Annotated in this window: 50 protein-coding genes and 2 tRNA genes; 15 read left to right on the top strand and 37 right to left on the bottom strand. The window is 56.8% G+C overall.

The genetic code is table 11. The features are described from left to right. A partial coding sequence (locus AC2FHW_RS18770; protein ID WP_496822443.1) for a DUF805 domain-containing protein occupies nt 1-155 on the bottom strand: 155 nt, incomplete at its 3' end. Nucleotides 156-724: 569 nt separating this feature from the next. Here AC2FHW_RS18770 and AC2FHW_RS18765 point away from each other — a divergent pair. The 3 genes from AC2FHW_RS18765 (at nt 725) to AC2FHW_RS18755 (ending at nt 3,817) form a co-directional block, all read left to right on the top strand. Then, nucleotides 725-1,024: a hypothetical protein gene (locus tag AC2FHW_RS18765; protein ID WP_496710022.1), complete on the top strand. Its 300-nt coding sequence runs from the start codon at nt 725-727 to the stop codon at nt 1,022-1,024. Between the two features lie 263 nt (nt 1,025-1,287). Continuing rightward, nucleotides 1,288-2,688, top strand: a complete 1,401-nt coding sequence (locus AC2FHW_RS18760) for a ShlB/FhaC/HecB family hemolysin secretion/activation protein (RefSeq protein ID WP_496822441.1) — start codon at nt 1,288-1,290, stop codon at nt 2,686-2,688. Between the two features lie 832 nt (nt 2,689-3,520). Beyond that, the gene (locus AC2FHW_RS18755; RefSeq protein ID WP_142638999.1) at nt 3,521-3,817 is read left to right on the top strand and encodes a hypothetical protein; all 297 of its coding nucleotides are present in this window, start codon (nt 3,521-3,523) and stop codon (nt 3,815-3,817) included. A 219-nt stretch (nt 3,818-4,036) separates the two neighbouring features. Here the strand turns inward: AC2FHW_RS18755 and AC2FHW_RS18750 are convergent, their stop codons facing one another. Further along, nucleotides 4,037-4,330 (bottom strand): MobA/MobL family protein, encoded by a 294-nt coding sequence (locus tag AC2FHW_RS18750; RefSeq protein WP_496822439.1) that lies wholly within the window; start codon nt 4,328-4,330, stop codon nt 4,037-4,039. 604 nt (nt 4,331-4,934) lie between these two features. Between AC2FHW_RS18750 and AC2FHW_RS18745 the strand changes: the two genes are divergently transcribed. Continuing rightward, nucleotides 4,935-10,049: a RecQ family ATP-dependent DNA helicase gene (locus AC2FHW_RS18745; protein ID WP_496822438.1), complete on the top strand. Its 5,115-nt coding sequence runs from the start codon at nt 4,935-4,937 to the stop codon at nt 10,047-10,049. Nucleotides 10,050-10,347: 298 nt separating this feature from the next. Here AC2FHW_RS18745 and AC2FHW_RS18740 read toward each other — a convergent pair. The 16 genes from AC2FHW_RS18740 to AC2FHW_RS18665 all read right to left on the bottom strand — a co-directional run bounded on the left by AC2FHW_RS18740 (nt 10,348) and on the right by AC2FHW_RS18665 (nt 20,551). After that, nucleotides 10,348-10,422: transfer RNA gene (locus AC2FHW_RS18740), tRNA-Phe, on the bottom strand. A 79-nt stretch (nt 10,423-10,501) separates the two neighbouring features. Further along, entirely contained in the window at nt 10,502-10,684 is a 183-nt protein-coding gene (locus tag AC2FHW_RS18735; protein WP_281973621.1) for a DNA gyrase inhibitor YacG, read from the bottom strand. Further along, nucleotides 10,681-11,703, bottom strand: coding sequence for a ribonuclease E/G (locus AC2FHW_RS18730; protein ID WP_142639006.1), 1,023 nt, complete (start codon nt 11,701-11,703; stop codon nt 10,681-10,683). Before AC2FHW_RS18730 ends, AC2FHW_RS18735 begins: the two co-directional genes overlap by 4 nt. Beyond that, the gene (locus AC2FHW_RS18725; RefSeq protein WP_142639008.1) at nt 11,700-12,278 is read right to left on the bottom strand and encodes a Maf family protein; all 579 of its coding nucleotides are present in this window, start codon (nt 12,276-12,278) and stop codon (nt 11,700-11,702) included. Before AC2FHW_RS18725 ends, AC2FHW_RS18730 begins: the two co-directional genes overlap by 4 nt. Nucleotides 12,279-12,288: 10 nt before the next feature. Further along, the gene (infA, locus tag AC2FHW_RS18720) at nt 12,289-12,507 is read right to left on the bottom strand and encodes a translation initiation factor IF-1 (RefSeq protein ID WP_005978431.1); all 219 of its coding nucleotides are present in this window, start codon (nt 12,505-12,507) and stop codon (nt 12,289-12,291) included. 91 nt (nt 12,508-12,598) lie between these two features. Continuing rightward, on the bottom strand, nt 12,599-13,474 hold the full coding sequence (locus AC2FHW_RS18715) for a carbon-nitrogen hydrolase family protein (RefSeq protein WP_496729284.1): 876 nt from the start codon (nt 13,472-13,474) through the stop codon (nt 12,599-12,601). Nucleotides 13,475-13,841: 367 nt separating this feature from the next. Then, nucleotides 13,842-14,441, bottom strand: a complete 600-nt coding sequence (locus AC2FHW_RS18710) for a GNAT family N-acetyltransferase (protein WP_496822436.1) — start codon at nt 14,439-14,441, stop codon at nt 13,842-13,844. Next, on the bottom strand, nt 14,434-14,832 hold the full coding sequence (locus AC2FHW_RS18705; RefSeq protein ID WP_496701175.1) for a ketosteroid isomerase-related protein: 399 nt from the start codon (nt 14,830-14,832) through the stop codon (nt 14,434-14,436). Before AC2FHW_RS18705 ends, AC2FHW_RS18710 begins: the two co-directional genes overlap by 8 nt. Nucleotides 14,833-14,834: 2 nt before the next feature. After that, a complete protein-coding gene (locus AC2FHW_RS18700; protein WP_142639018.1) occupies nt 14,835-15,287 on the bottom strand; it encodes an arsenate-mycothiol transferase ArsC in 453 nt (150 codons plus the stop codon). A 3-nt stretch (nt 15,288-15,290) separates the two neighbouring features. Next, on the bottom strand, nt 15,291-15,770 hold the full coding sequence (locus tag AC2FHW_RS18695) for a UPF0262 family protein (protein WP_142639020.1): 480 nt from the start codon (nt 15,768-15,770) through the stop codon (nt 15,291-15,293). An 86-nt stretch (nt 15,771-15,856) separates the two neighbouring features. Further along, entirely contained in the window at nt 15,857-16,654 is a 798-nt protein-coding gene (locus AC2FHW_RS18690) for a hypothetical protein (RefSeq protein WP_142639021.1), read from the bottom strand. A 120-nt stretch (nt 16,655-16,774) separates the two neighbouring features. Next, nucleotides 16,775-18,076, bottom strand: coding sequence for a histidinol dehydrogenase (hisD, locus tag AC2FHW_RS18685; protein ID WP_142639023.1), 1,302 nt, complete (start codon nt 18,074-18,076; stop codon nt 16,775-16,777). A gap of 60 nt (nt 18,077-18,136) precedes the next feature. Further along, on the bottom strand, nt 18,137-18,658 hold the full coding sequence (locus tag AC2FHW_RS18680) for a GNAT family N-acetyltransferase (RefSeq protein WP_496701179.1): 522 nt from the start codon (nt 18,656-18,658) through the stop codon (nt 18,137-18,139). Beyond that, nucleotides 18,648-19,124 carry a DUF2948 family protein gene (locus AC2FHW_RS18675; protein WP_281973613.1) on the bottom strand — a complete coding sequence of 159 codons (477 nt, stop codon included), beginning with the start codon at nt 19,122-19,124 and terminating at the stop codon, nt 18,648-18,650. Before AC2FHW_RS18675 ends, AC2FHW_RS18680 begins: the two co-directional genes overlap by 11 nt. Next, entirely contained in the window at nt 19,121-20,389 is a 1,269-nt protein-coding gene (gene murA, locus AC2FHW_RS18670) for a UDP-N-acetylglucosamine 1-carboxyvinyltransferase (protein ID WP_281973612.1), read from the bottom strand. Before murA ends, AC2FHW_RS18675 begins: the two co-directional genes overlap by 4 nt. A gap of 6 nt (nt 20,390-20,395) precedes the next feature. Next, on the bottom strand, nt 20,396-20,551 hold the full coding sequence (locus AC2FHW_RS18665) for a hypothetical protein (protein ID WP_496696796.1): 156 nt from the start codon (nt 20,549-20,551) through the stop codon (nt 20,396-20,398). An 83-nt stretch (nt 20,552-20,634) separates the two neighbouring features. Here AC2FHW_RS18665 and AC2FHW_RS18660 point away from each other — a divergent pair. Continuing rightward, nucleotides 20,635-20,709: transfer RNA gene (locus AC2FHW_RS18660), tRNA-Thr, on the top strand. A gap of 618 nt (nt 20,710-21,327) precedes the next feature. On the opposite strand, the gene AC2FHW_RS18655 is transcribed toward AC2FHW_RS18660, so the two are convergent. The 9 genes from AC2FHW_RS18655 to AC2FHW_RS18615 all read right to left on the bottom strand — a co-directional run bounded on the left by AC2FHW_RS18655 (nt 21,328) and on the right by AC2FHW_RS18615 (nt 29,703). After that, complete coding sequence (locus tag AC2FHW_RS18655) at nt 21,328-22,380, bottom strand: AbrB family transcriptional regulator (protein WP_271952447.1); 1,053 nt, start codon at nt 22,378-22,380, stop codon at nt 21,328-21,330. Between the two features lie 2 nt (nt 22,381-22,382). After that, complete coding sequence (gene rraA / locus AC2FHW_RS18650; protein WP_142639033.1) at nt 22,383-22,856, bottom strand: ribonuclease E activity regulator RraA; 474 nt, start codon at nt 22,854-22,856, stop codon at nt 22,383-22,385. A 7-nt stretch (nt 22,857-22,863) separates the two neighbouring features. Beyond that, on the bottom strand, nt 22,864-23,502 hold the full coding sequence (otnC, locus tag AC2FHW_RS18645; RefSeq protein WP_496822433.1) for a 3-oxo-tetronate 4-phosphate decarboxylase: 639 nt from the start codon (nt 23,500-23,502) through the stop codon (nt 22,864-22,866). Then, a complete protein-coding gene (gene otnK / locus AC2FHW_RS18640) occupies nt 23,499-24,776 on the bottom strand; it encodes a 3-oxo-tetronate kinase (RefSeq protein WP_496822431.1) in 1,278 nt (425 codons plus the stop codon). The genes otnC and otnK overlap by 4 nt, the downstream gene beginning before the upstream one ends. 11 nt (nt 24,777-24,787) lie before the next feature. After that, nucleotides 24,788-25,453 carry an aspartate/glutamate racemase family protein gene (locus AC2FHW_RS18635; protein ID WP_271952443.1) on the bottom strand — a complete coding sequence of 222 codons (666 nt, stop codon included), beginning with the start codon at nt 25,451-25,453 and terminating at the stop codon, nt 24,788-24,790. Nucleotides 25,454-25,536: 83 nt separating this feature from the next. Beyond that, on the bottom strand, nt 25,537-26,622 hold the full coding sequence (locus tag AC2FHW_RS18630; RefSeq protein ID WP_142639041.1) for an isocitrate/isopropylmalate dehydrogenase family protein: 1,086 nt from the start codon (nt 26,620-26,622) through the stop codon (nt 25,537-25,539). A 51-nt stretch (nt 26,623-26,673) separates the two neighbouring features. Next, complete coding sequence (locus AC2FHW_RS18625; protein ID WP_271952440.1) at nt 26,674-28,215, bottom strand: tripartite tricarboxylate transporter permease; 1,542 nt, start codon at nt 28,213-28,215, stop codon at nt 26,674-26,676. Nucleotides 28,216-28,227: 12 nt separating this feature from the next. Next, a complete protein-coding gene (locus AC2FHW_RS18620) occupies nt 28,228-28,659 on the bottom strand; it encodes a tripartite tricarboxylate transporter TctB family protein (RefSeq protein ID WP_142639045.1) in 432 nt (143 codons plus the stop codon). Nucleotides 28,660-28,722: 63 nt separating this feature from the next. Then, a complete protein-coding gene (locus AC2FHW_RS18615; protein WP_496679850.1) occupies nt 28,723-29,703 on the bottom strand; it encodes a Bug family tripartite tricarboxylate transporter substrate binding protein in 981 nt (326 codons plus the stop codon). Between the two features lie 333 nt (nt 29,704-30,036). Between AC2FHW_RS18615 and AC2FHW_RS18610 the strand changes: the two genes are divergently transcribed. The 3 genes from AC2FHW_RS18610 (at nt 30,037) to AC2FHW_RS18600 (ending at nt 32,817) form a co-directional block, all read left to right on the top strand. Then, on the top strand, nt 30,037-31,044 hold the full coding sequence (locus tag AC2FHW_RS18610) for a GntR family transcriptional regulator (RefSeq protein WP_221929494.1): 1,008 nt from the start codon (nt 30,037-30,039) through the stop codon (nt 31,042-31,044). Beyond that, complete coding sequence (locus tag AC2FHW_RS18605) at nt 31,028-31,444, top strand: methylglyoxal synthase (RefSeq protein ID WP_142639050.1); 417 nt, start codon at nt 31,028-31,030, stop codon at nt 31,442-31,444. The genes AC2FHW_RS18610 and AC2FHW_RS18605 overlap by 17 nt, the downstream gene beginning before the upstream one ends. 989 nt (nt 31,445-32,433) lie before the next feature. Next, nucleotides 32,434-32,817, top strand: coding sequence for a GNAT family N-acetyltransferase (locus AC2FHW_RS18600; protein WP_416383945.1), 384 nt, complete (start codon nt 32,434-32,436; stop codon nt 32,815-32,817). 106 nt (nt 32,818-32,923) lie between these two features. Here the strand turns inward: AC2FHW_RS18600 and ureG are convergent, their stop codons facing one another. From ureG to AC2FHW_RS18560, 8 genes are read right to left on the bottom strand one after another with little or no spacing between them, the layout of a single operon-like run. After that, nucleotides 32,924-33,535, bottom strand: coding sequence for an urease accessory protein UreG (gene ureG, locus AC2FHW_RS18595; RefSeq protein WP_271952430.1), 612 nt, complete (start codon nt 33,533-33,535; stop codon nt 32,924-32,926). Beyond that, entirely contained in the window at nt 33,532-34,179 is a 648-nt protein-coding gene (locus AC2FHW_RS18590; RefSeq protein ID WP_271952428.1) for an urease accessory protein UreF, read from the bottom strand. Before AC2FHW_RS18590 ends, ureG begins: the two co-directional genes overlap by 4 nt. Further along, nucleotides 34,163-34,642, bottom strand: a complete 480-nt coding sequence (locus AC2FHW_RS18585; RefSeq protein ID WP_271952427.1) for an urease accessory protein UreE — start codon at nt 34,640-34,642, stop codon at nt 34,163-34,165. The genes AC2FHW_RS18590 and AC2FHW_RS18585 overlap by 17 nt, the downstream gene beginning before the upstream one ends. A gap of 6 nt (nt 34,643-34,648) precedes the next feature. After that, nucleotides 34,649-36,361 (bottom strand): urease subunit alpha, encoded by a 1,713-nt coding sequence (ureC, locus tag AC2FHW_RS18580; RefSeq protein WP_496708364.1) that lies wholly within the window; start codon nt 36,359-36,361, stop codon nt 34,649-34,651. Beyond that, the gene (locus tag AC2FHW_RS18575) at nt 36,361-36,666 is read right to left on the bottom strand and encodes an urease subunit beta (protein WP_281995608.1); all 306 of its coding nucleotides are present in this window, start codon (nt 36,664-36,666) and stop codon (nt 36,361-36,363) included. The genes ureC and AC2FHW_RS18575 overlap by 1 nt, the downstream gene beginning before the upstream one ends. Continuing rightward, on the bottom strand, nt 36,663-36,833 hold the full coding sequence (locus AC2FHW_RS18570) for a hypothetical protein (RefSeq protein WP_185956729.1): 171 nt from the start codon (nt 36,831-36,833) through the stop codon (nt 36,663-36,665). Before AC2FHW_RS18570 ends, AC2FHW_RS18575 begins: the two co-directional genes overlap by 4 nt. Before the next feature lie 9 nt (nt 36,834-36,842). After that, complete coding sequence (locus AC2FHW_RS18565) at nt 36,843-37,145, bottom strand: urease subunit gamma (protein ID WP_271952423.1); 303 nt, start codon at nt 37,143-37,145, stop codon at nt 36,843-36,845. A gap of 3 nt (nt 37,146-37,148) precedes the next feature. Next, complete coding sequence (locus AC2FHW_RS18560; RefSeq protein WP_496822428.1) at nt 37,149-37,976, bottom strand: urease accessory protein UreD; 828 nt, start codon at nt 37,974-37,976, stop codon at nt 37,149-37,151. A gap of 281 nt (nt 37,977-38,257) precedes the next feature. On the opposite strand from AC2FHW_RS18560, the gene AC2FHW_RS18555 reads away from it, so the two are divergent. The 6 genes from AC2FHW_RS18555 to urtE all read left to right on the top strand — a co-directional run bounded on the left by AC2FHW_RS18555 (nt 38,258) and on the right by urtE (nt 44,949). After that, the gene (locus tag AC2FHW_RS18555) at nt 38,258-38,635 is read left to right on the top strand and encodes a hypothetical protein (RefSeq protein WP_142639066.1); all 378 of its coding nucleotides are present in this window, start codon (nt 38,258-38,260) and stop codon (nt 38,633-38,635) included. A 301-nt stretch (nt 38,636-38,936) separates the two neighbouring features. Beyond that, nucleotides 38,937-40,211 carry an urea ABC transporter substrate-binding protein gene (gene urtA / locus AC2FHW_RS18550; RefSeq protein WP_142639068.1) on the top strand — a complete coding sequence of 425 codons (1,275 nt, stop codon included), beginning with the start codon at nt 38,937-38,939 and terminating at the stop codon, nt 40,209-40,211. A gap of 110 nt (nt 40,212-40,321) precedes the next feature. Beyond that, nucleotides 40,322-42,253 (top strand): urea ABC transporter permease subunit UrtB, encoded by a 1,932-nt coding sequence (gene urtB / locus AC2FHW_RS18545; protein WP_496679881.1) that lies wholly within the window; start codon nt 40,322-40,324, stop codon nt 42,251-42,253. Between the two features lie 2 nt (nt 42,254-42,255). Next, on the top strand, nt 42,256-43,515 hold the full coding sequence (gene urtC / locus AC2FHW_RS18540; protein ID WP_142639070.1) for an urea ABC transporter permease subunit UrtC: 1,260 nt from the start codon (nt 42,256-42,258) through the stop codon (nt 43,513-43,515). Continuing rightward, nucleotides 43,512-44,252 carry an urea ABC transporter ATP-binding protein UrtD gene (urtD, locus tag AC2FHW_RS18535; RefSeq protein WP_496679878.1) on the top strand — a complete coding sequence of 247 codons (741 nt, stop codon included), beginning with the start codon at nt 43,512-43,514 and terminating at the stop codon, nt 44,250-44,252. Before urtC ends, urtD begins: the two co-directional genes overlap by 4 nt. Beyond that, entirely contained in the window at nt 44,242-44,949 is a 708-nt protein-coding gene (gene urtE, locus AC2FHW_RS18530) for an urea ABC transporter ATP-binding subunit UrtE (RefSeq protein WP_142639074.1), read from the top strand. The genes urtD and urtE overlap by 11 nt, the downstream gene beginning before the upstream one ends. 116 nt (nt 44,950-45,065) lie before the next feature. Here the strand turns inward: urtE and AC2FHW_RS18525 are convergent, their stop codons facing one another. Further along, nucleotides 45,066-45,515, bottom strand: coding sequence for a tyrosine-type recombinase/integrase (locus tag AC2FHW_RS18525; RefSeq protein ID WP_246097292.1), 450 nt, complete (start codon nt 45,513-45,515; stop codon nt 45,066-45,068). Between the two features lie 792 nt (nt 45,516-46,307). On the opposite strand from AC2FHW_RS18525, the gene AC2FHW_RS18520 reads away from it, so the two are divergent. After that, nucleotides 46,308-46,721: a cupin domain-containing protein gene (locus AC2FHW_RS18520; RefSeq protein ID WP_271952414.1), complete on the top strand. Its 414-nt coding sequence runs from the start codon at nt 46,308-46,310 to the stop codon at nt 46,719-46,721. A 71-nt stretch (nt 46,722-46,792) separates the two neighbouring features. Here the strand turns inward: AC2FHW_RS18520 and AC2FHW_RS18515 are convergent, their stop codons facing one another. Further along, nucleotides 46,793-48,505, bottom strand: a complete 1,713-nt coding sequence (locus AC2FHW_RS18515) for an adenylate/guanylate cyclase domain-containing protein (protein ID WP_496822427.1) — start codon at nt 48,503-48,505, stop codon at nt 46,793-46,795. Nucleotides 48,506-48,658: the final 153 nt, after the last annotated feature.

Here is a 48,658-nt window from a genome sequence, read left to right as displayed (position 1 = left end):
GGGTTGGTCCCGAATATGATCGTATCCAGCACAGCTAAACCAGCACTCACGACAACCACAAACAAGAAGAACCACCAATATTCTGAGCGTAAAGCCCGGCCGGAGAACTGGAAGTACTTCGAGAAACACGTTTTAACGGCTTCACCAAATCCCATCTTTCAATCCTTTTTCAGTTTCTGTGCGGCCTCAGAACGCCTCGCCGAGCCAAAAGATCACATTCGCCCTTATGGACGCTCCCACTTACCTTTTTGTTTGAAAGCAGAAGCCTATCGTACGAGAGCGTAAAGAAGTTTACGCGCGGAAAAAGTATTGATTTATGAAAAAATATATTCGAACATACGAATTCGACACAACTTTTTTTACCTCCGTTGTTGTCGCTGTCGCCCGATCTACCGGGTCCTTCCGACTGCTGGAGTGAGTGCCGGCGGTCGGAAGGCACTTCACAATAATCCGGCTTGGGAGAACACGATGCTCAGACTTAACGTACTCGCCCTCTCTCCCAAGTTCGCTCTAGCTTTTACCAGTGACGTCATACGGCCATCACACGTTGTTGGCGGCCTCGGTAGTCAACGTAATGTCGTTCTGCCCCACAAGCCCCCCGCGGCAAGTTTTTGGGAAAGGTAGTCAAAGGATCGAGGTGTGTTCTGTTGGCTGCACAGACGCCAAAGCTTCAAACATGCGCATCCAATTTCACTAATTTCAAAGGAACCTGAGGGAGAAAAAAATGACTAACAAGAAGGTTATGATTGCAGGCGTGACATGTTTCGCATTGCTTGCAGCCTGCGACGACACGAGTACGTCCAGCGCGTCCGCCGAGCTCACGCCCGCTCAGCAGGCATGTTTACGGGATGTAGCCAACACGACGAACAATTCGCAAGTCGTGGTGCTCTCATCCGCGTTTAGCGAGGCGGGAACACAAGTCACTGTAGGCGTTGGTGAGGATCGCGCTCCGTGGAATTGCATTGCCTACAGTGATGGCACGACAGCTGGTATCGAGTTCCTTGGCGACGAAGGCGCATTGTAGTCTGTTCGCTGTGTATCTCGAAAGCACCAGTCGTGATCAAATTTGAATAACGGCAAGCTTAGACATTCAAACCTCGTAATAGGATTGGGTTTTAACATGCTCAATCATGCTAAGGTTGTAGAAAATGTCCGTAACCAACTCGGTTGTAATTGCGATCATTTGCACTTTTGTGGCCATTGTTTCAGTTCCAAAATACAGCATTGCACAAACTTGGGACATAGCATCACAGCACTCTGTCAGCGGCGTAACGGTGTATGATTCAGATGAGCTGCTATTTTGCCGGTCAGTTGGCCTTTGATCGGTCAGGGCGCATCACAGCGGTGGAGGTCGCATCAACGATCACGCAGATCTACCGAGAAGACGGCTATTTTTTGGCTGAGGCCTGGCCTGGCCCCGATGGGCAGAGCATTGTTGTTGATGAAGGGCGTATTCAAACCATCGAAATTGAAGGTGTAGATACGCGCACGTTCCAAACCTTGGAAAAGTTCTTTCGCCCCCTCACCACCGCATATCCAATAACTCTCAAACAATTTGAGCGGGCGGTTATGTTGGCCGAGGACATACCTGATTTGGAATTGTCGACCGAACTTGATTATCCGGATCAGGCAGGTGCCAGGCTGAGAGTATTGGGAGAGCCTCTGCGCAAACAAGCCGGGAGTGCGACACTCGACAACCCTCCGCGTGAGCTTGGAGAAGCGCTCAGCTTTTATGTCGTACAAGAGTTTTATTCGACGCTGACCGTCGGGGATTTACTGCGATTTGAGGGATCAGGCAATTACAATTGGGACAAAGACGAACACTCTTTGTGGGGCGCTGTTACCTATCGCACTCCGCTGAACAGCAATGGTCTCTACGGTGAGATTTTCTACGGAAACATAAACGCAAAACGTGACCTCTCGGGGGATTTTGCAAGAACGGATATTGACGGCGAGAACTTCACCGTCGCGATGGGTTACCCCGTGATCCGCGATGTAGCCCGATATGGATATTTTCTGCTGGATTATCGCCTTTCAAAAGCGGACTCAGTCAGTGGCGGCGTTCCATTGTCCAGTGACGCGAGCGTTGCTGGTCTTACGTATCTTTACGGGCAAAACTATCCGAAAGGGCAAGCTCTGGAAGCGGGGCTAACCTTATCTTTTGGTGACAATGACAATGACACGACAGACGCAAATTTTGACGACGGAGACTCTTCGTTCTGGCATCTGCGGGGCGGCATCGGATACGAAAGTCCACTTACGAACTTGTCACCCAACACAGCTTGGCGCACCGAGATCTGGGGCCAGTTCACAACCGACCGGTTGCCCTCGGTCGAGGAGTACTTCCTTGGTGATCGCTATGCATTGCGCGGCTATCGGTTCGACGAAGTAGACGGTGATTCCGGGGTTTCCGCGATTTTCGAAGTGTCTCACTCCTACTTTCCAAGTTCCCAAAGCATTCATCGCTTAACGCCTTTTGTCTTTTTCGACGTGGGTTACATCTCGAACAATGACCCAGCGAGTTTTGAAGTTGATAATGCTACACTGGCATCGACAGGTCTGGGTTTGGACATTGAGTTTAAGCAAAACCTTTTCCTGTCCGGATATGTCGGTGTCCCTTTGAGAGACGGCCCTTTGACCGACTCAGGCGATCCTGGCGCGTATCTTGCTCTGACAACAAGTTGGTGAGAATGTTATGAAACGGAACCGCATTGTTTTACTTACCGCAGCTTGTTTGGTCGCAGAGCTGGCCGCTACGCAGGTCGTCGCGCAGGGAAATCATTTTGGGTGGTGCCGTGGCGTAGGGAATCCGCACCAGTCGAGCCAAGGATGTGGGCAGGCCGGTGGGCAAGGGGCAGGCAATCAAATTACCGGCCCAACGCAGCCGGTGGCAAATCAGTTGCCGCCTAAAGGAACACAGCAAACGCCCACATCAGTTACTGTTCCAGTCCTTGCGCCGGGCGCGGTCCCGAACGCAATTCCCGGTCAGGTTCCTATTGCGACACCAATAGCGGTTCCAGGTCAGGTTCCCACGCCGGTCCTAGCGCCGACCCTAGTTCCGCCTTTGACACCAAACGCGACACCAAACCGGGTTCCGACAGCTGTTCCAAATCAGGTTCCCTCATTGGCTACCGGTCCTACCGCAGTGCCGCCGCAAGTTCCGACTGCAACTCCCAATCAAGTTCCGATAGCTATCCCTGGCCAGGTTCCGCCTCAAGTTACTGGCCCGACGGCTGTGCCGCCCCTTGTGCCAACAGCAATACCCAACCAAATACCAGTCGCAGTGCCAGGCCGTGTTCCGCAACCCAGCGGCACTACAGCGACGCCACCGCTTGTCCCAACCGCAACCCCCAATCAGGTTCCCACGGCGGTTCCTGGCCAGGTTCCACAGTTGACACCAAAACCTACGGCAACTCACGTGGCCGTCCCAGGACATCCGAAGCCACAAGGCGTCGTGACAATCATGCGCCCAAAGCCGAGGCCGACAACCGGTACTGTTCAGCAACCTGGCACAACACAAGTGACCCACCATTTAACCCACCAACGTAATTCTAAGAAACACGATCACGTCGCAGCAACTCCTGGACGGCATGACCCGCACGACCTGCCGAGGTTCCGCAGCGCAGCGGCCAAGGAAAACTGGGAATGCGTTGCCAGCGGATTTGGGCAACGTCGGTATGATGCCGGGCGCGGCGTGTTGCTGAACAGCGGGGCACTACGACACCTTGGAAATGTGGATGCGATGGCTCGTGATGTACCAGCACGGCACCCGAAGCATTCCGGATGCATTATCTCGGTCAAACGAAAGCAGCGCTGAAGCTCGCTGGGTAGGTTTTGCTCGGACAATGAGATTAATCGACCAATAGTTCGTCAATTGTCACCTGGTTAACTGGCTTTCGTATTGCCCTTATTCCCTGGCGTTTACGTTGGCTGACGTAGCCCAACAATGCTCCGTACCTATATTTACTTCAAATAGGCCAACAATCTAAAGTGCCGCACTTCCACGAAGAGCCTCCGACCATCTGGGCCGGTCAAATTAGGCAAGCGAAACTTTGAACGGCAACTTTGCAAAGTCAGCTTTGCCCGCGCTGTGCCGTTTCTCTTCCTCAGGGCACAGGAAACGCGGCGCGTGAATGTCGGCTTGAACGGCAACGCCGTATTCATCGCGAAGCCAGAGGCAGAAGCCGCGGACAAGCCGGACCTGCTCGGGAAGCGGTAGCTCGCGCGGCAGGGATGGGCGCAGTTCGCGGATGACTCTTGCATTCTTTCGGCGTTCCGAACGCTCAGCAGCGTTCCAGAGCTCCTCGGCGTTTCCTGTCCAGTTGATCAATCATGAGACAGGAGGCCACCCTTTCTGCCCGGCGAAAACCGTCGTCTAACCCGCGCATCCCGGAAGGTGGTGCGCGCGGTGTAGGCGGCGGATTTGACGGCGGAGCGACCGTCGGCACGAGAATGCAGGATGTGCGCGCATCGTAGACCGGGCGCCGCACAGAGGTCGGTTTCGGGACCAAAGGCGACTTAGGGGATGAGCGCAGCATTTGTCGTTTGGGCGGGAACCGGGGGTATTCTGCATTCGTAAAAGATCGGCGGGGCGGAGAACAGTCGAACTTTGATCAACAAACCTGTCTGAAACCTGCCAGCACCGGTCTCACATAGAGGTGCCGAGTGATTTTGTCGACCGGCTGTTGGCTCCGGATGGGAAGATCTTCAAATCCGAAGAAAAAGACACTGGCCGCACCTCGCAAACTTGGCATGGCATCGGGACAACATATTTTGTCAAATGGCCGCCGAAGGTTCCGCTCCTTGTGAATAATTATTAGCCTGCGAATATGAAAAACTTAATTTCCCGCGGCATATCGAAGGCCCTTGGCCGTGGCAAACAACAGCCACTTGAAAGCCCCGAGGCTATTCCGCCGGGAAATAAGCATATTCAAATGCCGCGGGAACAAGCCAACGTATTGTCGCGTTGTCTGTCGATTGATCTGGAGGTTGATCCCAAGGAAGCCAAGTTGTTCGCCTTTGCAGCCGTGCCAGACGGTGATGGAGAGGGGATAATTCATCGTAAAGGCGATCCGAAGGCCGCGCTTGAAAAGCTCGACTTGTTTTGCGCCGGTTTCGCACATGTCATTGGACACAATATTCTGCGCCATGACCTGCCGCATCTCATGGCGGTCTCGCCGCGCTTCGCAAAGCTCGCGGACGGACCGATTGACACGCTGTGGCTCAACCCCTTGGCGTTCCCGCGCAATCCCTACCATCATCTGGTCAAGCACTACCGCGATGGGCGGCTTCAAAGTGGTCACGTCAACGATCCCGAGCTCGACGCGCGTCTTGTGTTCGAGGTTCTTCGCAATCAGATCGACGCCTTGGTATCGCTGAACACGTTGTCGCCAGAAACGATGATGGCCTATCACTGGTTGTGCTGCCGAGGTCCCGGTAGCGACGGGTTTGATCGGTTGTTCAGCGACGTGCGCGGGGCGCCTATCCCGACAGAAGCAGAAGCGCACGAGGCCATTCGGAAGTTGCTTAAAGACTTGGCCTGCGGCGCGCAGGTGGACGCCTTGCTCGAGCGGCTCTCGGACACTGGGCTGGGCTGGCCGATGGCATATGCCCTTGCCTGGATTTCGGTCGCTGGTGGGGATTCTGTTATGCCGCCTTGGGTGCGGGCGCAATTCCGTGACGCAGCACGGCTGGTCAAAGACCTGAGAGATACGAATTGTCGTGATCAGCACTGTGCCTATTGCGCAGAGCACAATGATCCCACTCGTGCGCTCGAACGATGGTTCGGTTTTCCAAGTTTCCGCCCGGAACCAATCGACGAGAACGGACGCCCGCTTCAAGAAAAGATTGTGGCGACGGCCATGGAAGGCGACAATTTGTTGGGCATCCTTCCGACGGGCACGGGTAAATCCATCTGTTACCAGATCCCCGCGCTGTCTCGGTTCGACAAGACCGGGGCCTTGACCGTCGTAATATCGCCGCTTGTGGCGCTGATGGCGGACCAAGTTCAGGGCCTGGTTCGGGCCGGAATTTCCTCGGCAGTGACTATTAACGGGCTATTGTCATTGCCCGAGCGTCAGGATGCGCTTGACAAGGTGCGGCTCGGGGATGCTGCGATCCTTTTGATTTCGCCCGAACAACTGCGCAGCACAACAGTTCGGTCCGTTCTGGCACAGCGCGAGATAGGGCTGTGGGTGTTGGACGAGGCGCACTGCGTGTCCAAATGGGGACACGATTTCAGACCTGACTATCGCTACGTTTCGCGGTTTATCAAGGAGAGCTCAGGCGACGAACCGGCTCCGGTGCTTTGCTTGACCGCGACAGCGAAGCCAGACGTCGTGCAAGACATCCGCAATCATTTCAAAGAGCGTTTGGGGTCCGAACTGGTGTTGATCGACGGTGGCGCATCGCGGTCGAACCTGAGCTTCCAGGTGCTGCCAACGCAGCGTGCCACCAAGATGACCGATATCCTCGACACGATCGAAGCCCAGCTTCCGCGCGAGGGCGTGTCAGGGGCCGTCGTCTACTGTGCGACCCGAAACGCAACCGAGCGCGTGGCGGAGTTCTTAAAACAACAAGGCATCGCCGCTGAACGCTATCATGCGGGCCTCAGCGCCGATGACAAACGTGAGATCCAGGAAGATTTCCGCGTTGGCAATCTGCGCGTGATCGCGGCCACCAATGCCTTTGGGATGGGGGTCGACAAGCCGGACATCCGTCTGGTGGTTCACGGGGACGTGCCGGGGTCGCTGGAAAACTACCTGCAAGAGGCGGGTCGCGCCGGGCGAGACCGCGAACCTGCAAACTGCGTCCTGTTGTTCAATACCGAAGACGTTGATCGTCAGTTCAACCTCAGCGCGCGTTCTCGACTCGCGCGGCACGAAATCGGCGCGATCCTGAAGGCGCTTCGGCGCCTTGATGCTCGGACCGGAAAAGGCGGTGAAATAGTCGCTACACCCGGTGAGATCGTTCATGAGGAGAAAGAGCGAGATTTCCAGCGGGACAGCAATACCGACGATACGCGAGTGAAGACGGCCGTCGCCTGGCTGGAAGAAGCACACCTTCTGAACCGCGAAGAAAACCGGGTGCAGGTGTTCCCCGCCTCGCTCCGAGTAAGAAGCATGAAGGAGGTCCGTGAAATCCTTGCATCCGCTGAGATCACCGAGCGGCGGCGCGAGGATCTGGCCGCCATCGTGCAGCATATCATCAACGCGCCGCAGGAAGAGGGCATCACCACGGACGAGCTCTGCGGGGTCAGTGGGCTGACGATGTCGGGCGTTCGCAAAGCTTTGGCGGACCTCGAGGCCTTGGGGATTGCAAAAGATGATACAAACATCACCATCTTCGTGCATGTGCGCGTCGAGAATGCCTCGCCGAAACGATTCCAAGCGGCGTCCCGGTTGGAAGCTGACCTGATTGCGATCCTTAGAGAGCACGCGCCAGACGCGGACATCAATGAGGCTGTGCCCTGCCATCTGGCCTCAGTGGCGCAGGACCTGCGGGAGCGGGGACACGCCTCCGTGCGGCCCGATATTGTCGAGGGTTTGCTCCGTGGGATTGCGCAGGATGGCCGCGACATGGATGGCGGCAGAGGCAATATTGGCCTGCGCAAGGTGTCTAAAGGCAGTGTAATGGTGCGAACGCAAAGATCATGGGGGACAATCGAACAGACCGCTCAGCTTCGCAGGCAGGCCGCAGAGCGATTGGTTTCATTCTTGATCAACAAGGTTCAGGCTGGCCTGCGTGGGAAAGATGTTCCCGTCGAGACCACGCTTGGCGACCTTCTTGCAGCAATCAACAGCGATGCGCTATTGCGGACATCTGTCAATCACCCTGCAAAGCTGATGGACCGGGCGCTTCTGTGGTTGCACGAACAGCAGGTGGTGACTCTGGGCAAGGGTTTGTCCGTGTTCCGCTCGGCCATGACGTTGCACATCAATCAGAAGGGCGGCGCTTTTACCACCCAGCATTTCGCGCCGCTCGAAGACCACTACACTGAACAAACCATCCAGACCCACGTGATGGCGGCATATGCGGGCAAAGGTATCGACGATATCGATCAGGCCCAGCGGCTCGCGCATGACTATTTCGCAATGGATCAGTCCGACTTCATGAAAACTTGGATGCCAGGGAAAATTACGGAGTTCAGACGGCAGGCAACACCTCAGTCTTACGCCGAGATCGTCGACAATCTGGGGAATTCGACACAAGAGCAGATCGTGCGTGACGACCGCGAACAGACCAATGTCCTTGTCCTCGCGGGGCCGGGGTCGGGCAAGACACGCGTGCTGGTCCATCGCGTCGCTTATCTGTTCCGGATCAAGCGCGAAGATCCAAACGGTATACTGGTGCTCGCCTACAATCGTCACGCGGCCGCCGAGATCCGGGAACGCTTGCGTCTGCTGATTGGCGAAGATGCTCGCTTTGTGACCGTCTTGACCATCCATGCCTTAGCCATGCGGTTGATTGGCGCGAGCTTCGCCGGACGGGAAACGGCCGATGAGCCTGATTTCGAGACGCTTCTGATCGATGCGGCACGTCTTTTGCGTGGCGACGGGCTGGACAAAATCGAGGCCGAAGCCTTACGAGAGACCTTGATCCAAGGGTTCCGATGGATTCTCGTGGACGAATATCAGGACGTTGGGCCCGAGGAATACGCCTTGATCGCGGCGGTGGCCGGTCGCAGTATCGACGACCCCGATCAACGCATCAGCCTGTTCGCGGTCGGCGATGACGACCAGAATATCTATGCGTTTGCCGGCGCATCGGTGCGCCACATCCGGCAATTCGAACAGGATTATTCAGCCAAGCCGGTCTTTCTGACCGACAATTATCGCTCGTCGAAAAACATCATCAGCGCAGCGAATGCCGTGATCGAAGGATCTCGGGAACGTATGAAAACTGGCCATGGGATTACAGTCGACAAATCGAGGCAAAAGGACCCGGCCGGGGGGATCATGGAAAGCCTCGACCCGGTTGCGCAGGGGCGGGTCCAAATCCTTGGCTGCCCGGCCGGAAATGACGCTCAGGCCCTTGCGGCGGTCAACGAGATGATCCGCCTGTCAAAACTGATCCCGGATTGGAGCTGGAAGGGCGCGGCAATCATTTCTCGTGATTGGCGCAAGCTTCTGCCAGTCCGCGATTTTGCCGAGGCGCATGGAATTCCAGTCGAAATGGCGAACGAAAACTTGCCAAGTGTGTGGCGCACCCGTGAGATGCGGAGGTTCATTGGTGGCCTGTGCGAGAGGCACGTTGCCTTGGTCAGCTTGGGCGACCTTACCGAAACTCTGAATGCGATACCCACGAGCCGTTGGACTGACCGGATCGGCGAGGGACTTGGCCAACTTGCGCGTGAAGTTGATGGCAAAGCGCTTCCGAGCCCTGACGTGATCGAATGGTTTGCTGAATGGTCGAAAGACTCATGGGGCGAGCAGCGTGGCCTCAAGTTGTTGACGGCGCATCGCGCGAAAGGCCTCGAATTCGACGATGTCGTGATCCTGGATGGTGGTTGGGAGCGGCCCTCGCGAAACGAAGATCAGGACGCGCCGAGGCGTTTGTTCTATGTCGCCATGACACGTGCGCGGCGCAATTTGATCGTCATGAGTAACGACAATCACGAATACCTTCCCACCGAGTCTCCTTCCGTCGTCAAGCGGAACGTGGTGCCCGACTTGGCGACAGTCCCTGGCCCGCGCCGGTTCTTTCAATCGCCAGAAATGAAGATGGTCGACCTGTCATTTGCAGGGCGCCAAGGTGATCGGCACATTGTTCATGACGCGATCGCTGAAGCGCAGGTCGGCGCGCCAATCAAGCTCGCCAGTGTTGGAGATCGCTGGCAGATCGAGGATATTCAAGGGCGGGTCCTCGGGCGGATGGCAAGAGCATTTACGCCCCCGATTGGCACGAAATTTGTCACCGGCGAGATCGCGGCCATCATACACTGGCGTAAGGAAGATGCCGATGAGCGTTTTCATCACCTGATTAAACGCGCCAATTGGGAAGTCGTAGTGCCTGAACTGGTTTTCGAAGAGGCCAAGGGGGCAGTATAAGATCAGAATGGCAAGTGGGGCGGTCAAGCAATCGTTCGCTGCACTTGCCACTAAGGACTGCTCAGGGCCGTTATCACACATTCCAACAAGATGGATTATTGGCAGCTTTGTCCGCATGGCGGGCCAACACTGTTTTCGGACACCCCCAACATTTCCATGTGAAGTACACATCTTGAGCGGAGCAAATTGTGGAGCAAGTTGTGGAGCAAACAGCCCCTTGCCCATTCAATCAAGCAGACGCAGTCTACATTTAAGGCTTATAAAACAGATTGTTAGCTACAATCTGATCCTGGATAAATGGTGCCCGGGGGCGGAATCGAACCACCGACACGAGGATTTTCAATCCACTGCTCTACCCCTGAGCTACCCGGGCACGGATACGGCTTTTGCCGTTGGGTGGAGGCGTTCTATGACTTGCTACTGGCAGTGTCCAGAGGCTTTTTTACATTTTTTCAATGTGGGCGCGGCATCTCAGTTTCAGGTGAAGAAACATCCTGTTCAACGTCTTCTTCACGCTGCGAAGGAACCGCGTAAGACCCGTTCAGCCACTTGGCCAAATCAATGTCTGCACAGCGTTTCGAACAAAAAGGACGGAATTGAGACACCGTTGGTTCGTGACAGATCGGACAGCTCATTTCAGCACTTCCGCAAGGGAAATCCGGCCGCGTTTGCGTTGCAACTCATAGTGACCCAACGGGGTCCATCCTGCCAGAATCGTCTCGATCGGATCAGACTTGAATGCAGATCGCAAAGCGGCTTCGAAACCGCGCCGGTCTTTCTTGGGCATTGGAGCGAGGTCGAGCGTGATCTGCCCCCCCAACCCACGGACACGCAATGCACGTGGCAGTGCTTTTGCGCAGGCGAAATTGGCCTTGGTTCCGGCGGCCATCGAGGTGTCTGAACCCGTGTTTACATCTACGGCCACCAGGGCGCGGGTGGGCTGGATATAGATGTGTCCGCCCCCGGCCAATGGTTCTGATATTCCGCCCGCCTGATCCAATGCATCCAAGACACCATGCGCCTCAAAGGCGCCAGGCTCGGTGACGACCTCGGCCGGGTCGGTCCAGTCGCGCCAGGCCAAAACATGCGGCCCATCACCTGCGAGCAGAACCTCAGGCTCGGTACCGGGATCGTTCATCACAGCATCGGCATGAGCCAGCATGACGCCGATATCCTCGGCAATCTCTTGGGCATTCTCGCCCTGACAGCAGGACCGCAGGATCAACCCGTGTTCGCTGCCTGCCATGGCCTCATGTGCGATTTCCAGCAAGCGGTCGCGTTCATCCTCATCCCGGATACTGCGCGATATATTCAGGCCCGGTGCATCCGGAGTAACAATCGCAAAGCGGCTTTTGAACAGCACGCGATCCGTCACCGGCAGCGCCTTTCCGGGTTCGACAAAACCGGTCACCTGGACCAGCTTAAGCTCTCCGGGGGCCAATCCTTTGACCTGTCGCAAAAAGGCCTGGCCGTCCGGCGTGGCCAGAAACATCCCGCCCTGCCCCTTGACCGGGCGATCCGCCCGCGCCCGGTAGATAGTACCGGGTGCCGGGGCTTCGGAAGCAATCAGGAAATCGTCAAGCTTTCCGTCCACCATCAACGCCGCGGCCTCGCGGTTGTTGATGTGGTCTAAAACGATGGTACGCCCCTTCATGGTGCCTCACGATACAAAGGATAGCCGATGCCCTGCAGCAAAGCGGCGGTCTCGGATAATGGTAGTCCCACGATGCCGGTAAATGAGCCGGAAATCCATGGGATGAACGCCCCTGCAGGCCCCTGGATTGCATATGCACCGGCTTTGCCTTGCCAGTCACCCGTTGCCAGATAGGCATTGATCTCAACATCCGATAGGCACTTGACCTTGACCTGAGACACCACATCGCGTTGCGATATGCGGTCTCCGCGCCGAACTGCAACCGAGGTAATCACCCGGTGCCGCCGTCCAGACAGAGCGTGCAGAAACTCGGCCGCCTGACCTGCATCTTCAGGCTTTCCCAAGATGCGCCGACCCAGCGCGACCGTGGTGTCCGCACACAGCGTGACATCATCGCTTTCGGCGGGAACTGCTTGCACTTTGGCGCGCGTGATCCGGTGGCAATAAGGCACCGGCAACTCACCCTTCAAAGGCGTTTCGTCAATGTCAGGGGCACGGATGGCGTCGGGCTGTACGCCAAGCTGCGCCAGCAGGTCCAGCCGCCTTGGGCTGCCCGATCCAAGAATAAACGCCATGTGTCGGGCGTTACTTAAAGCGATAGTTGATCCGACCTTTGGTCAGATCGTAGGGGGTCATCTCGACTTGAACTTTGTCGCCAGCCAGAACACGGATGCGGTTCTTGCGCATCTTGCCTGCCGTATGTGCGATGATCTCATGGCCGTTTTCCAGCTCGACCCGAAACGTCGCATTAGGCAGGAGTTCCTTCACGACACCGGGAAATTCGAGCGTATCTTCCTTGGCCATGTTGTCTCCATAATTACGTTGCACCCGCAGAATCTACGGGGATGTGCGCCTAAATGAGCCTATTTGGGGCTTATTTCAAGGGCGTATTCACCTAAAGAGAGGATATTGTGACTGTTTCGACTCGACCGCACTGCTCGTCCCAATGGGCGCGGTTCAACACATGGCCATCCCGGCGCACATTGGCGATCGTAGTCAAGTCGACGTCGGCATAGGTCCAGCCAGGTTGGTTCAGCGCTCCCTCTGCTAACACTCCGGTCGCGGGAAAACCCTTGTCAGGTGGACCAAAAACACCGCCCGCTCCTGTATTCATATCCACCGCATCGGACCATTCGTTTTTTCCCACGAGAGACGCCATGACCGTAACACATTGGTTTTCCAGCGCACGCGACATAGCCCCGATGCGGACACGCCAGTATCCTGCCAACGCCTCGGTGCATGAGGGAACCAGGATTATATCCGCCTCACTTAGGGCTCTGCCCAGCAGGGGGAATTCACTGTCATAGCAGATCAGGATTCCGATTTTTCCAAGTGGGGTATCAAACAATTTTAGTGGTCCGCCCGGCGCGATATCCCAGTCTTCGCGTTCAAAGCGGGTCATGATCTGTTTGTCCTGATGGTCAAACGTCCCGTTCGGAGCGTAGAGCACAGCCCGGTTTACCGGACGGCCTGACCCGTCAATCACCGGAGCGGATGCGCCCAGGATGTAGGTCTCATGTTCTTGAGCCAGACGCGAATGCAGGGCCTGCACGTCCCCCATCCGATCTGAAACAGCACGGATCGAGCGTTCCAGATCACCCGCTACTTCGGCCCCGTCCAAAGTCGACAATTCCATCGCGCCATACTCGGGGAAAACGAGAAGATCTGCCCCCTGCCCTGCGGCATCCGAGACCCAGCGGGCCAGCTTATCTTCATACTGCGCCCAGTTTTCGAGCCAGTCGAGGTTATAGGCGGCGGTGGCAGCTTTCATGGAGTAACTTTCATTGCGCTGGTTTGGCGAACACTAGTTGAGGGCGCCCTGAAAAGTACAGGCACATATGTGCATATACCGGCCCAGCAAGGGATTGTGAGTTGGCATCTCAAGCCCGAAATGGCTAAATAAGATTAGGAGAGTTGCGATGCAAAACCGGGAAAGTTTCGAAAAGTTCTATTACACAAAGGTTGGCATGGGAGAAGCCTGCGGTTGCGCCGAACGGATTATCGACGTGTACGAATTCAACCGAACGGGTGGAGCGCTAACAAAATCAACTCCGAGACAGCAAAGGCGGAAACGCCGGTCAATCAGGGCTTGGGCCGTAAAATACGGCCTTCTTGGGCGCAAACGTCAGCCATAAAATCTAAGCCGTGATATCCCTGATCCAAAACTGCAACGGCTTCAGCGTCTCGCCTTCTTCGCCGATATCCCTCCACGAAAACTGCGCAACAGCGCCAGGCAACGGCTCATACTTCCGCGCGCTCCAAAAAGCATCCAGCGGGCGGTAGGTATCAGGCCGCATCGGGTGATCGGTCGTGCGTTGCACACCGCAAAAGGCGCATTTGGTGAAGCCAAAGTTGCGCGCATGGGCTTCGCGCAGGTCAAAGAACCTATGCCCCACGCCCTGCCCGCGATAGTTGGGCAGCAAGACGGATTCGGCGCAGTAGAAGATCTGGGACAAGTCCAGCCCAGAGCCATCGAAGGCCGCCGCGAAATCGGCGGCATGGTCGGCTAGCGGGGCGCCGGTCGATGCGCCGATCAGACGATCCCCGTCAAAGGCACCAACAACGATGGATCTGTCGCTGTCACGGTAGGATTGCAGATATTTCCGCTCGTATTCCAGATCGCCGTCATAAAGATACGGCCATGCCCGAAACACCTCGATCCGCAAGCGAGCGACGTCATCCAGAGCCGCCTCAAGCGCCGCCCCGGTCAAGGCGCGAACGCCTGTGACCTCAGCCATTCGAGACCTGCTTGGTCCAGTCGGCCAGGTTGTAAAAGGTGGTGACCCGCGTGATCTTGCCATCCTTCAGGTCAAAGAACGACCCGGCTGGTAGGCGGTAGGTCTGCCCGCGTGCTTTGGGCAGGCCTTCATCCGTCTCAAGATAGGTGCCGTTCACGATGAATTCAGCGGCGGCACGGGTACCGCCATCGGCCGCGAACACAACGATATCGGTGAGGTTCTCGCGATAGCAGCGGTTCATGTGGTCACAAAAAGCTGCGAATTTCTCTTTGCCCACTCGTATCTGGCCTTCGTTCACATGATGGGCCACGTCGTCGGACAAACAGGCCAGCATGCCGGTTACGTCCCCGGCGTTGAAGGCTTCGAAATAGGTTTTGACGGTTTCGTTCATGGTCACTCCGTTGGTTCACCCCAGCGGTCCTTCAGATGCTGAATGATCTGATCGCGGGTCTGTCGGTAGTGATGTAACTTTTCCTCGCGGCTTTCGCCCAGCCCGGTAGGGTCCATTATTGGCCAATAATCGACATCCAGATGAAAAACCCGCGTCAAATCCAGCGCACGGCGCTGGCTGGCCGGCGACAGCGCTACAATCAGATCGAACGAGCTGAGGTCGTCGCCCCATTCCTGCATTTCATCAAACGACCGGGACCGGTGACGTGAAAGCTCGACGTCGATTTCATGACAGACCGAAATGCAAAAGCCATCGATCTCAAGATCGTTGTGCACCCCGGCGGATTGCACATAGGTGCCGGTGCCATAAAACTTCTTCATGATGCCTTCGGCCATCGGAGATCGGACCGAATTGTGGTCGCAACAGAACAAGATGGACTGCGGCAGAGACGTCACCCGTCACCCCCCGAAATGCAATACGCAGATCAACGTAAACAGGCGACGGGCTGTGTCTGAATCAACTTCGGCCTTGCCTTCCAGACGTTCCTGCAACACCCGACTGCCTTCGTTGTGGATACCGCGCCGGGCCATGTCGATGGTTTCGATCTGGCTGGGCGGCAAAGTCTTTACGGCGTCGAAATAGCTTTCACAGATCTGGAAGTAGTCCTTGACCACCTGCCTGAATGGTCCAAGGGACAGATGGAACTCGGCCGCTTTTTCTTCGGCTTCGGTGGCAATGTCGAAGACCAAACGCTTGTCACGGATCGAGAGTTGCACATGATACGGCCCTTCCGGAACCACACGATCATCGCGTTTGGGCAGCGCGAAAGCGTTATCCTCAAGCAGATCATAGATTGCCACCTTGCGCTCCTGCTCGATCTCGGGAGTCGGCGGGGGCAAGTTTCTATCATCCAGTTCGATGTGCGAAATTCGGGTCATGGTCGTTTGGTCCGTTCAGGTCGGGACAGACTTATCCCAATGGAAATAAATGGGCAACGCAGTGACGGGCCGTCCGACGAAAATCGTCAAAGCGGGTGTTCGGACGGATCTATTCCGTGTTTGCGCAACAGCGTATCGACCAGTGAACCAGAGTTGATTTGGCGGCCAAGAAAGATCTTTCGGAACCAGGATCCAAAAAAATGGACAGACATCTGTTGGTCCCACTTCAGAAAATCCAGTTTGGAAAGGTCGGGGTCATTCCAAAGGCCGCGATATCGCAATGGGATAGGATAGAGGACCGACCTGTGCACAGCCATCTCATGCTCTGGTGTGCCATAAAGAAAGTGAAACAGCATGGGCGGACCAAAGCTGAAAATTGGCAGGCTCCAATAAGTCGACCCGTTGAACATTTGGCGGTAGGTTTCCTTTTGCTCTTGTGTCCACCATGGCGGCACCAGATCGCTGTCAAAAGCATATTTGCACATGGCCTGCAGCCCCGGACTGTCGCTGGGCAACGCAAGTACACCGTTCATGATCCGTTGTTTCTTGAGGTTCGCATTCGGAAAAAGATACCCGTTCTTTGTCTCGAATGGCCGGACCGCATAAGCATCCGCATCGGCCCAGATATAGTTGGTTTTTTGCATCAACTGCAGACGGAAAAGATCTGCATGAACGGCCACGGATCGGGTTATCGGATCGCGGTAGATCTCGGGAGTATCATAAATTTCGCGGGCATCGCGCGGCTCGATATAATCCGGAATGTCTTCAAGATCGCCATAGTGATAGACGATTGGCTTCTGGTCGACATCGGCGAAGGACTTCAGGCACAGATGTTCCAAAAAGCTAAAGCGCTTACCGATCCAGAGGGTCGCCACACGTTCCAAATCAACCTCCTTTAGATCCGGTCGCACATAAAGAGCGCCGCAATTTGCCCCTTGATTTCAAGCCCTATCGGGGAAAATCGGATGAGGTAATTGCAGGTGTGACCCTCTGACCATAGGTGATCAACCGTTCAATCGCTTCAACCGTGCGGTCACGGACAGCCCGTGCGCCTCGAGGCTTTCCGACTGCGCAAGTTGCTCTGCCGCTGGCCCGATTGCCCGCAGGGCTTCGGGTGTCATCTGGCTGAGCGTCGTGCGTTTCAGGAAATCCATCACACTCAGACCGGAAGAAAAACGCGCCGACCGAGCAGTGGGTAGGACGTGATTAGGCCCACCAACATAATCCCCGATTGCCTCGGGTGTGTATTGACCAAGAAAGATTGCACCTGCGTGAATTGTCTTTTCGCTCAGAGCGACGGGATCTGCGACGCATAGCTCAAGGTGTTCCGGGGCAATTCGGTTCGACAGAGAGGCTGCCTCATCCAGACTGCCCACAGTGATCACCGCACCAAAATCGCGCCAGCTGGCACCTGCAATCGCCCGGCGCTGCAGAGTTTCAAGACGTTTGTCTACGGCTTGCGCCACAGCCCGCCCAAATTCAGCACTATCCGTGATCAGGATCGACTGAGCACTTTCGTCATGCTCAGCCTGGCTGAGCAGGTCCAGCGCGATCCAATCCGGATCGTTATCCTTGTCGGCAATGACCAGAATCTCGGACGGGCCCGCAATCATGTCGATGCCGACCTTGCCAAAGACACGGCGCTTGGCCGCGGCGACAAAGGCGTTTCCGGGGCCTGTGATCTTGTCCACCGCTGCAATGGTATCTGTTCCATAGGCCAGTGCCGCAATCGCCTGCGCCCCGCCGATGCGATAGACCGTAGTCACGCCTGACAGGCGCGCGGCCAAAAGGACCAGAGGGTTCGCCTGACCGTCTGGGGTGGGCACGGCGATGGCCAGACGCTCGACCCCTGCGACATTGGCCGGGATCGCGTTCATCAGAACCGACGACGGATACGAGGCCAGCCCTCCCGGCACATACAGCCCCGCCGCAGACACTGCGGACCAGCGCCAGCCAAGGGTCGCCCCGGCCTCATCCGTCCATTGGTGATCGGCGGGCATCTGTTTCTCGTGATAGGCCCGGATGCGTTCGGCTGCCAGTTCGAGCGCCTGACGATCCGCGTCCGAGACCTGCGCAATGGCGGCGTCGATTTCCTCTGCCGAAAAGGCCAGCGTATCCGGTGTCAGCTCTAACCGGTCGAATTTGGCCGTCAGTTCGATTACCGCCTCATCCCCACGGACCCGCACATCGTCAATGATCTGCGCGACGATGGCATCCACATCCGGGCTGTCTTCGCGCTTGGCCGACAGCAGGGTTTGAAAAGCGGCTTCAAACTCGGGCGACGTGGTGTCTAGAAAAACGGGCATGATCTGGCACTCCGTGGCGTTTCACCGGGTCATATCGCCGGGATGGGCTGTCCTCAACCCTCAGTCCACCGGGTGCAGCGATTTGCGCATCTCAAAACAGGATATGCTTTTGCGCGCCGCGCAGCCGCCAGTCGGTTTCCAGCCATGCCGGATATAAAACGCCTGGGCCGTCCGTGTCCCCTCAAGCTGTGCCTCGGTGCAACCGGCAGCGGCCAGTTCCTGTTCCAGCCGGGCCAACAACGCGCTTCCCACCCCAAGACCGGTATGAGCCGGGTCGATATAGAGCAGCGTGATCTCGCCGCCCTCACGCAATCCGCCGACAGCCGCAACCTGACCTGCGCGCTCGGCCAGCCAAATCTGCGCTCCGGCCTTGATCCAACCCCGAATGGTCTCCGGGTCTTTATTGGCCGTCCATTCCGCGATGGCCTGCGGATCATCGCCATGATCCGCCCGGCACAGCTGCGTGATCGAACGGATCAGTACGCGGCTTAAATCAAAGACATCAAACACGGTCGCGCGGCGCAACATCAGACCAGCGGGTGGTTCTGAGAAGGCCTGCGCAATACCGCGCTTATTCTGCATGATGCGGCGCTTGCCCCGAAGGCGCCTGATAGGGGCGGGTTACATCCTTGAGCGTGACGTCTATTGCCTCGACCGATAGACGGATCGCGCCATCTCCGGCCAATGTCAGCAAAATCTGACCCGCGCCGTCTTCGCCGGGTTCAAAATCGACCGAAAGCAAGGACATCACCAAATCCTTCTCGCTACGGTCGATACCCTGGCTGGCCACGGTTAGAACGGAAGCGAACACCAGCACAGACTGCACCCTTTCGAATGGACGGCCCCGGCGCGTGGCCGCATCCTTGTCCTCCCAGCGGAAACGGTTCAGCAACAGGCCAAAGCGGCGCTGCGACGGATGCCAGGTCATTTCGGATACGGGGAACACCGCATCCTGTGTTAAAGTCGAGATCACCTGAAGGTCATCCCCATCCTCTGCACCCAGATTCAGTGGAGCCTCACGCCCATCGTGGAAACTTGCGTCTGTCATTGGTCTTTGATCCGTTCAATTTTGGCGCCCACGCCTTCCAGCTTGCGCACAACATGCTCATACCCACGATCCAGATGATAGACCCTGCTGACAGTTGTTTCACCTTCAGCAGCCAGCCCCGCCAGTATCAGCGAAACCGAAGCGCGCAGATCTGTCGCCATAACCGGTGCGCCCTTCAGACGTTCGACACCAGTCACGGTTGCCGTGCCACCGTGCACTTCGATATTCGCGCCCATCCGCACCAATTCGGGAGCGTGCATGAAACGGTTCTCGAAAATGCGTTCTTCGAGCACCGAGGTACCTTCGGCCGTGCACATCAGCGCCATCATCTGGGCCTGCAGGTCGGTCGGAAAACCCGGGAACGGCTCGGTCACGACATCCACGGCTTTGACGCGCCCGTTCTTGCGGGCGACCAAAAGACCGTTTGCTGTTTCCGAGACATTCACGCCCGCCGCATCCAGTTTCCCGGCAAATGATTCCACCAGAGACATCCGCCCGCCCAACAGTTCGACTTCTCCACCACAGATCGCCGGCGCCAGCATATAGGTGCCCAGCTCGATCCGGTCAGTCACAACCTGATGGGTGGCACCATGTAACCGGTCTACGCCCTGAATTTCGATGGTCGGCGTGCCTTCACCAGAAATCTGGGCACCCATCTTCCGCAGACACTCAACCAAATCGACGATTTCAGGTTCGCGCGCCGCGTTTTTCAGAACCGTTGTGCCTTTGGCCAGCGTGGCCGCCATGACAATGTTCTCGGTCGCGCCCACGGATGCAAATCGCATCTCATGCACGGCACCTTTCAACCCGCCCACAGCTTTGGCATGCAGATACCCGTCCTTAAGCTCAATCTCAGCGCCCAGCGCCTCGAGCCCTTCGACGTGCAGATCCATCGGACGCGCGCCGATTGCACAGCCTCCGGGCAGCGAGACGACCGCCTGCCCGAACCGCGCCAGCAAAGGACCCAGCACAAGGTTTGACGCGCGCATCTTTCGCACGATGTCATAGTCCGCCGTCTGACTGGTCAGGTCGTGGCTGGACATTGCGATCACCTGACCATCCTGCAATGACGACACCTCGGCCCCCAAGGACTGCAGCAAAGCCGTCATCGTCTTTATGTCGCTCAGCCGAGGCGCATTGGTCAGCGTCAGCGGTTCTTCGCTGAGCAAGGTCGCCGGCATCAGCGTCAGACACGCGTTTTTTGCCCCTGCAATCGGTATCTGACCTTTAAGCGGCCCGTTGCCTGTCACCAGAATCGAATCCATCTGCTCTTATCCCTCGTCTTTGTCGGCTTTGCCGTTCTGGGTTGCCCGCGCCTTAGCCTGCGCCTTACGCCGCGCCATATTCGCCTTGAGCGCTGCTTTCAGCCGCTCTTCGCGCACATCGCCGGATCTGCCGTGTTTTTTAGGTGTATTTTTATCTGCCATAACCTTTCTCTACAGGAGGCGAAAAAAACCGTCCAGACACCCTTGCGCCGCGTTTCGTTTGAGTCTAATCACCCGCCCACAGCGCTGCTGTAGCTCAGAGGTAGAGCACTCCCTTGGTAAGGGAGAGGTCGAGAGTTCAATTCTCTCCAGCAGCACCATAAAATCAATAATTTACGAGATTTACTCTGCTGGCACCACATAAGTGGCGACCACATGGCGACCACGCCTTAGCAAAATACGTCCGTTGTTAACGTCGCATGGTCGGGGCCTTGCCTTCATAGACGAGCTCCACCCCCCGCCCCTTGGCACCCCTTCAGCTGATCGAACGCAAGCCTGTGAGCCTCTCACACTTTCTGTGACGCGTTTTTCCAAGGCTACTTTTATTGGGGTAGGTCCACTATCTGTTGGTTGGAGCCCGTCGAACTAGAGTTTTGGGTTCGAGTATCCCTTCGCACCAATAGCGGACGTTCAGGAAATTTGATTTTATGTCCGCATTGCGGGACAAAGCGGACTTGTGCATGTGCGGCTATTGCTGACGCAGAATTTGCTCGCATGTGCGGCGGACACGTCGCTGCGATGCAGCTGATATCGCCAAAGCGGCCATTGCCGAGTGGTCTTAGAGGCCTGGTTCAAAACTGCACTTTCGTTGCAATGGCGCAACAGAGGACTAAGTGACCAGCTGCTCTTTCGGTTTCGCGTAGTCGTCTCAACCCCAAGCATGCCCGGCTGATCGGTCACCTGAAGCGGTTTGCCACCGGTCTCTACCGGCAAATATCTCATTTTGCGTCCTTCGGAGATCTGATGAGCCATGACAACAAAAGCGGTGCCAAAGCGAGGGCAAGCATGACCCGAAAGACATGATGCACACCGACAAAAGCCACGTCACGATCATAGCTCAGCGCGATAATTGACATTTCCGCCAGCCCGCCGGGCGCATAGGCAAGAACCAACGAAACCGGATCAACACCAACCCCTTGTGCGACCAGAAGCGCTGCGGTGAAGGCCGTGCCGATTTGAACTCCGACGACTATGAAGGCCGCGCCAAACGAAGCAGTCAGGCTCTTGAGCGGGGCACCTGCGAAACGCCCACCTACGTTGATTCCGATGAAAACCTGGATGACGATTGTAATTGACCCTGGAACGTTGAAATCCGACGCCCCCGAGAGGTGCAGCGCCGCGCTGATCAGCATCGGCACAATCACGATGGGCGCGGGCAACCTTCGCCAGCCGCGCGCGAAGAGTCCCGCGAGAATGCAGATCACAATCCACAGCCAGTCCTGTCCCGTCAGGGTCGCAACATTCATCGATGCGTTGCCTGCGGCTGGTTCAATCGTCGCAATCTGGCTGATCAACACGGGGATGAACAGGATCGCAAGGGCAATCCGAAGCGCGTGTATAATTGCAACGCGGGTCTGATCTGCGCCCTCTCGGTCAGACAGCAACACCATCTCTGCAATGCCTCCGGGCATCGCGCAAAGGGCAGCGGTTGTCGCCTCAAACCGCAAGATCTTGCGCAGGAAAAGGAATCCTGCCGCAAACATCACCGCAAGAGACAGGATCAAACAAAGTAATGTCGGCCACCAGGTTCCAACGGATGAAATCAATTCACTGGTAAAAGCGGCCCCCAGCATCACGCCGATGGAGGCGCGTATGATATTGAGCAGCAAACTGGGGGTTTGAACTGGCAAACGGGCCAGCGAGGCCGCCGCCGTCGCCAACATAGACCCGATCATCCAGCCCAGAGGCAGGCCGGTGCGCGAAACCACCCATCCAGCGATGCTTGCAGCGGCTATCGTCGCAAAGAGAAAGCAATATGAGCTTTGTCGCAAAATCAGACCAGTTGCTCTTTGCTGAGCAACACCCCGTCCGCATCACCATAAACCCAATCGTTCGGCTCAAACGTGACGCCACCAAATCCAATCTTTTGACCAACTTTGCCCCAGCCTTCTTTTGCGCTTTTTACCGGGCTTGTCCCAAGCGCAAATACCAGCGTATCCATCTGGTCAATCTCGATACTGTCACGTATCGCTGCATTCAAAATCAGACCGGTCCAGCCATTCTTGATTGCCAACCCGGCCAGAATGTCGCCCAGAATTGCAATACGGGTAGACGCGCCTCCATCGACAACCAGCACGCGCCCCTCACCCGGAGTTTCCAGCTGAGCGCGCACTTCAGTATTGTCCTCGAAACACTTCACCGTCTGCACCTGAGCCGCAAAATTGGTGCGGGTCCCGAAACGGCGAAAAGGCAGATGCACTAATGCAAGGTCGTTCGCATGGTTATCAATCAGATCAGCGGTTTTCATATCGGCCTCACATATTTGAGTAAGTTGCTCTTAGGTCGGCCACGTCGGCCTCGCTCAAAAAGCGCGTCTTTCGACCGCGCAACGCCACAAGAAGCTTGGCGGTTTCTTCCAGCTCTTCTGCTGCGCACACTGCAGAGAACAGATCTTTGGCCGACACCACAGGGCCGTGGTTGGCGAGCAGAACAGCGCTGTAGGCACCCTTCAGATCGCGGATCAGATCACCTGATTTCGGATCGCCCGGCTTGACATAGCGCACTAATTTCACCGTGCCGACCCGCATCACAACATAGGGTGTCAGCGGTGGGATGCAGTCATCAGGATTGGTGTCTTCCAAACAAGATAGCGCGGTCGCCCAAGTCGAATGAAGGTGCACCACGGCACCAGCCTGCTGGCGGGTTTCATAAAAGGCCTGATGCAAAAAGACCTCTTTGGTAGGCCGGTCGCCTGCGACATGGTTGCCCTCTAGGTCGATCTTGCTGATCCGGTCGAGGTCAATCGCGCCCAAGGTGGAGTTAGTCGGAGTCATCAGGATGCCATCAGGCAGACGGGCCGAAACATTGCCTGCCGTGCCGACAGAGAAGCCCCGGTTGAACAGCGACGCACAAAGGTCCGACATCTGTTGGCGGAGTTCTGCTTCGGTGTTCACTTTTGCCCCTCCATCATGCGCAGTGCTTTGGTGAAAAAATCGGGCGCGCCAAAATTGCCTGATTTCAGCGCAAGCGAGATCGGTTGATCGTCGCCCAAGGTCAGAACCGGAACACCCGGATCGATCTCTGCGCCGATGCGCATCGCGGGTGCGCCTAGTTCGTCGGCTACGGCCTGCGCCACTGCTCCAGAAGTTTCGCCTCCTGCAACCACGATTCGGCGATACCCGCGCTGCACCAGTGCACGTGCCGTATCGGCAAACAGATCGTCCAGTTTCGTAGCTACGGCCTCGCGACCAAACTTGGTCTGGATATCTTTCACCTCTTTGGGTGTGCCAGAGGAATAGATCAGAGGAGCGTTTCCCGTATTGTCGACGATGAAGGTCAACAGGTCATCCTTGGTGATAGTATCGTTCATGACACCGGGCACGTCGATGGCAAAGGTCGGATGAGACTTCTGGTGTTCGGCCAGCTGGCCTCGCGTGGCCCCAGAACAAGAGCCCGCCAGAATGGCTTCGGGTCCTGATGTACCCTCGGCAGTCGGCGCGTTGGGTTCGGCCATCCCGTTGCGAATGAAGTTGCGCGGCAAGCCCAATGCAATGCCGGAGCCGCCCGTTACCAAAGATGCCCCCTGAAGCGCTTCGGCTAAGATCAGAAGATGCTGATCCGTCACGGCATCGGCCACGAGAAATTTTTCAGATGCGCCAACAATTGCGGCCCGCACCTGCTCAGACCCCATCGATACAGTTGAAAGTGGCACGTGCCCGACCGAATTTTTGGTTTGCTGACGCAACCAGCGACGTAAGTCAGGATCGGTCATTGGGGTCAACGGGTGGTTCTGCATCCCGCTTTCGCTCAGCAACACGTCGCCCACGAAGAGGTGCCCCTGGTAGACCGTGCGTCCGGTTGCCGGGAAGGCCGGACAGACGACAACTCTCTGCGAATCCAGCGCAGCGCTCAAGGCGTCGGCAACCGGGCCTATATTGCCCTTGGGCGTAGAATCGAAGGTGGAGCAGTACTTAAAAAGGATTTGTTTACAGCCCTGATCCAATAGCCAGCCAAGCGCCTCGAGGCTTTCGCTTACTGCATCTTCGACCGCATTCGAGCGCGACTTCAAGCTGACAATCCCGGCGTCGATATCCGATGCTGCGGCCCCCGTCGGCACACCAGGATATTGGGCGGTACGTAGCCCACCTTCAGCGTCAACGCCCTTGGCCAGCGTGTTGGCGACATCGCTGCCACCCGTGAAATCATCCGCGATAACGCCAATCAACATGGCTGAACCTCTTATTTCTGTTCGATCCGGCGGCGGATTTCTTCAATCGCAGCCTCCGGGCTGGTCAATACTGGAATATCCGTGCGAGCACGCACCGCATCCACGGCACCAGCCATGGAAAACTGGGCCAGCAGAATGACATCGGCGTCTTCAACTGTGGCGGCAGTGTCGGCAATCAAACGATTATGGGCACCATCATCGCCTGCTTTCTTTGCATCAAGCGCACCATCGCAGAAAATCGACGAGATCTGCGCAGTGCTGCCCTTTTCGCGGGCCGCCTCGCGGAATTCATCCTCCATCCCACCGGCGGCTGGTGGGAAGGTATAGAGCATCACAACACGGTCCCCGTGGGAAAACGCCGTATCGAACATAGCTTCGTTGGGTTTCATGACAGGGATGTTAGATTCAAAGTCTGCTCGCTCGATGGCCGAGCCAAATGCCGAACAGGTAAACAAAACTCCGTCTGCTCCAGCTGCTTCTGCATAACGCGACAAATCGACGATCCGGCGAACGAGATCACCTGACAACTCGGCCGATTTCGCCCGATCAACAGACAACCCCTCTTCGAGTATCGAAATTGTCTCAGCTTCGGGCCACAGCTTCGCCGCCGCTTCTTCGATCGGGTCTATTGCCACTTTCGTGGCGTGTATCAGGGCAACTCGAGGATGGTCAGCCATTGGATTTCTCTTGATAACTCGGCGACGCTGTAAGAGTGCAGCGCCGCCGGTAAATGCGGACGATTTGCCCGCAGGGAGGAACTCTAGGCAGCGATGCTTTCTCTCGCCACCGTCTCGGCGACAAGGGAGCCGAAAGAATCACAGTTAACGGATCCACCCAAATCGCGCGTTCGCTTCGCTGGATCATCAATCACTGTATCAACCGCCTCTGCAATCGCGTTACCAGCATCCATCAACTTCTGGATGCCGCGCTGTTCACCCAGCCAGGTCAGCATCATGGCAGCTGACAAGATCAAAGATGTCGGGTTGGCCACGTTCTGTCCCTGGATATCTGGTGCCGATCCGTGTTGTGCCTGGGCGCAGCACAGTCCAGTTTCTGCATTGGCATTGATCGACCCGGCAAGACCGAGGGATCCAGACAGTTCCGACGCCAGATCCGACAAGATATCGCCGTAGAAGTTGGTAGCGACCACAACGTCATACACTTCGGGTTTGCGCACCAGTAAAGCGGCGAAGGCGTCGACGATCAACTCCTCGGTTTCGACCTCTGGGAAGTCTTTTGCCACCTCGCGGAAGCAATCCAAGAACAGCCCGTCGGTCATCAGAAAAGAGTTCGCCTTGTGGATGGCAGCGATTTTCTTGTTGCGCTGCATCGCCAGTTTGAAGCCTTCGCGACAGATACGCATAGAGCCATGTCGTGTGATCTTGCGCACCGACAACGCCATGTCGGGATCGGGCATCATCTCACCAACGCCTCTAAACATGTTGCGATCGGGGTAAAATCCCTCGGTCGCCTCACGCATAATAACCAAATCCATACCGGGTGCTTTGTTCGGGATGAAGCTTCGGGTGCGTGCAGGGCGCACGTTTGCATAGAGGTCAAGGCCAATGCGGAAACCAGCAGAAACGTTGCGACCTCCTTCGGCCAAGGGTGGGTAGTCCATGTGGGACTGAGTGCCCAGGATCACGCCGTCGAATTCCGTGCGTGCCCGGTCCAACACGCTTTCTTGCAAGGTGATACCGTGCTTTTTCAGACTGTCGAAGCCTGAGATCGCTTCCTCAAAAGTCAGCCCTAAATCAAAGCGATTGTTTGCAGCTTCGACAACCTCAAGGGTCGCTGCCATGATTTCCGGCCCAATACCATCGCAAGGCAGTGTCATAATACGCATATCAGTCTCCTATGATTGGCCAGTTAGCCAAATTCTTTGGGGGGCGCCGGCTTAGTCGCCGACGAATTCTTCTTCGTTGCGGGCGGCTTCCATACGCTTCTTCATTCTGCGACCCATCAGCATGGGCAGAACGAAGCCAGCAATTGCGATAAGCCACAGGATGATCGCCAGAGGGCTGCCAACAAGGATGAACCAGTCACCATCGGAGATTGTCATGGCGCGGCGCAGGTTCACTTCCATCTGGTTGCCCAAAAGGATGCCGAGGATCACCGGCACCAACGACACGTCCAGCTTGCGCAAAACCCAACCAGCGACACCGAAGCCAACCATCAACATCACATCAAATGTCGAGCCTGTGATCGAATAGATGCCCACGAAGGAAATCATCGCGACGATCGGCATCAGGATCCGGGTCGGAACCATCAATACTCGGGTAAAGATGCCAACCAGCGGGATGTTCATCGCCAGCAGAATGAAGTTGGCGAGGAACAGCGATGCGATTAGGCCCCAGACAATGTCCGGGCTTTTCTGGAACAAAAGCGGACCCGGTGTAATGTTCAACTGTAGCAGTACTGCGAGCAAAACCGCTGTGGTTCCCGACCCCGGTACACCTAATGCCAACATCGGTACAAGCGCGCCACCGGAGGCAGCATTGTTGCCAGCTTCAGGTGCCGCAACGCCCCTTGGATCACCTTTGCCAAAGGTTTTGCCGTCACGGTCAACTGCTTGCTTTTCTAGCGAGTAAGCCAGAAACGAGCCCAGCGATGCGCCTGCTCCCGGCAGAACGCCCGAGAAAAAACCCAGACCCGTGCCGCGTGCCATCGAGGGGATGCAGCGCTTGATCATTCCGAAATCGGGCATGATGCGGCCAACCTTGGTCACTCCGGCCGAGCCAACGGCACCACCGCGATGATGTTCAAGGAAAATGAACACTTCACTCAGCGCGAACAGGCCGACGATTGCGATCAGGAAGTCGATACCATCGTAGAGATGAATGTGGTCGAACGTGAAACGTTGGGAGCCAGTTTGGCTGTCACTGCCGATCATAGCAATGCCAAGACCAAGCGCTGCTGCAAAGGCTGACTTCGCTTGGTTCGTCGATGAGATCCCACCAAGCGTTGCGAAGGCAACAGTGAACAACACAAAATACTCCGCGGGACCGAACAACAGCGCAATCTTAACCAGCTGGGGAGCCAGAATGACCAGACCGCAAGTTGCCACGAATGCGCCAACAAATGACGCAACGCCCGACAAAGACAGCGCCTCGCCTGCCTTGCCCTGCTGAGCCATTGGATAGCCATCCAAACAGGTCATCATGGCCGGTTCATCGCCGGGGATATTCAAGAGGATCGAAGAGATACGACCGCCATACATTGCGCCGTAGTAAACACTGACAAGCAAGATCAGCGACCCCGTCGCGTCCAGACCCAGTGAGAACGCGATCGGAATCAAGATCGCGACACCATTTGCTGGGCCAAGACCCGGCAGCGCACCCATCAGCGTCCCCAGAAAACACCCGACAACCGCCAGTAGGAGGTTTTGCGGGGTGAGTGCGATTGCAAAACCATCACCAAGAAGAGAAAGGATTTCCATGCCTAGTGCTCCTCAGAAACCAAGTGGACCTTTGGCCAAGGCAAGGCCGAGGATCAGGTGGAAAACGACATAGATACTTACCGATGTGCCGACGCCTGTGACGAGGGACCAAAGGGGTTGCGTCCCTAAGCGCCATGTCAAGTAAGCGGTTGCAAATACAGTAGAAATCAAGAAGCCAAATTCGGGAAGCGCCCAGCTGTAAATGAGCATGACAACAGCGGCGAAGACGATTTCAGCGAACTCGCGCATATGCGGCCATTCCGGTTCGTCATCGGGACGTAAAATGAAATAGAGCGAGCAGATGGCCACGATAGTGCCAACGATGTAAGGAAAAGCACGGGGCCCAACCACATCTACCATAAAGCTGTCTTTGATTGTTGATGCAGCCCAGATGTAAAAGATGGCCAAAGCCAAGCCGAAGCCGCCAAAAATGCGGTCACTCATGTTTCCCTCCCAAGAATTAAGTGAAGTGGGCTGACCCGATGCAGCGGGTCAGCCCTGATGGCATTAGTCGATGATGCCAATCTCTTTCGACAGCTTGGTTACATCTGCGATGCTACCAGCTACGAAGTTGTGCATGTCGTCGCCAAAGTTGTTGAACGGCGCGATTGCGGCGGCTTCGAGGGTCTCTTGGAAGCCCGGGTCAGCAACCAAGGTCTGGATCGCATTTGACCAGAACTCTTTCGCTTCGTCCGAGGCACCTGCAGGCATGTAAAGTCCGCGCCAGTTTGCACCTACGACATCATAGCCCAGTTCCTTTGCAGTCGGGATGTCTGGGTAGTTGGCCAAACGCTCTGGCGCCATGATGCCGATGATACGAATGTCACCCGACTCTAGGAAGCCCAGCATCTCAGAGAAATCGCCCGACAGAGCTTCTGTCGCACCTGAAAGCAACCCGGTCATTGCTTCACCGCCACCATCAAACGAGACGTACTTCAGTTGCGTAACGTCTTCCATGCCAGCTTCCCGAGCAACGAGCATCGGTTTAATGTGGTCAAAACTGCCGACAGAAGAGCCGCCAGCAATACCAACAGAACGCGGATCTTCAAGGATCGCGTCCATCATGTCGCTGAGGTCTTGAAATGGTGAGTCTGCACGCACTGCGATGGCACCGTACTCAGCACCGAAGGTCGCGAGGAAGTGCACATCGTCTTGCACGGCCCCCTCATAAATGCCCTGCGCGATACGTGCGCTAGTGGACATTGATGCAGCTACGATCAGATTGTTGTCTTCGTTGCGCTCTTTGGTGACGTGCGCGAAGGCAACACCGCCGCCGCCGCCGGACATATTGGTGACTTGCATCGAGTCTTCGATGACACCCAGATCAAACAGATATTTAGCAGTCGTACGGCAGATGAAATCCCAACCGCCGCCCGGATTAGAAGGTGCGATACATTGCGGGCTTTCAGCTTTGAATTCAGCCGATGCTGTGCCCACACCGGCCAGCAAGGCAACGGTTGCGAACGCGCTTGCACGAGTAAGTTTCATGAACACGAGTAATTCCTCCCATTTGTTCGTTGTTCGATAGCGCGATTCTCGCACTAGCGTCAGTGATTGCATATTAAGGCACCAAAAGCCAATCCTATTTTGCTTTTATACAGGCAAAAATCCACTTCTGGATGAGCGTCAAGCTAAGCTCAGATGACGACCTGACGCATAACATGCTGTTAAATTGTGCTTTTTACCGCAACCTCGAAGTTTCTGAACCCTACTTGCTTTTTTGCCGCACCACCAAAAACCAATAATTACCACGCGGGATCTGAAAAAAGATGTAGACGAAAATGCAATTTTTTGCTTTTTATTCGCTATAAAGCCAGAATCTTGGAGCGCACTCTTGGCGTGAATCCAATCTGGGAAATGCCAACAAACAGTCGATTGGTGATAAGGGTGCCTGGACGGACAAGCGAGCTTTCAAAAAAAATTTCAAACCGACTTCTGCATGATATCGTGTCTGGCTCTATTCTTGCGGGACAACATATCAGCGCTCAACAGGTTGCCGACAGATACGGTGTTTCACGCACGCCAGTGCGCGAGGCTCTGATCAACCTAGAAAACCAGAGCGTCCTCATCCGGCAAACAAATCGCGGGTATTTTGTTGCAGACAAAATTCCTTCCAAAGTCAACGCAACCTTAGTTGATACGCCACCTGATGGACATGAAGACTATCAAGCACTGGCTAATGACTGGCTGACAAACCAGATCCCCGAGGACGTCACAGAACAATTTCTACGACAACGATACGGCTGGACCAAAACCAAGGTTAACGACCTTTTGGTCAGGGCGTCACGGGAAGGATGGATCGAACGCAAGGAGGGGTATGGATGGCGCTTTTTGCCTGTTGCCAAGACTCCGGAAGCCTTCGACCAAATCTACCGTTTTCGGATGGCAATCGAACCTGTTGCAATGCTCGAACCCACCTTCGAACTCGACCACAGAGTTCTGTCTGAGCAACGGCGGATTCAGGAAGGTATGTTAAACATGGACCTCAACTCCGCTCCGGACGAGTCATTGCTGAAAAACGGTTCGCTGTTCCATGAAGAACTGATCAAACTCTCCGGTAACCCGTTTTTCCTGATGTCATTGCAGAGGGTTAACCGGATGCGCCGTTTGATGGAATACAAGGCTGAAATTAACCGCGATCGCCTGATTGAGCAATGCTCAGAGCATCTAGAGATTCTTTCACTTCTTGAACGCGGAAGTGTTGCCGATGCCTCGTACCGGATGCGCCAGCACCTTAGCGGAGCATTGAAACGCAAATCGCCACTGGCTTGGAGTTGGGCGGCGGACAACCATTCAGAGATCGAACAAAGCCATGTCAAACGACGCTAGAATTGTGCCCACGATCCGCTCGATGGCGCTAGTTGCCCATGATCAAATGAAAGATCCCATGATCGAATGGGCGAATGCGCATAAGCCTGAACTGGAAAGATTAGAACTATTCGGTACCGGCACGACCGGGGGCCGGATAGCCAAAGAAGCGGGATTGCAAATCACTTGCTTAAAGAGCGGCCCGTTGGGAGGCGACGCCCAGATTGGGGCGTTGATAGCAGAAGAGCGTTTAGATGCTTTGGTCTTCCTTATTGATCCGCTTTCTGCCTTGCCCCACGATGTGGATGTGAAGTCGCTTTTGCGGCTAGCCACACTTTATAACACGGCTCTGGCCATCAACCCGGCAAGCGCAACGTTATTGGTACGTGCGGCAAGCATTGAACCGCCTAAAACAGTCTGAGGTTCCTGTCTTTGCAGCCGGAACATCGAAGGAGCGTAGTGATGGCGTGACGTGCCAGAAAGCAGTGGGAAAGAGGAGGATCATGATCCAGCGCGGTTGACTCGTTTGAGTAGCAAAACTGGTGAATAAATCAGAGTTGGCAAAAAATATCGCAGCGATTGCGAGAAAATGCTGCATCGGCAATTACCGCACCTACAAGAGTCCGGTTTGGCCCGCGACTTGATCCTTGCCTTCTAAATTCTTGCTGCGCCAGGATCAAATGGCAGGTATCGCCGCCGCCGAGTAGCATCATAAAGCAAGCATGTGCAGCAGAATTCGTGCTGCGAGCGCAACGGCATCCAAAAACTGGCGCTGGAGGCGGCTTATGGCGTTTAGTGTCCATTCAACCGCGACGATCCGACCTGACAAAGCCAACTTGGGCACGTTGTCCAACGCGATTTACAGATTTGCGGCAAGATCCACAGCAATGGCGAAATCCGTTCTGAAGGCAATACATGCAGCCCGGACGAAGTCGGTTTTGGCGAACATGAGCGATCAGCAATTGGCCGCGATCGGCATCACGCGCTCCGAGATTCTGCAGTACGCGGAACGGCTCATGGCGCAGGAAACAGACGGAAAAAACCAAGACCAATGCGGCGGGCCCCAATCCGAGGATTGCTTGCGAACTTGAACAAGAATTGCTGGTCCTCGCTCCTCCCAGAGTAAGCCAGCAAAAGCAGCGGCGACGAAAAATATCAACAGGGACCGCCAATGCTTTTGGGCCAGCACCTTCACCTCCTCCCGAAGGTGCTCGCCCAACCCACGTCTGCAATCGGAGCGACAAGGCGATGGTCCATCTCGGACATCATCAAGACTTTGCCATTCGCCGACACTATCCAGCCGACCAAAACGAGATCTGCGATCACTTTCGACGGCTCGACGCCGAAGCTCGACGCGCGCGGTTCTGGTGGACTGTCAGCGACGAGCGTCTGACGACCTAAGTTCAGAGCATTCCTCATTATGACAGCATTCTCTGTGGCGCGTTTGCAAAAGGGCGTCAGAGGGGCGTCGCCGAACTCCGCGGTGACGACCAGACCGGATCTACAAAGACGGAAGCCGCCTTTTCTGTCGAACCTGATTGGCAAAACATCGGAATTGGTGATGCGCTGTTCGAGCGCATTATCGCAATCGCGCGGAAGTGGGGTATCAGTTCAATTGAATTGATGTGCCTGCGAGAGAACCGCCGCATGAGGTATCTTGCAGCAAAGCACAATGCTCGGCTGTGCATCGATCAGGGCGTTGCTAAAGCAGTTTTGCATCCAAACTGGTCATCGCCCTCCTCCCAAGCCGCAGAAGTCGTTGGTGAAGCCAGGGGATTTTGCTTGTTCATTTGAGTGGGGGGAGAAACAAACGTTCCGAAACGTTGCGTTAACACATACTCGAATACTCTCAAAGTCCCGCAAAGTGGACCAAGCACCGTTCTTGCCGGCTAGGCTCTCATCAAATGCCGGAAAGAGATCTAAGGTGCGACGCGACCTCGTCCGAACCGTGGCCGGCTTTCAGGCAGGCAAATACCACCGGCAGATCGCCCCGCATTCTCGCGGCGTCTCGGCGCATGACGTCCAAAGATGCCCCCACATGAGGGGCAAGGTCGGTTTTATTGATGACTAGGATGTCTGACCTGGTGATTGCGGGGCCACCCTTGCGTGGGATTTCCTCGCCTGCGGCCACGTCGATCACATAGATTGTCAGATCCGCCAACTCCGGGCTGAAGGTGGCCGATAAGTTGTCGCCACCGGATTCGATCAGGACGACCTCGACGTCGGGGTGACGCAGCCGCATCTCGGCCACGGCAGCCAGGTTGATCGACGCGTCTTCGCGAATCGCCGTATGAGGACAGCCGCCGGTTTCCACTCCAATCACGCGATCCGAAGGCAGGATTTGCATGCGCATCAGAGCTTCGGCGTCTTCTTGTGTGTAGATGTCGTTGGTGATGACGCCGATCGAGTGATCGTCTTTCAAAAGTTCGGCAAGCCTCGCGGTCAGGGTCGTCTTTCCTGCACCGACCGGGCCGCCGATACCGATGCGCAAAGGGCCGTTGAGTTGTGTCATGATTGGAAGAGCCTCGGTTCAAGAGTTTCGTGGGCCATCGCGGAGATGTCTGAGAAAAAGGCGTTGCCAAAAACGTCCGTGGTGTCCGCATTTCTCGTGTCTTCGGCGACCTGAAGGCAAAAGGGCTGCAAGTTCAGGATCACCCGTTGACCGGCCGTCTGCCCGATGGGGCTCAGGCGAATGGCCGAGGAGGTCAGGTTTGCGACAAAGGCCTGCAGATAGAGAACGGCAGTCGTATCGATATCCAGCTCTGCCAATCTAGCGGCGCGACCGACGGCAACGGGCAACAGCATGTCAGGCAGCGCCAAACCCCAGACAGCATTAACCGTCGCAACAAAGGCAGCGCCCTGCCTTTCAGCTTCGCGCAGACGCTCTTCGGCGATAGCAAAGGAACGTGCTTTCGCGTCCATCTCCAATGGGTCGTCGGCAGCATAAGCCAGCCGCATCCAGATCGCATCAGCGCGGCCTGAGCCATCACTCAGGCAATCTCTCAGCCAGTCTTCCAAACTGGTCGCGTCGGCGGCAATCCAACCCTCGTTGATCGCTGTTTCAAGTCCGTGCGAATAGGCGAAGGCCCCCACTGGAAACGCGGGCGACAGCCATTGGGTCAGCGTCAGTAAGTGCGCATCAATGGGCGTGGGCATGGGCCGAGTGTCCGTGATCATGCGCATGGGTGCGCCCGTGACCATAGGCGCCGCCTTCCGGAGTGAAGGGTTCGGTGACTTGGGTCACCGTGGCACCGAGGTGGCTCAGCATATGAGCGATGACGGGATCATCCTGGATCAAAAGGCGGGTCGCCTCGATCTGACAAGGTGTGTGGCGGTTGCCGATGTGCCAGGCGAGGCGGGGCAGGTCTTGCCCGGAAACGGCCAAGAGGTTTTCGGGTGCCGCCGTCACCTTGACCAGACGTCCATCGCCCAGTTCCAGCACGTCGCCATCGTTCAGGGATACGGTCTGTTCGAAGTCTGCGACAAAGGACCAGCCTTCGGTCGTTGTCAGTTTCTTTCGCCGGAAAAATCGGGCGTCATACGTCAACGCGCAGTCCGCCACCGCATTGTCTGATGTGCCAGCGGGATGGAGCGTTTGTGCAATGGGAATATCGGTCATGAGGCCTCAATACAGAAAATACCGCTGCGCCATGGGCAGCTCGGTTGCAGGTTGGCAGGTCAGCAATTCGCCATCAGCCCGCACCTCATAGGTTTCGGGGTGCACCTCGACCTCGGGCATGGCGTCGTTCAGGACAAGATCCGCTTTGCCGATACCGCGCGTGTTCTCCACCGGCAAACTTGTCTTGGCCAATCCAAGCGCATCTCCCAGTCCTTCGGAGTGTGCCGCCTCGGAAACAAAGGTCACGGCATTGGCTTCCAGCGACCGGCCAAAGGCCCCGAACATCGGGCGGGTATAGACCGGCTGCGGTGTCGGGATCGAAGCGTTTGGATCGCCCATCTGCGCACACACAATGCTGCCGCCCATAAGGATCATCTCAGGCTTCACACCGAAAAACGCCGGGTTCCATAGGACCAGATCGGCGCGTTTGCCTTCTTCGATCGAACCGATGTGCTTTGACAGCCCGTGCGCAATGGCCGGGTTGATCGTGTATTTCGCGATATAGCGACGGACGCGGAAATTGTCGTTGTCGCCGACCTCCTCGGCCAAGGCGCCCCGCTGTTTCTTCATCTTGTCAGCGGTTTGCCAGGTGCGAATGATCACTTCGCCCACACGCCCCATGGCCTGGCTGTCTGAAGCGATGATCGAGAACGCCCCCATGTCGTGCAGGATGTCTTCGGCGGCGATGGTCTCGCGCCGGATGCGGCTTTCGGCGAAAGCCACATCCTCTGGGATGGATTTGTCCAGGTGATGGCAGACCATCAGCATGTCCAGATGTTCGTCCACTGTATTGACCGTAAAAGGTCGGGTCGGGTTGGTCGACGACGGCAGAACATGGGCCTCGCCACAGATCTTTATGATGTCAGGGGCATGGCCGCCCCCAGCGCCTTCGGTGTGGAAGGCGTGGATGGTGCGGCCCCTTATGGCGGCGATGGTGTTTTCGACAAAGCCGGATTCGTTCAGCGTGTCGGTATGGATCATCACCTGAACGTCCATGTCGTCCGCCACAGATAGGCAACAGTCGATAGCGCCGGGCGTCGTGCCCCAATCCTCATGCAGCTTCAACGCGCAGGCACCGCCCTTGACCTGTTCCTCTAAAGCGGCGGGGAGCGACGCATTCCCCTTTCCCGCAAAGGCGAGGTTCATCGGAAACGCATCCGCCGCCTGCAGCATCCGCCCAATGTGCCACGGTCCCGGTGTGCAGGTCGTGGCCAGCGTGCCATGGGCCGGGCCAGTGCCGCCGCCCAGCATTGTGGTTAGACCAGAATACAGAGCATCCTCGATCTGTTGCGGGCAGATGAAATGAATGTGGCTGTCGAACCCACCGGCCGTCAGGATCTTGCCTTCGCCAGCGATGGCTTCAGTGCCAGGGCCGACGATGATGGCGACGCCGGGTTGTGTGTCTGGGTTGCCCGCCTTGCCGATCTTGTGGATCTTGCCGTCTTTCAAACCGACGTCCGCTTTGTAGATGCCGGTTGCGTCCACGATCAGCGCGTTGGTGATGACGGTATCCACCGCACCCTCGGCGCGCGTGGTCTGCGCCTGACCCATCCCGTCGCGGATCACCTTGCCGCCGCCGAATTTGACCTCTTCGCCGTAGGGGCCTGTCAGGTCCTTTTCCACTTCAATGATCAGGTCAGTATCGGCCAGCCGCAGCTTGTCGCCGGTGGTGGGGCCGAACATGGCGGCGTAGTCAGAGCGGGGGATTTGGGTGGGCATCAGAGATCTCCCATCACAAGCTGGTTGAACCCGAAGACACGCCGTGCGCCGCCAATCAGGATCAGTTGCACCTCGCGCCGTTGACCAGGTTCAAACCGCACGGCTGTCCCGGCTGCGATATCCAGACGCATGCCGCGTGCGGCGTCGCGGTCGAAATCGAGCGCCGCGTTGGCCTCGCCGAAATGGTAGTGTGAGCCGACCTGTACCGGTCGGTCGCCCGTATTGGCGACCATTAGCGTGATCGGCTCCGCCCCTGCGTTCAGAGTGACCTCACCGTCCGCCGGAAAGAGTTCGCCGGGGATCATTGGCGTCTCCGAACCCGGATTGCCTTGCGCTTGGCCATGAAGGCCGCCGCGCCAATCAACAGCAATGCGACGGGTACGGCCCAATCTGCTGAATGCCCATGCGGCAGGCTGGCAGGATGGGCCAAGGCGGGGGAAGCCAGAAACAAAGCGGGAATAGCGTAACGCATGAGAGACTCCTATCGGATGGGATTGTGGACGGTGACCAGCTTGGTGCCGTCCGGAAAGGTGGCTTCGACCTGCACTTCGTGGATCATCTCGGGGATGCCGGCCATGCAGTCGTCGCGGGTGATGACCTCGGCGCCTACCTCCATCATGTCGGCGACCGAGCTGCCATCGCGAGCGCCTTCGACGACCGTGTCGGTGATCAGCGCGATGGCCTCGGGGTGGTTCAACTTGACGCCACGGGCAAGGCGCTTGCGGGCCACTTCGGCAGCCATGGCGATCAGCAGTTTGTCTTTTTCGCGGGGGCTGAGTTGCATGGGTCAGAATCTCCAGGATTTCGGCAGGGTGGTTTCGGTCAGGCGTTCCAGCACCGGCACCAGCCATTGGCGCAACAGATAGGAATCGGCGGCAAGAAGTCGGATGGTCAAAAGATCGGGCGCGACAAGGCTTGCGCCGCCGGTCTTTGGCAAAAGTTGCCGGACAATAGGCAAAAGCGCCTCGGCACGCGGGCCGAAGTAAAGGGCGCTGGCAAGGGCGGTCATGCCGCCTGCGATGGCTGGACGGTCAAGACTGGCGCTGATTGATCCGGTCAGGTTAATGCGGTCCCAATAGATCGGGCGACCATCGTGGCGCAGGGTGATCCGGTCGCGAAAACTGCCCGAGATACGGGTTTCACCCATGGCGCGGCGACCGAAGACGACGGGTTCGACCAGCACGGCCTCGGCTCCGTCGGTGACGTCCACGTCAAGGCGACGGTTGAGACAACCACCGTCAAACATGATCAACTCTTGCGGCAACCAATGCAGTACCGCGCCCTTGGCGACAGACAGGCGCGTGCTGACACACGCAGCGCCAGATGTGCTGCGATAGGCACGTTCTGCGGCTTGGGTTGTCAGGGTCAGGCGGCTGTCCGGCCCGGCGCTGGCCGAAGCCTCAAACCGGTCGCCGCCTGTTAATCCGCCCGAAGTGTTCAGCACAATGGCTTCGACGGCATCCTTGCGACGCGGAAAAGCCACCTTGCTAGCGCCCGAGGTTCTGAAGCGGTCTATGCCCGTACGTCCGTCACGGCATTTGGTCGACAAGGTCATGGCACCGATGGATCTCGGGGCGGTGTTCGCCTCTCGTGATGCCAGATGTGGTTGACCCATGCGTTTGTCGCCCCCGGTACTCGACCCGCATGGTTCACCATGCAGATTGGGGGGTGATCCACCGCTGCGCGCCGGGAAAAAGACCAATCCCGGAGTTCTGCCTATTTGCTGTGCGAAAGTGACCCCACTCGCCCAGAAGTTCAGCAATGATGAGATGCCGACACGGAAATGCCTGAATGACGTGTCGAACGGGTGACAGGGACTTCGTCTGTTAAGTGTGCGTTAGCCATAAGGCGGCAGAAAGCTTGATTGCTGACTCTTAGGTCGTTCATGATCGGATCATGAGCAGTTTGAAAACCTTTCTGGTCCTGCTTCTTATCCTGCCGAAGCAAAGTCCGGCGGCAGATGATCCCCTGATGTCTTCATTCGCGGCATGTGCAGGACGGTTCTCGGCCGAGTTGGAACATGCCTGGCTTATGAATGATGACCGCACGGATCAGATCGCGCATCGCCGGGCGCAGTTCATCGACCTTCTGAACACGACGGTGCCCGACGATCAACGACGTCATGCCCTTCACCTGCGTATTGACGCCAAGATGGCGCATGCGAAATTGCTGTCCGCCGCCAGATTCTCACACGATGCGGATCGCTCCAAATGGGCGGTGCGGCGTGCCCGGGCCGAGATCGTCTATTGCACAGGATTCTTGCTTGAAAGCTGAAGCGCCCAAAGATTTGGCGTTTCTTTCGCACAATAAAATGGCGAACCCGCGAAAGTCTGCGCAATTTTTGACGGATTGACGCCAGGGGCCGTTTTCCAACCCCCGCTGATCTCGCAGTCGCAGCAATTTCCATGGAACGACTTCTTCCGGGATCACACAAATCCCGTTGAACGTGCGATGGTGCTGGCCTTGCAATTCCAAAACACCACCGCACTCCGCAATTAGATTGCGTGGGGGGCATATGGGGGATCACACCCTTGAAAGCAACGCTTCCCCGCGCAGTGCCTGAAGGAAAACTGCGATGAAAAAGACACTTCTTAGTTCTGCTGCCGTCCTGGCCGCTTCGATGCTGCCGGCCATGGCGCAAGACTGCCCGATCAAGGTGGGAGTGCTGCACTCCCTGTCCGGAACCATGGCGATTTCAGAAACAACACTAAAAGACACGATGGAAATGCTGATCGAACAGCAAAACGCCAAAGGCGGCGTTCTGGGCTGCGAGTTGGAGGCCGTCGTGGTCGACCCGGCGTCGGACTGGCCGCTCTTTGCCGAAAAAGCGCGCGAGCTGATTTCGGTACACGAGGTTGACGTGATTTTCGGCAACTGGACATCCGTGTCGCGGAAATCGGTTCTACCTGTGATCGAAGAATTGAACGGACTTCTGTTCTATCCGGTTCAATATGAAGGCGAGGAATCCTCAAAAAACGTCTTCTACACCGGTGCCGCCCCCAACCAGCAGGCAATCCCGGCGACGGATTACTTTCTGGAAGAACTTGGCGTCGAGAAATTCGCGCTTCTGGGCACCGACTATGTTTACCCCCGGACGACGAACAACATCCTGGAAAGCTATCTTCAGCAGAAGGGCATCGCCGAGGACGACATCTTCGTCAACTACACGCCCTTTGGTCATTCTGACTGGTCCAAGATCGTCTCGGACGTCGTGGCTCTTGGTGCGGATGGCAAGAAAGTCGGCGTGATTTCAACGATCAACGGCGACGCAAACGTGGGCTTCTACAAGGAACTCGCGGCTGCTGGCATCAGCGCCGACGACATTCCCGTCGTGGCCTTCTCGGTCGGCGAGGAAGAATTGTCGGGTCTCGACACCTCCAACCTTGTTGGTCACCTCGCAGCCTGGAATTACTTCCAGTCAGCAGACACCGATGCCAACGCCGAATGGGTCGAGGCCTGGAAAGCCCGCATGGGCGACGAGCGTGTGACGAATGACCCGATGGAGGCGCATTACATCGGCTTCAACATGTGGGTGAATGCGGCGACCGAAGCAGGTACCACCGATGTCGATGCCGTGCGCACCGCCTTGTACGGGCAGGAATTCCCGAACCTGACTGGTGGCACCGCGGTCATGCTGCCGAACCACCACTTGGCCAAGCCGGTTCTGATCGGTGAGATCACCGAGGATGGTCAGTTCGACATCATCAGCCAGACGGAGGAAGTGCCGGGCGATGCCTGGACGGATTTCCTGCCGGAATCGGCGGTGCTGAAATCCGATTGGGCGGAACTCGATTGCGGGATGTACAACACCGAAACGTCGTCCTGCGTTCAGATCAAGTCGAACTACTAAGCATGGTGGGTTGAAAACCCACCCAACGGGTGCGGCGAATGTCGCCCCCAGAACGCCTTACGGGGGCTGAACTATCCATGTCGCTTATACGTCGGTTCAACATCGGTTTCATGTCGGTGCTTCTGTGCGCTCTTGCCTTGCCACTTTCGGCGCAGAACGCCGAGGCGCCGATCCAGCAACTTTTGCAAGAACATGGCGAAATCATCGCCAAATCCTCGCGCAAGACCATCGGTCCTGCCATCGACGCGCTTGCCTCCAGTGGTCTGGTCGAGGCCCAGGTCGTGCTGGAACGCTGGCAAAACAAAGAGATGTGGCGCGACAAGGACACCGGGCTTTTCGTCTATGGCGAAGCCTCGGGCAAGGAACTGACGGCGTTCGACTTTGCCGATGGCGCGGAACTTGGCACTTTCGTTGCCCGTGACTTCAAACAGTTGAAACCCAACAGCGGCATTCGCGGCATGATCGGCGCGGCCCTGGTGCAATTCCAACTATCAGGGTCCTTTGCCGAAAAGATGCAGGCCCTGAATGCGATCGAGCGTGACTCGGAGGCGTCCCATCTTGTGGCCCTGACCAAAGTTCTGCCCAACGAAACGGACCAGTCTGTGCAAAGTCGCATGGAACGCCTTCAGGGACTTTTGACAATCCGCTTCGGCGCGACCGACGAGGAGAGGATTGCTGCCATCCAGCAGTTTGACGGCGATCTTGGTGTCGATGTCCGGGCCGCATTGAACCCGCTTTTGGCCGTGAAGGTCGAGGCTTCGGCACAAGCACCCGAGGGCGATGACATCGCCCGCATCCTGACCGTCGGCAGCGACGACCTGCCGCGCGAGTCCGCCTATGACCTTCTGGTTGCCGCCGATCTGGCGAAACCCCGGATCAACCGGTACGACAAGCGGAACGCGCTTTTGGCCAACATCTCGGAGGGATCGGTCGCGGGGGTTCATGTGGCGACGCTGAACAGCGAAGACGCACGCGACCTTGCCTATGAAGCTTTGGCCGAACAGGGCGTGGTAGACCCTGTGGCCACCGAAGCCGAGGTGGATGAAACCCTGGCAGGCTTCACGTTCTACGAACGCTACAGCGGCTCGCCTTCAGTGGCCGTTGCCGCGGCGGCGGTGCTGACGGGCATCGAAAACAAGGTGGCATTCAACCAGGCATTTGACCTTGGCCTTGACGCCCTGTCGCTCGCTTCGATCTACTTTCTTGCCGCCATCGGTCTTGCTATCACCTTTGGCGTGATGCGCGTGATCAACATGGCCCATGGCGAGTTCATCATGATGGGCGCCTACACCGGCTACGTCGTCCAGCAGATCATCCCGGATTACACGATTTCCATTATCGTCGCCTTGCCGCTGGCCTTTGCCGTCACCTTCGGCGCAGGGGTCACGATGGAACGGCTAGTGATCCGCCACCTCTACCATCGCCCGCTGGAGACGCTTCTGGCGACTTTCGGGATTTCCATTGCCCTGCAACAGATCGCCAAGAACATCTTCGGCACGCAAGCGCGGCCCCTCACCTCGCCCGGCTGGCTGGACGGATCGCTGGTGTTCAATGACATCGTGTCGATCAGCTATATCCGGATCGCAATTTTCGTTTTGGCGCTTTTGTTCATGGCGCTATTCCTTTTCGTCATGAACCGCACTCGATTGGGGCTGGAAGTGCGGGCGGTGACGCAGAACCCCCGCATGGCGGCCTCGATGGGGATCAACCCTGACAGGATCAACATGCTAACCTTCGGCTTCGGCTCGGGTATTGCCGGGATTGCGGGTGTGGCGATTGGGCTTTACGCCAAAGTGACCAGCGAGATGGGCGCGGACTATATCGTGCAAAGCTTCATGACCGTGGTCGTGGGCGGCGTTGGCAACATCTGGGGCACGCTTCTGGGCGCGACCATGGTTGGCTCGCTGCAAAAAGGGATCGAATGGCTGAACCCCTCGAACACACTGGCCGCACAGACCTATATGATCCTCTTCATCATCCTCTTCATCCAATTCCGGCCGCGCGGGATCATCGCGCTTAAAGGCCGGGCGGCGGAGGCATGAGCATGGCGGAACTGACAGCAGGCCCTGTGCGTCGCACACCTTTCGTGGTGCGTTATCCGTCGGTGCTTATCTTTCTGGCCTGTCTGGGGCTGTTCACCCTGGGCGTGACGATCCTGTCCGAAGGGTTCGGTATCGGCGTCATCTCAACCAGTTTCGTCAAGACCCTGGGCAAGACCCTGTGCCTCTGCCTCGTCGCGCTGGCGATGGATCTGGTCTGGGGCTATTGCGGTATCCTGTCCCTTGGGCATATGGCCTTCTTCGGAATGGGCGGTTACGCGATAGGCATGTGGCTGATGTACGAGCGGACGCGTCTGATCGTCGTCGAGAGCCTCGCCGCCGGAGGGCTGCCGCCAACGCCCGAAGAGGTCTCCAGCGGGATCGCTGGCCAGATCTTCGGTGTCGTCGGAGCCTCGGAATTTCCGCCGATCTGGGCCTTTGCCCATTCTCTGCCGCTGCAACTGGCCGCCGTCGTACTGGCGCCGGGGCTTCTGGCGCTGGTCTTTGGCTGGCTGGCCTTCCGCAGCCGGGTGACAGGTGTGTACCTTTCGATCCTGACGCAGGCGATGACGCTGGCGCTGTCACTGTACCTGTTCCAAAACGACAGCGGATTGCGCGGCAACAACGGTCTGTCAGGCCTGCAGAACCTGCCGGGGTTGGAGAGCACTAGTCAGGCCATCGTTTCGGTCTGGTTCCTTTGGGCCTCGGCCCTGGCTCTTGGACTTGGATACGTGCTGGCGACTTGGATGGTATCGGGCAAGTTCGGCTCGGTCCTGCGCGGCATTCGGGACGACGAAGCGCGGGTGCGCTTCCTTGGCTATCCAGTCGAGGCGTTCAAGCTGTTTGTCTTCACCGTATCGGCCGTGCTCGCTGGCATTGCAGGCGCGATCTACTACCCACAGGCGGGCATCATCAACCCGGCGGAACTGGCGCCGATTGCTTCGATCTATCTGGCGGTCTGGGTGGCCATCGGCGGGCGTGGGCGATTGTACGGAGCCGTGATCGGCGCGGCTTTCGTCTCGCTCTTGTCGACCTGGTTTACCGGCGGGCAAGCCCCTGACCTGAACATCGCCGGGTATCGCATTCAATGGGTCGATTGGTGGACCGTCCTGTTGGGGCTGTCCTTCGTGGCGGTTACGCTTTTCGCACCGAAAGGCATTGGAGGGCTGTTCGACGCCTTGGCAGCGCGTCGCAACCCCAATCGGCATGGGCGCGACCTGGGGCCGGGCCACGGTTCTTTGAGAGAAAAGGAGGCAGATGCATGAGCGCGCTTCTTGAAGTCTCGGGCGTGTCGGTCAGCTTTGACGGGTTCAAGGCGCTGAACAACCTGTCGTTCAGCATTGACAGGGCCGAATTGCGGGCGGTCATCGGCCCGAACGGCGCGGGCAAGACCACCTTCATGGATGTGGTGACCGGTAAAACCCGGCCTGACGAGGGCCATGTGCTTTGGGGCGAACCGCCCGTGTCCTTGCTGGGCAAATCGGAAAGCAAGATCGCCATGGAAGGGGTCGGGCGCAAGTTCCAGCGACCCACGGTGTTTGAGGATCAGACGGTTCAAGACAACCTGATGATGGCGCTGAAAAAGTCGCGGTCGCCGCTGGCCGTGCTGCTGTTCAAACCCGAAACACCGGACTTTGCCCGGGTCGAAGAACTGGCGGATGTCATTGGGCTGGACGCGGTTCTGTCACGGAAATCTGGCGAGCTGTCCCACGGGCAAAAGCAATGGTTGGAGATCGGGATGCTCTTGGCACAAGAACCGAAGCTGTTGCTAGTGGACGAACCTGCGGCAGGCATGACGACCGCAGAACGTCAGAAGACCACGCAAATTCTGCGGGACGCGGCGAAGACCCGCGCTGTCGTCGTAGTGGAACACGACATGGATTTCGTACGGCGTTTGGATTGCAAAGTGAGCGTGCTGCACGAAGGCTCGGTTCTGGCCGAAGGCTCGATCGATCACGTCACCAAGAACCAGCAAGTCATCGAGGTGTACCTTGGCCGATAGTTTCCTCAGCATCCGCGATCTGACGCTGCACTATGGCGGCAGCCAAATTCTGAACGGCGTGGATTTCGACGCGGCCCAGGGCGAGGTCACCTGCTTGATGGGCACTAATGGCGTAGGCAAGACGTCGCTGTTAAAGGCGCTGGCGGGCACCCATCCCCGGTCGGGGGGCGACTATGATCTGGACGGCCAAAGCATCGGAAAGCTGAAGGCCTTTGACCTTGCGCGGAAGGGCGTTGCCTATGTGCCCCAGGGGCGCGAGATCTTTCCGTTTTTGACGGTGCAGGAAAACCTTGAGACGGGATTTGCCTGCCTGCCAAGTGGCGAACGCAAGGTGAAGGACGAGATTTTTGATCTGTTCCCCATTCTGAAGAAGTTCCTGCAACGGCGGGGCGGTGACCTTTCAGGCGGCCAGCAACAGCAACTGGCGATCGCGCGCGCGCTGGTGTCGAACCCGAAAGTGCTTCTTCTGGATGAACCGACCGAAGGTATCCAGCCGAACGTCATCCAGCAGATCGGCGGCACCATCCGCATTCTGAAGGAACGCGGGAACATCGCGATCGTCCTAGTCGAACAGTATCTGTCCTTCGCCTATGATCTTGGGGATGCCTTCGTCGTGATGGAGCGCGGTGCCGTCAAACTGAGCGCGCGAAAGCCGGAACTATCACTCGAAAAGCTGACCGCCAGCACGTCTTTGTAGTACGCAATGGCAGGGTGATCTGTATACTATTCTTCCCTTCATAACCGGTTTTACCGCTTCAAGGCCGTAAGTCTGTTCCAAACCGGCGAACGGCAAGTGCCATTCGCCGACGCGGGTCAGATTTCAATCTGCTCCGCAATAGTGAGAGCATCTTCCAACTCAACGCCAAGGTAACGCACTCTACTGTCAATCTTAGTGTGACCCAGCAAAAGCTGCACTGCGCGGAGATTCCCTGTCTTACGGTAAATCTCCGCTGCTTTGGTTCGGCGGAGTGAATGGGTCCCGTAACCGCTCGACTCCAATCCAATCGCAGTCACCCAATCTCTGACAAGCCGACCATGCTGACGCGTTGAGATATGGGGTCGCTCGAGGAAACGGCTCGGAAACATGAAGCTACAGCCCATCATCTTTGGCGACTTGACCCAAGCATGAACCGTATCCTGTGTGTTTTCCGTCAGTTCGAATTGTACTGGTTTCTTGGTTTTGCTCTGGACCACTGAAACCCGTTCTCGAGCACGGATCGCCCAGACCTGCTTGGGAAGCAAGGGTCGTTTCTGGCCGATGATCCGACCCTTGTTTCATGCTCTGCGCTTTGGGGTGACTGCGGGAAGTTGAACTCTAGGCATAATGTGCCCTCCAATCCGCCCTCCGCATCCAATCATCGGCACCACGCCAACGAGACAATTGTACAATCGAATCGGATGCCTGCTGTCCGAAGCCCACTCTACTTGAGTTCTCGGTGCATGCATTGAACCGCTTTGAGTTCGTTGGCGGACATAGGTTGTGATGCACCCCAGAACGGAATCAAGGCGCGTCAGCCCCACCGTGGAAGCACCGGTCCGGTGGGTCGACGCTTGCTCGGATTTTCACGGATCACTGCTTCAGTCCACAACCTGTGAATCCGGGCGCACATTCTTGCTAGGCAATATGTGAATGGCCGAATTCAGCGCTGTGCCGTAACACAAGAATTCGTGCGTGCGCAGAGATTTCCGTGTTGCGAGCGTACGCAGCGAAAAAACCCGAGGTACAGGTTGGGCTCGCTGCCGCCATTCTCCGCGGTGGTCATCGATTGGTGGTAAGAGCCCTTACCTGCTGTCGACCGAGCTTCGGACTTTTGCATGTGCGGCACGTAGCGAACCGCACATTCCGGACGTTCAGACCCGAGCGGCAAATGGTAGGTGAGCGGACTAAGCCGCCACTCGCCGCACCGTCCACTAAGAAACGCTCCGCGAACTTTGCGGACCCTGGAACAGCCTTTGACACAACAATTTGGAACGCCGCAGTTAACCGCGTGCACACCAGCATTGATTTCGAAAAGGTCCCAATGCCATCATCTTCTAAAAGTAGGAGGGGATTAGATGTGGAAACCAATCATATTTGCTTTTTTGATTGTCGTGACTGGTGCCGCAGCGGCTATGTCGCACGATGTGCGGGATCCAGCGGCTTTGCAAAAACCGCTTATTCAGGACTTGCTAACCGAGTCGCTCAAAAGCACTGAGGGCTTGGAGGTTGTCGTGAGCCATGTTGCCCTACCACCAAACCTCACTTTACCAATGCATTGGCATCCCGGTGAAGAATTTGCCTACATTCTGCAGGGCAGCGTCACCCTCATCCTAGACGGCGAAGGCGAACAAGAAGCTTTTTCAGGTGACGTAGGCGTCGTTCCGTTGAAGAAAGTGCACACCGCTCGCTCAGGGGACGAAGGGGCAACCATTTTGGTGTTCCGTGTCCATGAGGAGGGCCAGCCAGGCAGAGTTTTGGTCAGCGACTGATTTTCAAGACAAAGGCGAAACATCCTTTACCGAATGCATGGTTGTCGGAACCGGGGGGGTGCCGTTTGCCTTCACACTTGCAACCCTGCTTTTTTCCACCCGCTGCGCCAGCGATCAGCGCAGGTTGGAATAGAGAATAATGGTAAACGTGTTGTCTCGGTTATCGAAGCCGCATTCGGAGCGATTTCGTTCAATTTGACAGCCGCTGTTTTTGCCGCATCTATGTCATCGAGCTCAGCAAGCGAGGCAATCAGCATCAGGTGGCTCATCAGGAAGGTTGCACGCACAGACAAGGCTTCGCGACAGGCCTGCGCGGCTTCCTCATAACGTCCCAAGTGAAACAAGGCGGCACCCTGTCCCATGAAAGCGGCGTGCCGCAATGGATCACCCGGGCTGAGTTCGACAGACCGGACTGCATGTTCCAGCGCCTTGTCAGGGCGATTCAGCAAATAAAGATTTGCAGCGGCGAGCATGTGGACCGTCGCCGCGTTGGGATTTTCCGACAATGCTTCCTTAAAGGCTGTTCGCGCGCGGGACAGGTCATGTGCCAGCATAGAGATCGAATGTGCGGCATAAGCCTTTGCAATGCCGTCCGCGCGATCACTCCGCAGCACCTGCTCTGCGGCCGCGACAGCTGACTTGGGTCCCTGATCTACAGGTTCCAAACCTTGCACAAGACGTTGGATATGAAGCCATGCTAGCAAGCCCGCTGCGGAGGCGTATTCCGGATCTCGATCCAAAGCCAGTTTTGTCAGTCGTATTGCCTCTATGTTGTCTTGGTCAGTCAGCAAGTGGAAATGTGATAATGCTCGGAGGTAGAGCTCGTATGCCTGTAAGTCCTTGGTGGGTTTTGCACGCGCACGATTTGTTTCAGCGTGCCGCACCGATGGTTCAATAGCTGTAACTACGTCTTCGGTGACTTGATCTTGAAGATCAAAGATGTCGTCGAGCACACCGTCAAAGCGGTCCGCCCACAAATGGCTCCCATTTTCGGTATCTATGAGCTGTCCCGTGATGCGGACGCGCTGCTCGGAACGCCGAACGGAGCCTTCCAGTACATACCGAACCCCTAAGTCGCGGCCCACGTCGCGGATGTCCGTGCTTTTCCCCTTATAAGCAAAAGAAGAGTTTCGTGCGACGACCATCAACCAACGAAACCGAGATAGCTCAGTTATGATGTCTTCCGTTATGCCATCGGCAAAGAACTCCTGCTCCGGATCACCCGACATATTGTCGAATGGGAGCACTGCGATTCCCGGCCTCACATCCGCTTTGATCGCGAGATTGGCTTTCGTACCCTTTGGCCAACACCAGATTCCAACATGCCGCGTGATGTTTTTCAGTTCGGTTTGCTCTCCGCCGTCGAATAATCCCGCATCGTTACGGTCAAGGCTGTTATGTGACGTATCTGAAAAGAGCACTTGTCCCGGCTTCGCGAGAGCCTCCAGACGCGCCGCAACATTGATGCCGTCGCCGAAAATGTCATCGCCATCGGTTACCACTTCCCCTGTGTGAACCCCGATGCGCAGTTTGATGTGGTCAGGTTTGTGGGCGGACTGAACTGCAATCGCGCAAGCTGCTGCTTCAGATGGTGATTGAAACTCGACGATCCAGCCGTCGCCCATGCTTTTGATCAGTGAACCATTGGTATCTTCCACGATCGGGAGAAACGTGTCCTCGCGGAAGGTCTTTAATGCAGCGACTGTGCCAGTACGGTCCTGATCCATCAGCGCGGAATAGCCCACAATGTCGGCGGCCAATACCGTCGTGAGACGTCTTCCCATTCACCCCTCCTCTTTGCAATGAAGTTAGCTCGGTGGGTTGCTTCTGTCAGCCCATTCGTCAGATTTTGAAAAGCCGTAGGCTCCAGACTCATTGATTTACAGCCAGAATAGGACTGTAGCAGCGAGAGCGATGGCCGAGAGGAATACCTTTGG

Source organism: Ruegeria sp. YTSA108 (genome assembly GCF_059610185.1).
This window is presented reverse-complemented; position numbering and strand designations above follow the sequence as displayed.

What these genes read in the sequence shown, in the direction of transcription:
- AC2FHW_RS18765 (WP_496710022.1), top strand. Translation starts at nt 725, where the DNA reads ATGACTAACAAGAAGGTTATGATTGCAGGCGTGACATGTTTCGCATTG.
- AC2FHW_RS18760 (WP_496822441.1), top strand. Translation starts at nt 1,288, where the DNA reads ATGAGCTGCTATTTTGCCGGTCAGTTGGCCTTTGATCGGTCAGGGCGC.
- AC2FHW_RS18745 (WP_496822438.1), top strand. Translation starts at nt 4,935, where the DNA reads ATGCCGCGGGAACAAGCCAACGTATTGTCGCGTTGTCTGTCGATTGAT.
- AC2FHW_RS18735 (WP_281973621.1), bottom strand. Translation starts at nt 10,684, where the DNA reads ATGAGCTGTCCGATCTGTCACGAACCAACGGTGTCTCAATTCCGTCCT.
- AC2FHW_RS18730 (WP_142639006.1), bottom strand. Translation starts at nt 11,703, where the DNA reads ATGAAGGGGCGTACCATCGTTTTAGACCACATCAACAACCGCGAGGCC.
- AC2FHW_RS18725 (WP_142639008.1), bottom strand. Translation starts at nt 12,278, where the DNA reads ATGGCGTTTATTCTTGGATCGGGCAGCCCAAGGCGGCTGGACCTGCTG.
- infA (WP_005978431.1), bottom strand. Translation starts at nt 12,507, where the DNA reads ATGGCCAAGGAAGATACGCTCGAATTTCCCGGTGTCGTGAAGGAACTC.
- AC2FHW_RS18715 (WP_496729284.1), bottom strand. Translation starts at nt 13,474, where the DNA reads ATGAAAGCTGCCACCGCCGCCTATAACCTCGACTGGCTCGAAAACTGG.
- AC2FHW_RS18710 (WP_496822436.1), bottom strand. Translation starts at nt 14,441, where the DNA reads ATGGCTGAGGTCACAGGCGTTCGCGCCTTGACCGGGGCGGCGCTTGAG.
- AC2FHW_RS18705 (WP_496701175.1), bottom strand. Translation starts at nt 14,832, where the DNA reads ATGAACGAAACCGTCAAAACCTATTTCGAAGCCTTCAACGCCGGGGAC.
- AC2FHW_RS18695 (WP_142639020.1), bottom strand. Translation starts at nt 15,770, where the DNA reads ATGACCCGAATTTCGCACATCGAACTGGATGATAGAAACTTGCCCCCG.
- hisD (WP_142639023.1), bottom strand. Translation starts at nt 18,076, where the DNA reads ATGCCCGTTTTTCTAGACACCACGTCGCCCGAGTTTGAAGCCGCTTTT.
- AC2FHW_RS18680 (WP_496701179.1), bottom strand. Translation starts at nt 18,658, where the DNA reads ATGCAGAATAAGCGCGGTATTGCGCAGGCCTTCTCAGAACCACCCGCT.
- AC2FHW_RS18675 (WP_281973613.1), bottom strand. Translation starts at nt 19,124, where the DNA reads ATGACAGACGCAAGTTTCCACGATGGGCGTGAGGCTCCACTGAATCTG.
- murA (WP_281973612.1), bottom strand. Translation starts at nt 20,389, where the DNA reads ATGGATTCGATTCTGGTGACAGGCAACGGGCCGCTTAAAGGTCAGATA.
- AC2FHW_RS18665 (WP_496696796.1), bottom strand. Translation starts at nt 20,551, where the DNA reads ATGGCAGATAAAAATACACCTAAAAAACACGGCAGATCCGGCGATGTG.
- rraA (WP_142639033.1), bottom strand. Translation starts at nt 22,856, where the DNA reads ATGAAAACCGCTGATCTGATTGATAACCATGCGAACGACCTTGCATTA.
- otnK (WP_496822431.1), bottom strand. Translation starts at nt 24,776, where the DNA reads ATGTTGATTGGCGTTATCGCGGATGATTTCACGGGTGGCAGCGATGTC.
- AC2FHW_RS18635 (WP_271952443.1), bottom strand. Translation starts at nt 25,453, where the DNA reads ATGGCTGACCATCCTCGAGTTGCCCTGATACACGCCACGAAAGTGGCA.
- AC2FHW_RS18630 (WP_142639041.1), bottom strand. Translation starts at nt 26,622, where the DNA reads ATGCGTATTATGACACTGCCTTGCGATGGTATTGGGCCGGAAATCATG.
- AC2FHW_RS18625 (WP_271952440.1), bottom strand. Translation starts at nt 28,215, where the DNA reads ATGGAAATCCTTTCTCTTCTTGGTGATGGTTTTGCAATCGCACTCACC.
- AC2FHW_RS18620 (WP_142639045.1), bottom strand. Translation starts at nt 28,659, where the DNA reads ATGAGTGACCGCATTTTTGGCGGCTTCGGCTTGGCTTTGGCCATCTTT.
- AC2FHW_RS18615 (WP_496679850.1), bottom strand. Translation starts at nt 29,703, where the DNA reads ATGAAACTTACTCGTGCAAGCGCGTTCGCAACCGTTGCCTTGCTGGCC.
- AC2FHW_RS18605 (WP_142639050.1), top strand. Translation starts at nt 31,028, where the DNA reads ATGTCAAACGACGCTAGAATTGTGCCCACGATCCGCTCGATGGCGCTA.
- ureG (WP_271952430.1), bottom strand. Translation starts at nt 33,535, where the DNA reads ATGACACAACTCAACGGCCCTTTGCGCATCGGTATCGGCGGCCCGGTC.
- AC2FHW_RS18590 (WP_271952428.1), bottom strand. Translation starts at nt 34,179, where the DNA reads ATGCCCACGCCCATTGATGCGCACTTACTGACGCTGACCCAATGGCTG.
- AC2FHW_RS18585 (WP_271952427.1), bottom strand. Translation starts at nt 34,642, where the DNA reads ATGACCGATATTCCCATTGCACAAACGCTCCATCCCGCTGGCACATCA.
- ureC (WP_496708364.1), bottom strand. Translation starts at nt 36,361, where the DNA reads ATGCCCACCCAAATCCCCCGCTCTGACTACGCCGCCATGTTCGGCCCC.
- AC2FHW_RS18575 (WP_281995608.1), bottom strand. Translation starts at nt 36,666, where the DNA reads ATGATCCCCGGCGAACTCTTTCCGGCGGACGGTGAGGTCACTCTGAAC.
- AC2FHW_RS18570 (WP_185956729.1), bottom strand. Translation starts at nt 36,833, where the DNA reads ATGCGTTACGCTATTCCCGCTTTGTTTCTGGCTTCCCCCGCCTTGGCC.
- AC2FHW_RS18565 (WP_271952423.1), bottom strand. Translation starts at nt 37,145, where the DNA reads ATGCAACTCAGCCCCCGCGAAAAAGACAAACTGCTGATCGCCATGGCT.
- AC2FHW_RS18560 (WP_496822428.1), bottom strand. Translation starts at nt 37,976, where the DNA reads ATGGGTCAACCACATCTGGCATCACGAGAGGCGAACACCGCCCCGAGA.
- AC2FHW_RS18555 (WP_142639066.1), top strand. Translation starts at nt 38,258, where the DNA reads ATGAGCAGTTTGAAAACCTTTCTGGTCCTGCTTCTTATCCTGCCGAAG.
- urtA (WP_142639068.1), top strand. Translation starts at nt 38,937, where the DNA reads ATGAAAAAGACACTTCTTAGTTCTGCTGCCGTCCTGGCCGCTTCGATG.
- urtB (WP_496679881.1), top strand. Translation starts at nt 40,322, where the DNA reads ATGTCGGTGCTTCTGTGCGCTCTTGCCTTGCCACTTTCGGCGCAGAAC.
- urtC (WP_142639070.1), top strand. Translation starts at nt 42,256, where the DNA reads ATGGCGGAACTGACAGCAGGCCCTGTGCGTCGCACACCTTTCGTGGTG.
- urtD (WP_496679878.1), top strand. Translation starts at nt 43,512, where the DNA reads ATGAGCGCGCTTCTTGAAGTCTCGGGCGTGTCGGTCAGCTTTGACGGG.
- AC2FHW_RS18520 (WP_271952414.1), top strand. Translation starts at nt 46,308, where the DNA reads ATGTGGAAACCAATCATATTTGCTTTTTTGATTGTCGTGACTGGTGCC.
- AC2FHW_RS18515 (WP_496822427.1), bottom strand. Translation starts at nt 48,505, where the DNA reads ATGGGAAGACGTCTCACGACGGTATTGGCCGCCGACATTGTGGGCTAT.